Origin of the sequence: Rhizobium aethiopicum (assembly GCF_900094625.1) — a bacterium.
GTDB classification, from domain to species: domain Bacteria; phylum Pseudomonadota; class Alphaproteobacteria; order Rhizobiales; family Rhizobiaceae; genus Rhizobium; species Rhizobium aethiopicum.
In genome coordinates this window covers 1-57,671 of record NZ_FMAJ01000022.1, presented here as the reverse complement: position 1 = coordinate 57,671, position 57,671 = coordinate 1, and the positions used below count along the sequence as shown (strand labels likewise).

Here is a 57,671-nt window from a genome sequence, read left to right as displayed (position 1 = left end):
CGCGCGGCGCTGATGCGGGCAGCTTGGAGCCCCGTTGCGTCCTTCCGGACGCAGGAAGGCTGCTCCGATTTTCCGAACTGACGCATCGGGCTTTCCGTGATCAACATCCGCTTCTACAATGCGGAGCAGTTTCCGGAGGAGTATCGCTACGACGCCTTCGTCATGTTGCGCGGTTCGGCAAACCGACCGAAAAATGGAGTTCGGCCGCCTTGCCGGGCTCGCAATAGCGCCGGACGGGTACTGCTGGTGTCTGAAGATACGAACGGCGTGATTTATAGGATCACCTATAAGGCCGGCGCAAACTAAACCGAGACCAATTCGCACCGGGCTGGGCCGCCGAGTCTCCGCCTGGAGATTTCGCCTCCAGCGGTACTAAAGACACAAGAATGCGATTTTACTCCGATCCATTCCCGCAGTAGGCTCAGCTACATGGGACATGCAGGAGGAATACTATGAAACGCAAGTTCGCTTTGCTCCTGGCCGCTCTGGCCTGGCCGCCGCTGTCGGCAAATGCTCAGGACACCGCGATGAGCTTCTTTGTTACCAGCGCTAATCCGGGCAAGGGCGGCGATCTTGGAGGGCTTGCCGGAGCCGACGCCTATTGTAGTTCTCTGGCGACGGCGAGTGGTTCGACGCGCAAGACCTGGAGAGCTTATCTCTCCACCGACGCGGAGAACGCCAAGGACCGGATTGGAACGGGTCCTTGGTACAACGCCAAGGGCGAAAAGATCGCCGACGATGTCGCCGCGCTTCACAGTGATGGCAACAACATCACTAAGCAGACCACGCTCAACGAAAAGGGTGAAGTCATAGCCGGCCGCGGCGACACTCCGAACCGCCATGACATACTGACCGGCTCCAAACCCGATGGAACTGCCGCGCCGGAAACCTGCGGCAACTGGACAATGGGCAGTGCGGAGGGTGCTGCGGTAGTGGGCCACAGCGATCGCACTGGATTGGACGAATCCGCCGCAGCCAAATCCTGGAACTCTTCGCATTTGACGCGAGGCGGCTGCTCGCAGGAGGCGTTCAAGAGTACGGGCGGAGACGGTCTCTTCTACTGCTTCGCAGCCGACTAGACCAGACGGGGAGAGACACGTTGTGCGTGCAATGGAGCGCTGTTCGAGGGAGTAAGCTGTCTTGATCCTTGGCCGAATTCCCAAAGCGGCTGGACGACCCAAACCCCGCTGTCTTCGCAAGTCAGGCTACGGAGCAAGATTGCCGAACTGGGAGCGTTGATAGGCACATTCTCATCCGCTTTTGTCCCGAGTTCAGACCTCTTCGTCATACATACGTGTGGCCGCAGTGGCCGAAACGCGTCGATCGCAGCTTCCGAGTGAAAGGTCTGGAAGTGGTGCAAACCTGCAGGTCGGCGGCATGTCCGCTTCTGGGATACCACCGTGCTCTGCTCAGTGTTCGACTTATGGCGCGGAGCTGTCGTTGAACGCATAATCGCAAATGTCCACTCCGGGCCCAACTGCGGACATTGACCGCCGCTCGCCAGGCCTGTCGCCCCTATGTTCAGTCGCCCGCATTTGAGAATTTGCCTGCTTCGGTCCGATGGATAAAGACTGTGGTCCGGCCTTCATCGAAATCGTGGCTGTCGACGATCGCCAACACTCTGAAGCGAAAAATGCTCGGCGTAGAACCGAACGGCGTGGGCTCCCCTCGACCTCCTCCGGATTAATGAAGACGACCAGCGGGTATTTCGCGCTATTCGACTACTCTCTTCGCCATCATGCTGCGGTCTGCACCCCGAGAGCGTCCCTGGTCGAACGGCGCATGCGTGCACCATGGGTGCGTACACCTGGCAGAGTACGGTAGATATCGAGATAATCGCACGCCATGCGCTTTGCAGAAAAACGCTTTTCGAACGTCTCGCGAACTCTGCGGCGGTCCAGGCGCAGCGCTCGGTCGATGTTTTCCACGGCTTCATTGACTGTATCGACGATTATACCGGAAATACCAACGTCAATCACTTCCGGGACGGAACCGCAGCCGAACGCAATGACTGGGGTGCCGCATGCCATAGACTCGATCATCACCACCCCGAAGGGTTCTGGCCAGTCGATCGGGAAGAGCAACGCGCCGGCATTGCCGAGAAACTCCGCCTTCTGATGTTCGTTGATCTCTCCGATGAACTCCACGTTTTGATGGCTCTTCACCAGAGGCTCGATCACCGTTTCCCAGTAACGCTTGTCGACATTGTCAATCTTCGCCGCGATCTTCAGGGGGATCCCTGCTTTCGCAGCAATCTGGATGGCCCGGTCGGGTCGCTTCTCCGGCGAGATGCGGCCAAGGAAAGCAAGATAGTTTCCTTTCGGCTTTGCGGTGAAGGGTAGAATATCGTCCGAGAGCCCATGGTAAACGGTACCCGCCCAGTTAACCGGCGGCATCGGCTGTCGCTGATTGTTTGAGATCGACACCAGCGGTATGTCCGGGAATGCTTGGTAGAATGGTCGGAGGTCAGGTAGGTCCAACCGCCCGTGCAGCGTCGTCACGGTTCGGCCTGCGAAGTCCATAATCAACGGGAAATGCAACAGATCGATGTGGAAGTGGAGGACATCGAATTCTTGTACCCGGCGGCGAACTTCCTCCAGCATCACGATCTGGTGCGGCAGATGGTCCCTGACTGCATGATTGAGACGCAAGGCGACGCGCGAGCACGCCACCAGTTTGGCGTTGGTAACAGAGTCGCCGCTGGCGAAAAGTGCGACCTGGTGGCCCTGACGGACCAGCTCGTCTGTCAGATAAGAGACGATTCGCTCAGTTCCGCCGTAAAGCTTCGGTGGGACGCTTTCAGCAAGGGGTGCGATCTGGGCGATCTTCATCGGAAAACCTCCTCGAATGATGAGCATAGATTTGACGTTTAGTACCAGCTCGTATCCTCGGAGGGATGCCGCGCAATCATCAGGATGTATAACTTGAACTGCTGCGCCGCGTTCCGTAATCCTTTTCCATTAGCTGCATCGGCCTGAAATGTTGAATCGGGCGCGCCGCGCGACGGTTCCTTGGCTGATGACGACGAGATGTGGTGTGAAGCCTCTGAACTCCTCCAAATTCTTCAACGCATCAAAATGCTCCCAGCACTAGCAGCGAACCGGGATCGCCTTAGTCGCCTGCTCGCGCATATCCGTGCTCCATACTCAGTTTTCAGACGGGCGGCCGCCCGCCGATGTTATGTTCACGAGTTGATGGGAGCCAATAATCAATCTTGTTAAGTTGCGCTGAACTGCCGGCATGACAAAGCCCCTCGTAAGCCTTCGTGGCTTGCAACGCCTACAGATCGCCAACCGTGACCGTCATGGAGGGGAATTCACCGACCTCGAGGAATCAGAACAGGACAGGTTTCGCCGTGGCTGGGCGTCGGGCCGCGCGGAACGTCGCTTTGGGAGCAGACCGGAAACTTACCCCGCACGACCCAACTCTGTTATGAGGTGCATCGCTAAGGTGGAAGGTTTCCCCCGATTCAAGGTACTTCCTCTCTCCCGCGATCCAATGATTAACCTCGCACTCCCTCTGCGGTTCCCGTACGTTGTCGGACAAAAAAGACCCCGCCGGGGCGGGGCAAGTTCGTTGACAAATAAGGATCGCACAGGAGGAACGTCCGTGCTCTCCTGGCGCCCTAACCAAAGTGAGATCGGTCGTGTTCCGGTACGGTGTTACTCGGTAGGCGTTGATCGCACCTGCTGCTTCGGCCTAAACCGGGGCTTCAATGCCGCTGAGGACGAGACTAACCGGGTTGATGATCTCTGGTCCGACGTTTTTGACGAATCGGCCACATTGTCATGAGCTCAGAAGGGTACGGATTCATCAGGTCCGATGGATTTGGATCAGGAGATAGCCAGCACTCATTATCCTCGTGATGTAGGATGACGGGCATACGGTTGTGAATTTCCGCAATCATCGCGTTCGGCTCGCAGGTGAGGATGGCGAAGTTCCGGGTCAGCACTCCGTTCTCAACTTTTGGGGTTTTTCAAATTGCCGGCGAGCGCAAAGGCCCTGCCGTTCTCCGTGGCGATGGCGTAGGGGTGTTCGTCATCGCTCTTGCCGTAAGTGTCCTTCCACTCGAAATTTCCGTCGATGGGTACCAGGCCTCGGCGCGGGAACAGTCCATTGGTGGCTATATCTTCGCAAGGTCCGTTGATCGTTGATCGCCGAACACCCAGTTTTCGTCGACGCCGGCATAAGACCCCAGCGGGCCTGACAAAAATCGCTCTCGTGATATCCGGCTCCTGGACGATGTCACGAATGATGATGGGGAAATGCAGCCTAGGTGCTCCGTCGTACAGGGGAAGCAAAGTGCATGCGCATCGACCTCACTGGGCTCTGCAAATGTTAAATTGCGCACGAGCTCATGGAGGGAGGTATTGATTTAGGCGCGTCCGCACATGCGGAAACTCCGTGCACTTACTGATATAGGATGTTTTCACATGGATCTGGTCGAGGAGGACCAAGGTCCCAGTCCTTGGCGAACCTAGGCATTTGGATGCCAAACAATCGGATCGATGATTTCGGATCCCATGTTCCTCAGGCTGTTAACGGCCATGCCGATTGGCCAAATGGTCATTAGCTCGGTAGGATACGGCTTCATTAGGTCTGCCGGATTTCGATCAGCGGACAGCCAGCGCTCATAATTTTTTCGACGCAGGATCACCGGCATTCGATCGCTGATTGTCTGCATCATCTCATTCGCCGGGCAGGTGATTACAGCGAAACTGCGGATGTCGATTCCAACCGGGTGGCGCCAAACCTCCCAAATGCCTGCAAGAGCAAACGGAACGTCGCTCTTCATCGCGATAGCATAGGGTTGCTTACCCCGACTTGGGGAGTAGTTCCACTCAAAGAATCCATTGACTGGGATTAGGCAGCGGCGCGAACGATAGGCAGGTCCGGTCAGACCGTCCGTGGCAATGTTCTCGCAGCGGACGTTGATCAATGGGAGACGCCGATCGCGCGAGTTCGCCAATGCGGGTACCAGGCCCCATACGGCGGCTGCAATGACCGGCGCTACGGTGCCCGTCTCCCGCATTTGATCTTGAATGATAATAGGGTAAACCTGCCTCGGTGCGCCGTTGTATCGAGGAAGGCAATCAGCCAAAGCCTCAAGCTCGCCTTGTCCGGCGAAAGCAAAACTACGCGCAAGCTCGTCAAGCGATTCTTTGATATAGACGCGACTACACATTCGGTATTCCATGGGGGAGACTACTTATTTAGATATAACCCTCCCACGGTAGGTCAAGGCACGCGAAGTGTTTCCGAGCCGTGACTCGCAAAGCGTCAATACTCAATCTGGGTCAATTGCCTTTAAGGTTTTGTTGATGAAGTGCGGCCATGACAAAGCCGCCTCGCAAGCCTTCCCAGCCGCTCCTCGGTGACGCTGACGCACCGCTCCGCAGCCGGCCTCGCCGCCGACGCGATCCCGCCCAATCTCAGCTACTTCTCGACCCGATGCGGCCGCGCATCGAACCGTACCTAGCCTAATTGTTCCCATCAAGAAGGTCGTGGTTTTCGACTATCCGGACGGACGCCTCGCGATTATGCATCCCTGTAGGCGGCCTTCAGGAACGATGTGCCACCACAGGTCGGAGAATTGCAGGGGTGCGGCATAGACCAGTTCTTCGGTTGGAACGCCATCGGACAATGGTTTGCAGAAGTCGCGTCATGGGTCAGGCTTCAATCGATGACCGGCGCATCGTCGTATAGACGGCGAGGTGACGTTTTTCATCAAACCTATCGTCCGGAACAATCGTTCTCTGCGTCGCTGGTTGTTAGAGCCAGATCTGAACCCAAACGCGCCTGCGATAGCAACGTACACGTCGTCGGCCATAGCGCCAGTAACGGCGGCAGACCCTTCTCCAAACGCGCCGTCTTCTGCCGCGCCCGGGAGGACGATGCCAGCGGCGATGATTGGTCGGCTGCAGTTCTGCTTGACCTTCCTCCTCGAGAACGTCTGCATCAAGCTTATCGAGAATTCCGCTGCTGTTCGGGACGCCGGCAATTGCATTGCTAGGCCGAGCTGCGCTTGCAAGGGCGGCGGTCCCCACAATTGCAAACATTCCGGTCAGAAACAATCGTCGATCCATTGCAACCTCCTGCGCTGTGACCGCACTTAAAAACATGGACTGCGCATGGGAAAAGGAAATAAGACCGAAGGCCTATCCCTGTGCGACTATGGTCCTGGCTCTGGCACACCTTACTGTCCCGGCTATTGTCAGGCGCCCTAATGGAACGCGCTATTTTTCCTGCACGTTGACGCCCGTGATTTCCACCGATCGCGTTTCCGGTCTTACGATCTTGGCCCAGCTCGTAGCTGACCTTGTCACCTTCTCTGAGCGAGCCGCCGCGCTGCAATGCTGACACGTGAACGAAGACGTCCGTTCCGCCATTCTCAGGCGTGATGAAGCCAAATCCTTTGTCATCGTTGAAAAATTTGACTGTACCGGTAGGCATGACACTTCCTCTTTCGCTTCATCGTGTATCGTTTGTAAGCAGTGACGTGCCCCCGTTAAATTCAGACTGGAATTTTCCACTTATGATCGCCGGGAGGAAGGTTTAACGATCACGCGCTGGTCGTTAACGATCGCGAATATTCGCATCGTCGGGAACCTGCGTCACAACGCCGGTCACCGGCGGGGGCTGCCCGACGACGACCTTCTCCTTCACCACGACGCGTTTGGTCGGGGCGGGAGCCTGCTGAACGCCGTTCAGCCCGCCGACGCTGTCATCCACCCATACCCGGCAGGTCGTCGCGCAGGGAAAAAGCCCGCCGCGCACAAGCCATGGCGCATGCGGCCAAGACGCTTGCGACGGGGCTCGCATTGATGTCGTCATCCGACCTCCTGGCAGCCGCGACTGCCGAGTGGCGAAAAGCCAGCGGAACAGCCTATGTGTGCCCGATACCCGGCGATGTAATGCCTGCATCGGTTCACGGCCGGTACCCGTTTCCGCTCGCCGGATGATGCCCCCTGCATCCTACCCGCTTGCAGCACCCCATGAAGCACTAAGGGTATAGAAGTCGAAAGCGCGGAACTGAGGAGGCATTCACCGCATTCGAACCTCCAACATGTCGGAAAAGACAAAGATGACAAACCCTGAATGCGGCGGGGCGGGCAGACTCGGAGCGATTTGGTCAATCAGTTCCGTCTCGACGATGTTCCCAGCCGCGTCGCTGCGATGAGAAATGATCTCCGAGGCAGGGCGGCATGATCATGGCGCAGCTGCCGCTTCGTGCGGCGGCTGTACTGACGGGTCAACGCTCGCGCGTAAGCTGATCAGCCGCTCGCTCATGTCGAAGACCGCCCCAATGTCATGGACCTCACGCGGGCCCTTACAGGATGAATGACGTAAGCTGCCGTCATCCGGCGCAAGCTGCGCCGGGTCCGGTTTTAACCTCAGGAAAACGCGCGCCTGAGCGGCGGCACGAGACGCAGGACAATATGGTCGATCAGGATCATGACGGCGATCGCGATTCCCGTCATCGGAAACGCAATGCCGAAGATCAGGGCGATCGCCCAAAGCCCGAGGTAGACGCTCTTCTTGGGCGGCATAGGTGGAACGCCCATCCGACCGGAAGGCCTGCGTTTCCACCACATGAGCGCTGCTGAAACGCACATGAGGATAACACAAAGGCAGGTCGCCGACATCAGCAGCTGGTTGACGAGACCCCATTCCTGCCCCTGGTGGACGTTGATGCCCCATTCGATCCAGCGGCCGAACACGGCATACTGGCCGAAGGAGATGTCGACGAGCGGCTTGCCGGAATATTGGTCAATATGGATGGTGCGTTCCTTGGCGAGGTCGTCCGGATAGATCGAAGCCGTATAAACGCCCTTATCGTCGCTGGGGATGGCCATGTCGAAACCGGGCGCGATGCCGGCCCTCTTCGCCACATCGACGGCGGCATCGAGGCCGATCGGCTGCGCCTGCATGTGGCCCATCTTGGCCATGTCCATATTGGAATCCGGTACCGGGGCGTTCTCGACGATCCAGCCGGGCTGCTCGACCACATGGTGCGTGCTCTTCGACGACGACGGCACGGCGTCCCAAAGCTGAGCTGGATAGCCCAGGTTGTTGGCGGTCAGCCAGGCGTTCGCTTTTGACCCCCAATAGCCCGACCACGGCATGCCGGTGGCAGCCAGGAAGAAGATCATGATGCCGGCAATAGCTCCGGTGACCGCATGAGTGTCGCGCCAGAAGACCCGCTTCGACGGCGTTCCGCGCACGGAAAGCACCCCGCCCGTCCGACAGCGTGGCCACCAGAGATAGATGCCGGTGACGACCAGCATCAGGGCGAAGCCTCCGACGATCTCGACCAGGCGGTTGGTGAACGTGCCGAAATAGTCGAGACTGTGGATCTTCTTGAGGACCCAGTTGAACTCGTTGTCCGAGGCGACCTTGTCCAGAACCTTGCCGTCGTGCTGATTGACGAAAACGAGAGTGCTGCCCGCGTTGCTTAAGACCGTGACGATCGCCGAATGGGTGCCGTCGCGAGCCTCCTTATAGGAGGATGCGATCGACCCCGGCACCGCGGCCGTGGCGGCGGCAATGATTTCGGACGGTTTCAATGTCGTAGAGCCGTCGGCGACCACATAGCGGTAGGCGAAAAAGGTGTCGCTGATCTCATCCTTGAAGAGGTAGAGGCTGCCGGTGATCGCCAGGTTGAGCATGAAGGGGATGACGAGCAGCCCGGCGAAGAAATGCCAGCGCCAGATGGCGCGGTAGAGCGAAATTTGCCCGAGCGTCAAGGCCGGGTCGGAACCGATGGTTTGATCTGTCATGATAGAATCCGTGATCGGGGACCGCGCTGGCGGACCCGCATGCAAAAAGCCGTCACGGAAGGCCCGCGACGCCGGTTATGCGAAGATCACAGGAGAGGGCGGCGCTCGCGGCCGCGAATTTGGCGGATAGGGCGCACGTTGCAGTTGAAATTGCCGTTCGATCGTGCGGGCAATGGTCGCAAACACCATGGCCTGGGCGCCGACACTCGGCGGTTCCGGCACCATGATCGACCCGGCTAGCCGGCAGGCCTCGCAACCATAATCGTGCACGGTGCCTTTTTCCGGTTGCGCGGCATTGTCGTTGAGGCAGAACGTGGGGAATTGGCCGTCGGGAAGGACATAGGCCGCCAACTGAACCTGGAGCGCCACGGGAGGAGGCGGTTTATGGGCGAATCCCACCATCATCAGCGCAATTGCGCAGATGAGGCGGAGAAGTCCCGACACTCTAATCCGATCCTTTTGCATATCCAGCCTTGGTTCAGCCCGCTGCGATGTAGCTGCGTCCACCCGCGGGCGTCAATGCGCCAGATCAACACAGCCTTTGATCGTCCGCAGCGCTGGGGTCTTCATCGAGGTGGCTGATGGCCGCACAATTGTGCAGTCCAGTTCATTTCGATCGGGATACTCGAACGCTCCTGTGGGGCGAGCGATCGTGTTAGATCGGCTTGCATGACGAGCAGGGACCTAAATGTGAGCAGTTCAGTTATCTATGTTTTCACGATCTCGTCGGATATTGGTGATCCAGGCGAGTTTTGACGAACAACGCGTTTCACCGCGAAAGGACCAGCTATGTTCCTGGATGAAGATCACGAAGCGCTCGAGGCAGCCGCGCTTACGAAGCAGACGCTTGTCGACACGCAGGAGAGAATGGGCATGATGCTCGATCTCATGCCGATGGGGCTTCTCATTCATACCAGACAGGGAATTATTTTTGGAAATCAGGAAGCCGCGCGCCTCCTGCAAGTCCCTCAAAATGAAGTCGTGGGCAAACACTTCCTCGACTTTCTGTCCACACATGCTGAAGAAGCCACCAAGCAGATGGAGGAGGCTTTTAACGGCCGGATCAGTGTCGAGCCGACAGAAGCGGAGGTCAGAACAGCCACCGGTCGGGTTCGGACGATCAAATTGATCGCCGGTGCCTTGCCCTGGGAGGGAAATCCGGTCGTTCAGCTTCTTCTCCAGGACATAACCGATCTTAGGGCCATTCAGGATAGATTGCACCTCCTGGCAGTCACCGACGAGCTGACGGGCGCATTCAACCGCCGCCATGCGTTCAACATCGGCCATGCGATGTTTCGTGAAAAGAATCCCGTTGATGGCCAGGCCGCCGTCGCCATTCTTGATGTCGATCACTTCAAGCGTGTGAACGACACCTACGGGCACTCTGCCGGCGACGCGGCGCTGAAAGCGCTGACACAGTCCGTCCAGGAGATCATCGCGCTCGTCACATCCTGCGAAATGACCTTTGCGCGGGTCGGGGGCGAGGAGTTCATGATCCTGTTTTCAGGCGCGAAGCCCGAGGCGGTGTTTGATGTGTGCGAGCGGATCAGGCATGCAATCGAACAGCGGCCAGTTCTATCAACGGCTGGCACATTTCGGATTACCGTCTCGATTGGCGTCGCGCTGCGGATGGAAACCGACGCTTCATTTGATGTCGTCTATTCGAACGCCGACAAGGCACTATACGAGGCTAAATCGAGCGGCCGGAATCTTGTCTGCGGGGCGATGCCGGAACTGAGGTCGTTCGCAAACTCGAGGGAAACAGGCGTCCGCATGTGATCTCCTCGCTCAGCAGACCCAAGGTGCCGTAGAAGGTGCCCGTCCCCGAGACCGAACGGGTGTGTGTAAACCAGGAAAGAGCGCGCTGGAACAGACTTTTAGCGCGAGGCGATTCCGAGGACACGTGATAATGCCGTCATAGGGCGAGAAGGTTCGTCACGGGGGTTTTCGAGGTGTGATTTCTGGAACCACTGCATCGATTTCGACCTCGGCTACCGGCTTTCCATCTCCGTCGTAGATATCAATCCCGAGAGGAACAGAGGACCGCTTAGACAAAAGCGTGTGATCAAGCAGTTCACGGAGGCTTTCACTTGCTTCGTGTCGTGCCGCCTCGAGATCGGGAAAATCTCCTCCGTCCGGGTCGTGCAAGACGCGATCTGCATGTCGAATGTGAAAATAGTAGGTAGGCAAGGGTTCGCACTCCCCATCTGCAATCGTCTCCCGCCTCTCGGCAGGTTTCTTATGGCCACCCCTCGATTTGTCGCCAAACCTCAATGTTGCGGGCGGGGGCTGGACTCTTAGGTTTGAGGTGCGCGCGCAGAGAAGAAGCGGACATCCCATCAATTCATGTCAAATTAGGAGCCGTACCAGCCGTACCAACGCATCTTCGTCCTTCACCCCATGCTGAGAAGACTGGATAATCCGGCTGGCTAGTTCCTCGCACTCGGTATGCCGCCGGGACTGCACGCTCGCGCGACCGACGATGACAGGTTCTCCATACGCCTGGGCCTCCCGCTATGGTCAAAAATGGCATGTCAGGTTGCAAGGCCAGCTAGCTTTGTTTGCAGCTTACAATGTCTCCGAGGCACCCTTAGAGTGTCAGCGCCCTCTATCGTTCTCTCGTCACAGTCTATAGGACGAGCGGTCGGCTCGATGGCGATCGAACAGTTACTGTCGTCTTCGGTGCTCACTCTGGGCAGGCGCAAGCATAGCATGGGAGTCTGCGCGGTTCAGCATGTTGACCAATTCTTCGGCCTCATCGGCGGTAAGCATGTCCATAACGAAGCCATCGACGAGAGCTTTCCGGTCCGAAACCGTATCGACTACCGTCCAGTAGATGTTGAGGTTCTTCTGCAGGGCGTATCTCTGGTTTTGCATGGATGATGCCTTTCCTCGGTCTTTCGGTTACTCGCGTTGCGTCAACAACATCGATGAGAGTCCGTCCAATGGTAGGAATGGGCGGACCCGATCAGATTCTTGCACCGAGACGCGATAACGTCCGTCCTGTCTCGGCATGTTTTTTCAGCTGGTAAGAGGATAGAGCCGACGGCCTTCGGAACGTATTGCCGAATGAGATATGCGACCGGCCGAATTGGCGCCCCGACTATCCACCCGTGGCAGTCACCCGATACTTTGGTCTAGATACGTGAAACTACCTGACCCACGCCGGCTTCGTCGTCAATGCGAGGCTGTCCGCCATCCGGACCAGGTCAACGAGAGATCTCGCCTGCATCTTCTGCATGACGTGGCCGCGATGAACCTTGACGGTCACCTCGCTCAGGCCCACTTGAGCAGCGATTTGCTTGTTGACGCTGCCCGCGACCACCAGGTTCATGATCTCGCGCTCGCGCGGCGTCAAGGAATCATAGCGGGACCGAAGCTCGGCAATGAGCGCGACTTCCTGCCTCCGAGCGCAATCGCGCTCGATCCCGGCATAAGCGGCATCGAGCAATTCCTGCTCGCGCAGCGGCTTTGTCAGGAATTCGATAGCGCCGGCTTTCATCGCTCGCACAGAGATCGGAATGTCGCTGTGGGCGCTGATAAAAATGACCGGAAGCTCAATTCCAAGGGAAGTGAGCATGGTCTGAAATTCCAGGCCGCTCCGCCCCGGCAGCCTTACATCGAGAATGATGCAGCCCGGAACGTCAGGGCGCTTGCTATCCAAAAACTCATGGCTGGAAGCGAATGTCAGTACCTCAAGTCCAACCGAGCGCAGGAGATCGCCGAGGCCTTCGCGGACAGATGCGTCATCATCAATGATGTAGACAATCTCCTTCATCCATGTCCCCAAGTTTGTGCGCCGGTCAGGCGGCGCCCCGGACATGGATCCATTATTTCTCCTCGGTTGGTAATGTAAACTGAAAAATGGCACCGTGGGGCGCGTTTGGCGTCGCCCAGAGTTGGCCTTTGTGAGCCTCTATGATCGAACGACTGATCGTCAGGCCCATGCCCATACCCTTGGGTTTGGTACTGTAGAACGCCTCGAATATATCGCCGATCTTCGCCAGGTCGAGGGTAGGGCCGCTATCGCGGACTGCCACTAAAACGGTATTGGGTGCTGTTTTTTCAGTGCTTACGATGAGCTCGCGCGCTCCTTTTGGCATCGCCGCCATCGCGTCGTTGGCGTTCATGATAAGGTTCAGGATCACCTGCTGGATTTGCACTTGGTCCCCTACGATAGGGGGCAAGCCGTCGGAGAGGTCTGTACGAAGCGACACCGCACTGCGTTCGAGGTCCGTGGACACCAGCGCAATCGTTTCGGATACGATATCGTTGACGTTCAGTCGGTCCCGGCGTTCGGGTGATTTCTTCGCCATTGCCCGAATCCGGTCGATGACCTCGGATGCGCGAAAAGCGTCGCTGATCATGCGCTCGATGGCGCGACGGGCGGAGACGATGTCACGGGGATCCGCGTCAAGATAGCGAAGGCAGGCATTGCCGCTGCTGACTAGCCCGGTGAGCGGCTGTCTGACCTCGTGGGCGATGGAGGCTACAAGTTCTCCCATAGTGGTCAGCCTGCTTACATGGGCAAGTTCTGCTCGCGCAAGCTGAATAGCATCCTCGGCTTGCCTGCGGTCGGTGATGTCACGCGCCAGCGAAAGGCGAAACCATTGCTCTTCCTGTCGGAATTTACCGACGCGAACCTCGACCGGAAACGTTGTTCCGTTCTTACGTCGGTGGAGCGTTTCGAAAGTCATTGGCTGTTCTGCGTCGACGCGATCCACCAATGTCGCAAGCGCCTTTTCGTCGATAGCTCCGTCAAAGTCGCGCGGGTGCATGCCAATTAATTCCTCCCGGCTGTAACCGAGGCTTTCACAGGCTTGGCGGTTGACGTCTATGACGGTCAGATCGTCGGTATGGAGGAAAAAGGCATCGGTGGCATGGTCGACGAAGGTCCGAAAGCGAGTTTCGCTTGCTCGCAGCCTCTCCTCTGCTTGCTTGCTCTCGGACAGGTCGAGCACGAAGGCCACGGCCTGGCTCCCGGCCCCCTCGAAACTTGCCTCACCAATCATGACGGGTACGTGACCGCCGTCCTTTCGCTGATACACCTTTTCAAATGGGTGGGCGCTGCCGGTCACTCTCAGCTCGGCCTCGGCTTCGGCGTCACGTTCGCGCCATTCCGGCGGTGTCAGCTCTTTATCGATGAGCTGACCCGCCAAGAGTTCGTCACGGCTGTAGCCCACCATTTGCAGGAACGCCTCGTTGGCCTCGATAATCCGACCTTCGATATCTCGGATAAAAATCCCGATGATGTTTGCTTCGACAAGCCGGCCTATTCGCGCTTCACGTTCTGCCAGGTCGCGGTAAAGGCCGGTGATTTCGAGCGTACTGGCGGCTTGCGAGGCGATCAGCTTCAACACCGGAATGCGCCCCGGCGCGAAGACACGGCCCGCCAGAGTGTTTTCCAGATACAGCGCACCGATCAGCTTGGCGTGATTGATCAGCGGCAAACAGAGAATGGATCTGGCCGCGCGATGGCGGATATAGGGATCGGCCGCAAAGGCGTTTTCAGCCGACGCATCGTCGAGGCTAACGATTTCCCGCATACGCAGGACGTAATTGAGAACTGATTCCGGCATCACGCCGGCGATGGCCTCATTACGCAACTCTATGAGGACCGCTTCGCCGCGGATCGTCGCCTCAGCGGCAATCCGCGATTCGCCGCCACGCGACAGGATCAGAAGGCCACGTTCGGCTCCCGCCTGCTCGACGGCCATTCGCAGCACCGTATCGATCAGCTTCTCGACGACGATTTCGCTGGAGACCGCTTGCGACACCTTGATGACGGTGGCGAGGTCGAGATGCTCGATCGGCGCTTCGATCGTGCTTGTTGCAGCAGGTGACGATTGTCCATCCCGCAGTTGGGGATAGGCTTCTTCGAGCTGCCGCACCTTGCCGTCGGCTCCCCAATTGAGATAACAGCGACGGGCGTTTTGAAGGTAGAGGCGAGCAATCTGATCGAAGCCGCGCGCCCGGTAAAAGGCGGAAGCGCGCTCATACGCGATCGCTTCATCGTGTGGGAGAGCGTGCGAATGCGCCAACCCGATCGCCTGTTCATAGAGGCGCTCGGCATGCAACTCACGGCTTCCCAAGCGGGCGATCTCTGCGCCTAGCAATGTCGCGCGGCTTGCGAAATTCTCCGGGCAGTGCGCGGCCCAAGTGTCGAGCTGCCGGCGGTGAGCGCGTATGGCCTTGCGATAAAGAGCTGTTTCAGCACTCGATCCTTGCAAAGCAGAGGCCAATGAAAGGCCGGTGTAGAAGTGATATTCCGCCCGCTCGAAAATAGCGGGAGTCATCCAGAGGAGGCTTTCTGCTTTCGCCGCTGCCGAAAGTGCTGTGAGAGTATCCCCGGCAAATACACATGCCTGTAGCTTGCGGATCCAGTACAGGCAGCTGCCCGGCTTGCCGTCGGTGTTAAGTTCGAATTGCTGCTCGTCGAACCCTTCATCATTGAAGCATCCGAAGATTGGCGTCAGCCCGCGAAGCGTTCGGATGAGTTGGAGCTGCCCACTGATGAAACCGACGGCGACTCCGAAGCCGGCCTGACGCGCGAAGTCCAGGCCGGCTTCCGCATCGCGCTGAACCTGCGGGAGGGGCTCGCCAGCGGCCAGAAGATAAGTCACAAGGTTATTGCGGCTTAAGACGGCGTAGGTGAGATCGCCGACCTGCTGTGCCGTTTCGAATACGCGCTGCGCAAGCGCGCGGCCGGTGCGGACATGACGCGACGACGGTTTCGCAAGGTTACCGAAGGCGAGGTAGACTCGTGCCTTCAGGCGTTCCATTCCAGGCTGTTCGGTCATGTCCAGTCCGAGCAGGCCGAACCGAAAACCGGCTTCATAGTTGCCAAAATAGGGCCCGAGCACCGTGCCCACAGCAGTGAAGGCATAAGGCGATGTGTCGCTGTTGCCGTGCTTGAGGCTGATATTGCCCATTCGCCCGATAACGAGGCAGCGCAGATTCTCGTCGGTAAACAGGGCCGGAGTAACAAGTGAGGTCAGAACGTCCATGGTGGCGAGCGCGACCCGATCCGTCATAGGGGGCGAGTTAAGCAGCGCTTCGATGGGGCGGCCCCCGAGTTGTCTCCAAAGCCGCGCGTATTCCTGGCGCACCTGGCTCCTGGTCGGGTGGGACGACCACGAAATGCCAACCCGGTGGAGGTAGTCGAGGCCGAATATGATGGCCTGGTCGCTCCGACCCAGGCTCATGAAAAGGTCGACGCGCAGGCGCGTGACGCGGGCCAGATCGGCGAGGCTGGTGGCTCGACTTGCCAATTCTGCGAGGCGGGCCTGCGCCTCCGCCGGTGCCCCGGTCAAGAATTCGCATTCGGCCCTGTGGAGTTCGAGGGCGAAAGCGAGTTCGTATCGGCGCTCCCAGGCATCGTCCTGCAGGTAAGCCGCACCCGTGCCGGCATAAGCCAGCGCCGATTCGTATGCAGCCGACGCCTTGGCGCGGCGAGTGGCAAGCAGGTTCAACCCCGCGAGACGCTCTCGCTCTTCACCGGGCGCGATGAGCGCGCCGCCGCAGTTGAGTTGGCCGACAATCTCGAAAATATTCTCCTCGAGTGCCTGCGGCGGCGTATGCACCAGCAGGAGGCGGCCGATGGAAAGATGCGCTGCCGCCCGCTCATCTTCGGGGATCAGCCCATACGCGGCCTCCTGAACACGATCGTGCAGGAAGCGGTATGATGCCCCCTCTTCAAGCAGCACGAGTCCGGCCCGCGCCGCGGGCCAAAAGGCTGCATGAACCGCGTCGTGATTTTCGCTCCTGATCAGAGCCAGGGTATCAACCGCCGCGTGATTGCCGAGACACGCTAGCATGTTCAGGGCAGCCTGCGTGGAATCGGGCAGGCGCCGCAGCTTGCTTAGCATTAGATCCGCGACGTTATCGGTATAACCTTTGGCTCCTATGCGATCGAGATCCCAATCCCAGTGCGCCTGTTCGCGATTGAAGTCGAGCAGGCCTTCGTCCGGCAACGTGCTCAGGAACTGGAGCGCGAAGAAGGGATTGCCTCCGCTCTTCTTGTGCACTAGCCGCGCAAGCGGCTTGACACGGTTGCTTCCGCAATGAAGAGCGTCGGCCAGCATCCGGGTCAGATCTTCCAGCCTAAGCGGTGTCAGTACGATCTCATGCACTTGGCCACCCACCTCCTGGATCGCTGTCAGCCGGCGGATCAGCGGATGGGTGGACGATACTTCGTTGTCGCGATAGGCTCCAATGAGCAGCAGGTGACGCATATCCTTCTGGGTGCACAAATCTTCAAGCAGATCGAGCGTTGCTGCGTCCAACCATTGGAGATCGTCTAGAAACAGCGTGAGCGGATGTTCTGCTGTGGCAAACACTCGCAGTAGGCGCCTGATGTTCAATTGGAAGCGGCGCTTGGCGTCCTGAGGCGGTAGATCCGCAACCGCCGGAAGCCGGCCGATGAGAGATTCAAGTTCCGGAATGAGCGTTACCATCAGCCGACCGCTCGCGCCCAGTTCTTCGATTAAAGCAGCGCGCCAGGGCGCGAGTTCCGCTTCACTCTTGCCCAGCAGCACTCGGACGAGGTCTCGCAGGGCCTGCGCTACGCTCGCATAAGGAATGTGACGCTGGTTCTGGTCGAATTTGCCGGAGGCAAATAGTCCACGGGACGGCACGAGCGCGCGGTGGAGCTCATTCACGACCATGGATTTGCCCACGCCGGCATGACCCGAAACCAGCACCAGGGTCGGCCCAGCGCCCGCGACGACCCGGTCGAATGCGGAGGTTAGGGCGGCGATCTCGCGTTCGCGACCGTAGGGCCGCTCGGGGATCACAAGTCTGTCCGGCACATCGCGCGTCCCGAGCGGAAATTCTGCGATCCGCCCATACTTCTCGCTCTCGACGAGGGCACGTCGCAGATCCGCCTCCAGCCCGGCGGCCGTCTGATAGCGTTCCTCTGCGTTCTTGGCGAGCAGCTTCATTACGATTGCCGAGATAATGCCTGGTAGCTCTCTTACACGCTCGGACGGCGGCATTGGTCGCCTGGCAACGTGGCAGTGCACCCATTCCATCGGCTCCGTAGCAGTGAACGGCAACTGGCCGGTGATCATTTCGTAGAGCGTGATGCCGACGGCGTAGAGGTCACTACGCGAGTCCACCGATCGGTTCATGCGGCCGGTCTGTTCGGGCGCCATGTATGCGAGGCTGCCAGCAATGACCTCAGGGGGATCGGCGGCCTGGCGCTCACGAGAAAGATGCGACGCCACTCCGAAGCCGGTTAGTCGGACCCGCCCTTCCGCCTCGTCCGCCAGTAAATTGGCCGGCTTGATGTCCCTGTGAATGAGGCCGCATCCGTGAGCCTTGCCGACTGCCGCCGCAATACCCTTGGCAAGACGCAAAAAGACAGTGAGTTCGGCGGCCATGCCGTGGCTGTGCCGTCCCATCAACTGCGGGAGGGGCACGCCGCCGCAATCTTCGAGGACAAGCACGGTCCGACCATTTTCCGTTGTGAAATCCAGCGGTTTGGCTGCCCACTCTCGATCGAGTTCGTCTTTCAGGCGATATTCGTGGGCCAGTCTATCGAGGCTGGTTCGACTGGGATGTTCAGCTGCAAGCTGCACCCTCAGAACGGCTTTTGGTGCGCCGTTGCCGCTCCGGATCAGCTCTCGTGTGAAGATGCGATCGCCGTCACTCCAGGAGGATTGTGGCTCGTGGTACTGAAGGTCGGTCGAAGTCTGCTGGCCGATGGAAGCGAGAGCGCGCTTCCGTCCGATCATGTTCTTCCTGGTCTTCTGCGCATCATTGACCGTGTCGTCCATGGCACACCGCTCGCTTCGATGCTGCCCGCACACCATCTGAGGCGCAGGCATCGCAGATCCAATCAAGCTTCACCGACTTTCCTCTCATGTCAACGAGCCTATGCTTCGGACTATTGAGGCGGTCGCAACTCTGCTGATCTTCCTCCGGTTCAGGTTCCAGTGCATTTTGTTAAGGCAGTTCCGCGAAGAGCAAAGCTGCGGCAATTGCGGTTTCATGCTTTAAGAGGCGCCGCGCCGGCAGGGGTGAAGGTCTTGCGGTCAAGCAAAACGCCGGCGCGGCAAGTCGGCCTGTGATGGGAGGGCGTTTCTTTTAGGCCGTTGCAACATTAACTCTGCCTGGAGCACCCCCGCTATTATGCCGAAGTATATTAGTTTAGCCCTTTCGCCCGATTTCCTAAACCAGAGCAATTATGCCGGATGTATGAGGTCGCCCTTTTGGAGATCAAAGGGCTTATCGAAAAGTCGTCCTTTGAGGTCGGCGCCGGCGTGAAACTTGTTCTGTAAACTGGCCAGTCGCTGAAGTCGATCGGCGAGCATGTGGTTCAGATCAATCAGCTGATGTCGGCGATCGCGACATCCGCTGAAACAGTTTCTAGCCGATCGGCTCCCTTCTAGGGAAAGCGGGTCTAACTCGCCGCTCAAGCGACCTGTGCACCCGTTGAAGGTCGGCCATGTCGTCCGCGAAAGTCACTTGAGCCGAAGCGCTTTCAGCTGTTCAGCTACCTGCTCTGCCCCGTAAATCGTGCGGACGGTGGGGTTCATGGCTTGGCCATCCATGATCACAAGCGCCTTGTTCTTGACCGCCGGCATCTGACTGGTTGCCGGATCAGTCATAAGGAACTTAATCTTTGCTTCGGCCTTGTCGAGCTCCCACCGGTTCCGATCGACTTGCGCGACGACGATGACGTCAGGATCGGTAGCGATAATGCTCTCCCAGCCGAGCGCCGGCGATTCGGCTTCCGTGGTTATGGCGTTCGTCCCGCCGAGGACGTCGGCGATAAAGCCGGCGGCGCTATTTTTACCTCCGAGATAGGCATCGGCTGATGGAGACGGACTGGAGAACCAGAAAACGTATGACAGCTTCGCGCCATCTTTGGGTGCCTCGGCACGTAACGCGGCTTCTCGTTTTTTCAAATCAGCAATCAAAGCCTGGCCTCGATCACTCACGTCGAAAATCCGGGCGAGCTCGTCAATCTCCTGATAGAGTGTGTCCATGTTCCAAAGCTTGTCGCGGGCACCGTAACCAAATTTGTCCTTAGCCGTGCCGTCGCTGACGCAGGTGCTTGGCGAAAGATATGTGGGAACTGCGACCTTATCGAAGTCTTCGCGTTTCGCGATCTTGCTCGAAGGACCTACCAGGCTGGGCAACGCCGAGGCGACGAAATCGGGGTTCTGCGCAAGGATGGACTCGAAAGTCGGGAACTCGACCGTCAGAACCTTTATCTTTGCGTTGGCTTCAGCAAGCTGAGGCAAGACTTTGTTTGGCCAGAAAGCGGTCCCGACCATCTTGTCCTCAAGACCAAGCAGAAGCATGATTTCCGCGCTGTTTTGACCGAGCCCTACAGCTCGCTCGGGCGCCTTCTGGAAGGTAACCTTCGCGCCGCAATTATCCAGAGTGAGTGGATACGCGCTGGAGGCCGCTTGCGAGCGGGCAGCAGCCAGGCCAATCAGCGTACATACGACTGCAAAGGCAAACGTTCGTTTCATAGATTATCCTCTCGCTACGGCATCTCAATGGCAAAGCAGAGATGCCTATAATCACTGATCTTCGGATGAAACAAGAGGAATTTACTCTTCTTTTGATGCGCAGGAAACGCTCAAGCGCCTCGCACGGAGAACCCACGAAGGTACGGGGTTGCGGCATCCGGGCAGGGAGGGTGACGGTGAAATGTCAGCAACGGCACGACATTTTCGATCCTGGAGCCCATTCTGTTGAGGCGGTACGAGTGACTCTGTGGTTAACACCTGTCTTAAGCAAACATTCAGTCCTCCTAAATGTCATCTTCGGGTCTTTCCGGGCATCCTTATGGAGGGCAGGTCCATGGCCGCAATGTCGTGAAGCGAGGTGAAATGATGCTGACGGGACGGGAGAGCCAGTTCTACATCGGTGGGAAGTGGCAGGAAGCGGTGGATGTAACCCGTTTGCCTGTCGTCGATCCCGCCTCCGAGCAGGTTGTTGGGCAAATTGCTGCGGGCGGTGCTAGTCACGTCGATCTTGCGGTTGCAGCTGCGCGCAACGCATTCCCGGTTTTCTCGCAAGCATCTGTTTCCGAGAGGCTTGGTCTGCTCGGTAGGATGCATTCTCTCCTGAAAGAAAGAGCGGATACGTTCGCGGAAGCGCTCGTCGTGGAAATGGGGGCGGCGATCAGCTTCGCGCGGGCATCCCAGGTTCCTTTTGCTGCCGAGCACATCCGCGTCCAGATGGAGATTCTCGAGAAGTACCAATTCACGACAGTTGATGGGCGCACCGCAACCGCGAAGGAAGCGATCGGGGTTTGCGCGCTGATCACACCCTGGAACTGGCCACTTTACCAGATCACTGCCAAGGTCGCTCCCGCGATCGCAGCAGGCTGCACCGTCGTCCTCAAGCCCAGTGAGCTGTCACCTTATAGCGCTCTGCTCTTTGCCCAACTGATGCATGATGCCGGCACTCCGCCGGGCGTATTCAATTTGGTCAACGGCACTGGCGAGAGCGTAGGCGCAGCGCTCGCCAGCCATCCGGAGGTCGACATGATTTCGATCACTGGTTCCACCCGCGCAGGGGTGCTCGTCGCGCAGGCGGCCGCACCGACGGTGAAGCGGGTGGTGCAGGAACTGGGCGGCAAGTCACCGAACATTTTTCTCGACGATGCCAACTTCGGCGAGGCGGTAGCGAAGGGCGTGCTTGCCGGAATGCGTAATGTCGGGCAGTCGTGCAGCGCCCCGACGCGCATGCTTGTGCCCGCACATCGGCTCGGTGAAGTCGAGGAATTGGCTGGCGCCACTGCGCGTGCCATCCGCGTCGGCGCGCCGCTTAATCCGGCGACGGACATGGGCCCCATCGCCAATCGTGCTCAGTTCGAGCGGGTACAGGTCATGATTCAGGCTGGTATCGATGACGGCGCCAAACTGCTGTGCGGCGGCTTGGGTCGGCCGGCCGGCCTCGACAGCGGCTTTTTTACGCAACCCACGATCTTTTCCGAGGTGACGCCCCACATGCGGATTGCTCGTGAAGAAATCTTCGGTCCCGTCCTTTCGATCATGCCCTACAAGGACGAGGAAGAGGCAATCGCGATTGCTAACGACACCGTCTATGGATTGGGCGCCCATGTTCAGTCTTCAGACCCGGAGCGGGCACGCCGGGTCGCCACTCGCATTCGTGCCGGTCAGGTCCATATCAACTATCCGGCTTGGGACGGAGCGGCCGCCTTCGGTGGCTATAAACGGTCGGGCAATGGCCGCGAGTATGGCGTATACGGGCTTGAAGAGTATCTCGAAACGAAGTCGATCCTCGGTTATTGACCAGGCTTCTTAGCAGGATCGGCGCTCCAGGGCAGTGGTTTCAGCGACTGACGAAGCATCGTCAGGAAAGCGGCAGTGCGCGCACTTCGTCCGTGCCGCGATCCGAGGATGGCGACGATATCGGCCGACGGCAGCTTCCAATTGGGAAGTACCTGCCTCAGCCGTCCGTCGGCGAGGTCTTCTGCAACGGCCCATTCGGAGCGCATCATGATCCCCTGACCGGCGAGCGCCCAATCCCGAATAACGGCGCCATCATTGCTCGACATGACGGGGTTGACGCGCACTGTCGCACTTTCCTGCCGTGATCCCTTAAACCTCCAGAGCGTTACGTCCTCCTCATTCTCGCGAACGACAAGGCAGCGATGTCGCGCCAGATCGGCTGGCGTGGAAATGGGCGCAGCCGAAGCGAGGTATTCGGGACTTGCGCAGAGAATCCGGTTGTTCGGCGCCAGCGTCGTCACGACTTGATCCAGATGCGCGGACGCCCCGATGTGAACAACCACCTCATAGCTGTCAACGATCAATGCCGTGGGATGATCGGACAGTTGCAGGGTAGCGGTGGCACCACGATGCTCTCGAGCAAACGCCTCCACGACCGGGGCCACGTAGATCCTACCAAAACCGTGAGGTGCTGCGACCCTGAGGTGCCCGCGGACCGCACCCTTGCGATCAGCCAGGGCTTCGGTAAGCGAGTCTATGGCATCGCTGACGATGACGCTGTGGGAGGCGACCAGTGAGCCCTCTTCGGTAAGACGCAGGTGGCGCCCGGAGCGGTCGATCAGCCTTACCCCGACTTTCTCTTCAAGCGCGCGCAGGCGCTGTGTTACCGCCGGAGGGGTGACGTTCAGCTTTCTCGCGCTTTCAGCGAGGGATTTAGAGGTGGTGAGGACCGAAAAGAAGGCAAGATCGTCGGACGAGAGCATTAACGCCTACCTGAAGTGATTATTCATCTGGGATTAATTGTCATCTTTAGGCTTTGGCGACAAGGTGAGATCAGGTTTGATAACGGATTCATGCTGGCGGCGCTGGCTTATTAGCCCGATGGGCTGGCCTGGGCTGTATTCAGCGGGTGCGGGTGGGAACCGGAGACCGAGAATGGCCGGCCGATTTGGCCGCCCCAGACAGGAAAGGGAACCCCGAACGATAACCCCGCGACCGCTGCTCGAACGGAGCCTGCATGCGGCCAGTGGTCGCCGGTACGGCGTCGTGCCCTACACATGATGGAGAACCTGCGATGAATGCTAAGGACATACTGGAGCAGCTGGTCGGTTTTCCGTCCGTCGTCGGGACTCCGAATGGCGACATCGTCGCATGGGTGAAGACCTATCTCGAAAGTCATGGCGCCACCGTGACTGTCTTGCCGGGTCCGGAAGGGGATAGGGCAAATCTGTTCGCCACTATCGGCCCGAAAGATGAGCCCGGCTACATTCTATCAGGGCATATGGATGTCGTTTCGGCCTCCGAACGGACTTGGACGTCGGATCCCTTCCGCCTGCGGGCTGAGGGAGATCGGCTTTTTGGCAGGGGCGCCTCCGATATGAAGGGGTTTCTTGCCGCCGCGCTTGCCGGACTTCCCGCTATAGCGAAAATGCCATTGAGGCGCCCGATTCACTTCGCCTTTTCGTATGACGAGGAAGCAGGCTGCCGCGGCGTACCCCATATGTTGCAGCAGATCGGGAACCTGTGCGCTCCTCCTTTGGGCGCAATCATCGGTGAACCGAGCAGTATGGTGGCGATCCGCGGCCACAAGGGGAAGGCGGCCGCCCGCATCGAAATCCATGGCACGACCGGTCATTCGTCGCGCCCTGATAAGGGCCTGAACGCGATCCACGCCATGACTGCGGTGATGAGTGCGACGCTGAAGACCGTTGATGCCTTGCGAGACAGCGCTTTGGATCAGAACTTCGAGCCGCCGTATTCTACGCTGCAGATCGGAACGATTACGGGCGGACGGAGCGTCAACATCATCCCGGATGTCTGCATCATGGAATTGGAAGCCCGCGCCGTGCCCGGCGTATCGCCAACAGTTCTCCTGGAACAGATCAAGGTAACGGCCGAGGCTTTGGCGAAAGACGGTTTCCGCGTCACGTGGGAAACCAGCAGCACCTATCCGGCGCTTTCGCTTGATGCGGACACGCCGCTCGCTCGGCTGATGGAGGAGCTAACCTCAGCGCAGACCTTGGCTGCCGTCAGCTACGGCACCGAGGCTGGACTCTATCAGGCAGCCGGCATCGACGCGATCATCTGTGGTCCCGGGGACATCTCCCGCGCCCACCGTGCTGACGAGTTCATCCGCCTGGACGAACTGGCTGCCTGCGAAGAGATGATCCTGCGGCTTGCCAAAACGCTGCAACAGTAGGAGAGCTTCATGGTTTTCTGGTTCAATTCGGATCGAGAAAGAGGCCGCGTCTTCGCCGAGGCTTTTGCACGCGACCTGCCCGATCTGCCCTTCGTGATGAATATTTCGGAGCGCAATCCGGACGAAATCCGCTACATTCTCACGTGGACCGCGCCGCCCGATCTCCATCGTTTCAGGAACTTGAAGGTTGTCTTCTCGATCGGCGCCGGCGTCGATCAATTCAAGCCAGAATCGCTTCCGCCAAACGTCATGCTCGTCCGCATGGTCGAGGACGGTATCGTGCGGATGATGCAAGAATATGTCACGCTCGCCGTGCTCGCCCTGCACCGCAAGTTGAAGGCCTATGTCGAACAGCAGGCTGACGCCGCCTGGCTCCCGCTTCCTGTGCGGCAAGCTGGCGAGCAGCGGATCGGCATCCTTGGCCTTGGCATGCTCGCCCAGGCCGTTATTGAGCGACTGAAACCCTTCGGCTTTCCGCTTGCCGCCTGGAGCCGCTCGGAACGACAAGTGCATGGTGTTGATTGTTATCACGGGCCGGAGGGGCTTTCGCCGTTCCTTGCGCGCACCGACATCCTGATCTGTCTCCTGCCGCTGACTCAAGAGACGCAAGGACTACTCGACGCCGGGGTCTTCGCGACCCTTCCAGCGGGCGCGGCGCTCGTCCATGTGGGGCGCGGCGCGCAACTCGATCATGACGCGCTGCTTGCGGCTCTCGATGATGGACATCTGTCAGGTGCGGTCATCGATGTCACCGAACCTGAACCCTTGCCCCCCGAACATGGTTTCTGGAGGCATCCGAAGATCATCCTGACGCCGCACATCGCAAGCGTCACGCAAGCAGAGACGGCGGCCGGCGCCGTCATCGACAACATTAAACGCCTTCGCAACGGTCTCGACCCGATCGGGCTCGTCGATCGTGACCGCGGTTATTGAAGCTGCAACCAGGAGAGCAAGGAGAAAACATGTCCCTCCTCAAGACCATCGTACCCAACAGCACGGAAACACCGCGCGAGTCCAAGCCCGGGCCGGAACGCCTGATCTCCGGCGATCCCTCGTTCAAGAGCTGGCCCCAGGACGCTGCGCGGGACGACATGATTCACACCGGCGTCTGGGAAGCGACACCGGGCCTGACGCGCTCCGTCAAGGGAGAGACATTCGAATTCTGCCACATCCTTGAAGGCGTCGTGGAAATCACCCCGGACGGTGGTGAACCGGTTACCTACAAAGCAGGCGATAGTTTCGTGATGAAACCCGGATTCATCGGCACCTGGCGCACTGTGAAAACGGTCCGGAAGATCTACGTCACTGTCAACTAACACCTCCGCCGCCTCCGGTACGCGCGTTGCGACCGATCGGCCTGGACATCAACGAGCCGTAAATCGGCGGAGAAGCGTTGCTCTCCGCCGATGCGAGGGCGATGACACGAACACCGGAGCCGAAGACGTGGGCTTCAACATATGATCCGCAAGGGCTAGTCCGCGTGACGATGACAGGCCATTCGCCAGTCTGGGAGCGTCTTCATTAGACGCTCCGTCATGTGAACAACAGCTCGAATTGGGCCTGCTCGCCGGAATGATCATCCCCTCGCATGGAGCGGATGGTGGCGCAATTTTGTGCGTGCTCATCAGGAGCAGCATCGTCCGACAATTGAATTTGGATCCGGGGTTGCTGTTGGGGCGGACACTTGCCCCTTTTGACCGATCACACCGGCTTATCGTCGGATTACAGAGGATAGGGCGAACGCAGTCAGTGTATCGCGCACGCCGGGCATCTCGGCAATCAACTGCCAAATCTGGCGGATGCGGTCGGCCTCGGGGGACTCGACCCGCACGAGGAGATCGAAATCACCGGTCATAACGTCGCAAGCAACGACTTCTGGGATCTTTCGGAGCGCCTGAATGACTTCGCCGCCCCGCATGCGATCCTGCCGATAGACGAAAATCAATGCGGTTGTGACGTTTTGGCTATTCCCTCCATCCCCGGTGAGGATTGTATATCCCTTGATGAAGCCTTCTCGTTCGAGACGTTCGATTCGCACCCGCACGGCATTGCGAGAAAGGTTCACCTTCGCCGACAAATCCGCGTGCGAGATACGGGCGTTGGCCTTCAATTCGACAAGTATCTGTTCGTCAGTTCGATCGAGAAGATATTTCATGGAGATTGAGTCGGGTCGCTTAACCTAGAATGTCGGGGGTTACGGACCGATAAGCTAACACGGCGATTTCCGGTAGTAATGTTCTTTCCTTCTTGGTCGAAAATCGCCTTGATGTCGAAGCCATTATGAATCCTGGCAGCGCCTTCTTTTCCGCTTCAGTCAGGCCGCGGACTCCCTGATAACCCTGCAGCAGCGCTCGCGCCCGTTCTTTGTTCAGCTCTCCATTGATTTCGCCCGCCCAACCGACAAGCGCATCAGCAAGCTCCGACACGAGCGCATCCTCGTGCCGAAGCCTGAAGTTGATGACCCCGCTGACTTCTTCTTCGAGGAAAAAGACGTTCTCCTGGACCAATGCGCCATGAATTGCGCCAGTGGGAAGATCCGTCGATTTGCACTTCGCTTTTCGTTCTAACACAGCGTGCATTTCAGCCATCACCCGGCCCAGGCTGAGGCATTTTGCGGGATTTGCAAATGTGGGTGAGGCGCCGGGTACGAAGCTGACGATGGCAACCAATCGACCTGCGGCCCGAGACGTGGCGTGGCCGTCGACAGTGCGTAGCGGCTTCGGGCAGGGGACGCCATGACGATAAAGCGCCTCCATGGTTTCGAAGGCCCTTTCCAGATCTGAAGGTTGGGCTCCATTCTCGAAAAGGGTAACGATGAATTCGCCTTCCCTCGTTCGAAACAGATAGGTCGTCTCGGAGTCGCCGTCCGCAATGCCAATCACCGACAGAAGCGACGTAAAACCATAAGCCGCGGTAATGAGTTGGCGATCTTCGTCAGAAAGCTCGGTAAAAACAGCCATTTCCCACCCTTATGCGCCGATGAACCCATCAGAAATTTGCGAAGGCCGCGCTACCTTCAAAGAGCTCTTCAACTTGACTGGAGGCTAAGATACCTTCCTCTTCCACGACCTGGCGTAGCCCCCGCTTTTCGGCCAGCGCTTTCTTGGAAAGCTGCGCTGCCTTACTGTAGCCGATAAGCATCGCCAACGGTGTCGCAAGGACAAGAGACTGATCGAGGAGGTCCTTGCAACGGTCGACATCTACTTCAATGCCGGCGACGCACCGGTGCTTAAAAATTTCCATGCCCCGCGTCAACATCCGCATGGACTGTAGGATGTTGAGGATGATTACCGGCTCCATCGCATTGAGTTGCAACTGCCCTGCACTTGCCGCCAGGGTGACAGTGAGATCATTTCCGATAACCTGAAATGCGATTTGGTTCATCATTTCCGGAATAACGGCGTTGACTTTGCCGGGCATGATCGAGGAACCGGCCTGGACGGGCGGAAGTCGGATTTCCCCCAGACCACCCCTCGGCCCACTGCTTAAGAGCCGCAGATCATTGCAGACCTTTGTCAGCTTGACAGCAATCCGCTTGAGGACACTGGAGATGGAAACGAAACCACCGGTGTCGGACGTGGCCTCGATCAGATTTCGAGCTCGGATGAGCTGGATACCGGAAATCTGCGTGAGGTGGATGCAAGCCGCGGCTGGAAAGCCGCGGGGGACGTTGATCGAAGTTCCGATCGCAGATCCGCCGAGATTAACCTCTTTCAACAGCCTCGAAGCGGATTGCAGTTGGTTGATATCTTCGTCGATCAGCTCGGCAAACGCATCAAATTCCTGCCCGACTGTCATTGGGACGGCGTCTTGCAACTGAGTGCGGCCGACCTTCAGCGCAGTCGCATATTCACGGGCCTTGGCGCGGAATGCATCGCGCAGCCCGACCTGGGACTCGATCAGCCCTTCGCAAGCACGAAGAATGGTCAGACGCAGTGCGGTCGGATAGACATCGTTTGTCGACTGGGACAGATTCACGTCATCGTTCGGATGAAGCTTGTCATACTCGCCCACATTCGCACCGAGCTTCAAGAGCGCCAGGTTCGCTACAACTTCATTCACGTTCATGTTGGTGGACGTTCCGGCGCCACCCTGCATCATATCGACCGGGAAGTTCTCATCAACGCATTTCAACTCGATGAGCTCATCGCAAGCCTCTGAGATCGCCGACGCTTTCTCCGGTGACAGAAGGCCAAGCTCGGCGTTTGCACACGCGGCCGCTTTCTTGACCATAGCCATAGACTGAATGAGTTCGGGGAAGTCTTTCAGACGAAGGCCTGAAACGGTGAAGTTGAGCTCGGCTCGCCGCGTATGGACACCGTAGAGAACGTCACCGGGGATAGGGAGGGGGCCGATCAAATCGGTCTCTATACGTTCAATTCCCATTCACCGCTCCCCTAGTCCAGAATTCCGGCGTGGCGCATGGCATGAGTAATAACCTCTTTAACAGGATGGCTCACCTCGACGAGAGGAAGGCGCAGGTCACCGCGGATCTTCGAGAGTTGCGCCAGCGCGAACTTCACGCCAGCCGGGCTGGTCTCGAGAAACAGCGCGCGATGCAGGGGCATCAGTCGATCTTGAAGAGCCAGTGCCGCCGCGAAGTCGCCTTTCAGGCATGCCCGCTGGAAGTCTGCACACAGCCGGGGAGCAACGTTCGCGGTCACGGAGATGCAACCGTGGCCGCCGTGGGCCATGTAACCCAGCGCGGTGCCGTCTTCGCCGGTGAGAAGATTGAACTCAATGCCGCAGGCCATACGCTCCAGCGACGGTCGCAAGAGATTGCCTGTCGCGTCCTTGACACCCTTGACGTTCGGACAATCCCTGAAAATTCGGGCAAGCGTTTCGACTTCAATATCGATCACGCTCCGACCCGGGATATTGTAGACAATGATCGGAACCGAAGCTTCAGCGTCGATGGCCTTGAAGTGCTGATAGATACCCTCTTGGGTGGGTTTATTGTAGTAGGGCGCGACGATCAGCAAACCGTCGGCGCCGGCCTCCTGTGCGTGCCGCACCAAGCTGATCGCTTCCGCGGTGCTGTTGGAGCCGGCGCCGGCAATGACAGGAACCCGACCATTCGCTGCCGCGATCGCGAGTTCCACGACTCGCTTGTGTTCGGCATGGCTGAGGGTCGGGCTTTCCCCCGTTGTTCCGCAGGGGACGAGCCCTGACGTGCCTTCGGCGATCTGCCATTCAATGAGGCTGCGGAGGGCAATCTCATCGACTTTCCCATCGGCAAAAGGGGTGACAAGGGCAGTGATGGATCCTTTGAACATCTTGACTTCCGAAAACGACGATGGGTTCAAATTGGCGCCGGCGCCCCGCGATCAGTGTTGCAGCGACGTGATGCAGACGACCTTCGGCTGGGTCATGTCCTCATAAGCAAAGCGAACGCCTTCGCGTCCCATGCTGCCGTATTTGAATCCGCCAAACGGCATTGCATCAAACCGATAGTCGGACGACTGGTTGATCATGACACCGCCGGCATCGATCCGCTTGGCGGCCTCGAGTGCGCTGGCAAGATCGTTGGTAAAGATCCCGGCATGGAGGCTGTATTCCGGCTTGTTAGCCAGCTCTATCGCCTCTTCAAGTTCATCGAACGGCTGCAGTATGACGACCGGGGCGAAGACTTCCTCATTCAGTACGTCGCACGTGGCTGGCACGTTTTCCAGGACGGTCGGGGGATAGATCGTGCCGGCTGGCCTGTGACCGCAGAGCAGTGTCGCGCCGGCAGCGATTGCTCGTTCCACCATTGCGGCGGCGAGGTTCACCGCACGTTCGGAGATCATCGGGCCCATGTCAGTCTCGGAGTTCATCGGATCGCCGGTCTTCATCCGGACGGTTCTGGCCACGAACTCGGTCTTGAAGCGTTCATAGACCGAGCGCTGTACCAGAATCCGCTGCGTTCCGATGCAATTCTGGCCCGCCGCCCAGAAGGCGCCTGACACGCAATTTTCCACGGCGGCCTGAACATCGCTATTTTCCATTACGATAACCGGCGCATTGCCACCGAGATCCATTGCGAGCTTTTTGATGCCTGCAGATCTTGCAATGGCCTCGCCCGTGACAAATCCCCCTGTAAAGGAGACCATGCGAACGTCTTTTGCCGAAACAAGTGCCTTGCCCAGGTCGGCGCCGCCGACAGCGACCGTGATGACCTCTTCCGGCAAGCCGCTTTCGATCAAGACCTCCACCAGCTTGATGGCCGACAGAGGTGTAAGCTCCGACGGCTTCAGAAGTACCGCGTTTGCGCCCGCAATGGCAGGCCCAAGCTTGTGGGCCACGAGATTGAGCGGGTCGTTGTAAGGGGTGATCGCAGCTATGATCCCTAGCGGCTCCCGGGTGTACCAGCCCTGACGAGATTCCGATCCAGCATAGGCATCAAACGGAATGACTTCGCCAGCATTCCGCTTGGCTTCTTCGGCGGAGAGTTTCAGTGTGTTGACACAACGTGTCGCCTCCTTGCGGGCCTGGGCAATCGTCTTCCCCGCCTCCCGTACGATCAGGAGCGCAAACTCTTCCTTGCGTTCTTCGATGCTGGCTGCGGCCCTTTCGAGAATTGCAGAGCGCTGGTGGCGGGGGAGCGACCGGGCCATCTGCGCGCCGCGCCTGGCGCGTTCGAGCAACAGGTCCACAGCCTCGGCACTGGTCTCTCGGATGGCGCCGACAAAACTGCCGTCGAAAGGATTCCTGACGATGATCTCGTTGGAAGAGGCGGGTTTCAAGGCGAGACCGGGCATCACGCTGCCTCCTTCACAAAATTTGGCGAGTGCGCATTGTGTATAGCCACGATGTCGGACAGCAGCGCGTAGGCGGTTTCGATTCGACCGGCGCCCGGGCCGCTCACGGTGACGGGGCCGAGAAGCTCTGAGTTCAGCGATACTGCGTTGGTAGCGCCGTTAACGCCGGCGAGCGGATGGCCGAGGGCAAGCTGTTTGGGCGCGACACGGCCGGTTATCGTCCCGTCGGCATTGCGAACTGCTGACCCGATCAGTTTCCAACGGCTTTTGGCCTGGGCAGCTGCTTGAATGTCGGAGGGAGAAAGCTTGGAGATGCCGTTGCAGGAGACATCCTCCGGCTTGAGATTTGCTCCCAGCAGCTCATTTGCCAGGATCACGACTTTCAGGCGAACGTCGAAACCTTCGACGTCAGCGGTCGGATCGGCTTCGGCATAGCCCAGCGCCTGCGCTTCCGCGATAGCGCTGGCGAAGTCGAGACCCTCCTCCATGCGGCCGAGGACGAAGTTCGACGTGCCGTTGAGGATCCCTTCGAACCCTTTGATCTCCGCGCCAGCAAGGGTCTTCTCTGCCATTCTTATGACGGGCGTGCCGCTCATGACGGAGCCCTCATATTCGAAATGAACGCTGTTCGCCTTGGCAAGTGCCTTCAGCTCCCGAGCAGCGATTGCAACGGGCCCCTTGTTCGTGGTGACGACGTGCTTGCCCGAGTTCAGAGCCCAGCGGCAGTGCGAAACCGCGGGCTCGCCGTCCGTCGGGTTCGTAAATGTCGCCTCCACGACGATGTCGGCAGGCGCCGTCTTGATGATGGCTTCGTTGTCGGCCTCGGCACTGCCGCCGGAGAGCCGGCCAAAACCGCCTTTCGCGAAATTCGCCTCCACGAGGGTTTTGGCATCCAGACCGTTAGGCGAAACGACGGAGCCCAGATGGAGATCGCTGACCGCAACGATGTTAAGGCGGAAACCGAGGTCCCGCTCCCAAAACGGGCTCTTGGTCGCGATGAGCTCGGTCAAAGCACGGTTCACGCCACCAAATCCGATTAGGGCAATATTGTAGATCTTCATGTGGTTTCCTCCGATGAAGCGATTTGTGCGCATATCTTGAGATGCGAATCGCTCAGTCGGAACGGCACAAATAGACCAATCTGCCGTGCATTTTGCTCATGATGCTGACCGCTTGCCGCGTGTCGGTGATCCGGCCCAAGCACTCGGGAAACCGGCTCGTCCATGCAATCCATCGAAGCGTCAATTTTTGCGCAGAGACTATGCGTCTCCAGCGCCTGTCGGTGAAAATTCAGGAGAAGTGATCAAAGTCGATCGGAACTGAAAAGCCAGTCTTGACGCGGTCCATCACCACCATTGTCTTGAAGCCCTTGATGTCGGGATTTTCATAGAAGAACTTGCGGGTGAAGACCTCGTAGTCCTCCATGCTCTCGGCAGTGACAATCAGGACGAAATCCGCATCTCCCGTCACATAGTAGCCGTTCATCACTTCCGGCGTCTGCCGGATCGATTGCTTGAACCGATCGACGATGTCTGCCCTTTCGCGCTCGAGCGTGACCAGGACAAGCATTGCGATCGGCCGACCGACAGATTTGGGTTTCACAACCGCAACCTCCGCCTCAATCACTCCGGCTTCACGCAGCCGCTTGAGACGGCGCTGCACCGCAGTGGCCGAAAGACCGACCATCGCACCGAGCTCCTCGCTGCTGTGCCTGTTATGATTCTGCACAATGCTGAGAAGACGAGCATCTAGGCGATCGAGCTGCATTGGGACACTCAGCAGGATTTCATCGTATGACAGGCTCAATAAGCAGAATTTCCTCGTCCGGGCAACCCCTATGCAGGAATTGCGCGTCTGAATGATTCTACGCTTCTCAGAGACGACAGAGGCCGCGGAAACGCTCAGCCCGACGACGACCTCGCTGCATGAGGAATTGAGAAATGACCAATATTGCTGAAATAGCTGAGATGGACCGCAGGACCGTTCTGCATCCGTTCACTTACCTTAAGAATTACGCCGCCGGGGAGGCCGATCCTACCATCGTCGAGACTGGAAAAGGCGTTCGTATCCGCGACGCATCCGGCCGGGAATATCTGGACGGGTTTGCGGGCCTCTATTGCGTGAATGTCGGCTACGGCCGCACCGAAGTCGCCGAAGCAATCGCCCGGCAGGCCTACAAGCTGGCCTATTATCATTCCTACGCCGCACACACGACCGAGGAGCTCGCGCGACTTTCGGATCGACTGGTGCGAATGGCGCCAGGCAACATGTCCAAGGTCTTCTACGGGCTGTCCGGTTCGGACGCGAATGAGACGCAGGCGAAGATCGTCTGGTATTACAACAATCTTCGCGGGAAAGCGCAAAAGAAGAAGATCATCTCGCGTGAGCGTGGCTATCATGGATGTTCTGTAGTTTCCGGTTCCATGACAGGCTTGAGCTTTTACCACGATCATATGGATCTACCGGTTTCGGGGATTCTGCGTACCGGCGTCCCGCATTTCTATCGCGGTGCGATGCCTAGTGAGACCGAAGAAGCCTTTTCGCAGCGTCGCGCTGATGAACTGGAAGCGCTTATTCTCGCCGAAGGGCCGGACACGGTCGGCGCCTTCATCGCGGAGCCGGTCCTTGGAACGGGAGGCATTACACCGCCGCCGGCAGGATACTGGCCGAAAATCCAAGCTGTGCTGAAGAAGTACGACATACTGCTGATTGCCGACGAGGTGGTCTGCGGGTTTGGCCGCACCGGTGCAATGTTCGGTTCGGATCTCTACGGTATGGATCCCGATCTGATCACCGTCGCCAAGGGCTTGACGTCAGCCTATGTGCCGCTGTCGGCGGCGATCGTTTCGCAAAAAGTCTACGAGGTCATGGAGGAGGCGACACCGCGTGTGGGCTCGTTCTCACACGGCTACACTTATTCGGGTCATCCGATCGGCGCCGCGGCGGCGAACGCAGTTCTTGATATCGTCGAGCGTGAAAATCTGGCCGGACAGTCCGCGACGAAAGGCGCTTATCTTTTGCAACGGTTGAAGGCAGAGTTCGAGCAGAACCCGATCGTCGGGGAAGTTCGTGGTGTCGGCATGCTTGCTGCCATCGAGTTCGTTTCCGATCGCGGTAGCCGGGCTTCGTTCGATCCGGGCCTGAAGGTCGGCGCGCGCATCTCCCAAGCCGCTCGAAATCGCAACCTCATTGCGCGCGCAATGCCGCATGGAGACATTCTGGGCTTTGCACCGCCACTTGTGATGACGGAAGCGGAAATCGACGAAATGGTTGCGATCGCAAGGGCTGCGGTCGACGAGGTGCTGCGGGAGCTGGACTCCCAGGGACTGGTGGCGGGATAACGAATGGGCGATTGTCTGAGGCTTTGCGCATGAACGCAATTCTAAAGGTTCACGAACTCACCAAGACGTTTGGATCGACGAAGGTGCTGGATGGTATCAGCTTCGATATGAGAGAAGGTGAAGTCATCTCTCTGATCGGGTCATCCGGTTGCGGAAAAAGCACCGCGCTTCGCTGTATCAATTTTCTGGAGACGCCGACATCAGGTCGGATCGAGTGCATGGGTCAGTCCGCCTCAGTCGGCAGTGACACGCGCGGCGGAAGCCAGATCGTCAACGCTCGCGAGATCAGGAACCTTCGCAGACAGATTGGCATGGTGTTCCAGAATTTCAATCTCTGGCCTCACCTGAGCGTCCTGTCAAACGTGACCGAGGCACTCGTTTGGGTGCTGAAACTCGGCAAGAAAGACGCCGAAGAGGTTGCGCTCTCGGCCTTGTCGAAAGTCGGCATGGCGAGTTTCCGTGACCGCTACCCGCAACAGCTTTCGGGCGGGCAGCAACAACGCGTAGCAATCGCGCGTGTTCTGGCAATGAAACCAAAACTGATGCTGTGCGATGAGCCGACATCTGCACTGGACCCCGAGCTCGTGGGTGAAGTGCTGAAAGTCATAAGGGCGCTGGCGGAAGCGGGGGCTACCATCCTCCTCGTCACGCATGAAATGCGGTTCGCACGCGATGTGTCGAACCGGATGATATTCCTGCAAAACGGCCGCCTCGAGCAGGATGACGAACCGAAGGAATTATTTCGAAATCCCGCGACGGAAGGGGTGAAGCGGTTTCTATCGACAGTGATGGCGGCCAACGCTTGAAAACGCACTACAACGAAAACCATAAGGGGTAACAATCATGATCAACACCAATCTCGTCAAGTCAGCATTCGCAACCAGCCTTCTCATCTGCGCACTGGCGACGGGCGCGTCGGCAAAGGACGGCGTTCTGCGCATCGGAACGGAGGGCGATGCGCCGAAGTTCAGCATGGCCGATCCGAGCGGCAAGGTGACCGGGTTCGACGCCGATATCGCCAACGGCATCTGCGCCGAGCTGAAACTGAAGTGCGAATTCGTTGTGCAGACGTTCAGCTCGCTGGTGCCTTCCATGGACAGCGATCGCTTTGACGTCATCATTTCCGGCCTTGGTATCACCGCCGAACGTCAGAAGAAGATCGACTACTCCATCCCCTATGCGACAACACCGCTCTATTTCGCTGTCGCCAAGGACTCCCCGCTTGCAGGGCTCAAGAGCCTCGCCGAAATCGAAAAGGCCCTCCAGGGCAAGAGTGTCGGTGTCGTCACCGGGACGACCTACGCCAGGTTCATGGAGAAGCGGATGCACGGCGCCGATCTTAAGACATACGACGCCGTCACGCAGCTGACTGCCGATCTCGCGAGCGGCCGTATCGACGTCGCCTTCGCGGATTCGCCGACATGGATGGATTTTTTCGCAACGCCCGACGGCGCCAACTTCACCAGGATCGACCTGAAGATCATGGCCATGGATGACCCAGACGTTCTTGGCCATGGCATGGGAGTCGGCATGCGCAAGGGCAATACCGAACTCAAGACCAAGGTTGATGCCGCCCTCTGCAAGATGATCAACGATGGCAAGGTCAAGGAAGCCTCGATGCATTGGTTCCAGGACGACTACACGATTCCCTGCAAGAAGTGATCGTTTCGAACATGAAGCCTGCCTTGGCACGGCCCAGGGCAGGTCACGGGGATTGTGTCCATGTTGGGTGACCTTTGGGTGTTGATGGTGGAGCAGAGTTGGGCGCTGGCTCTGCTGAAAGGAAGTGTCGTCACGATCGTGATCGGTTTGATCGGAATGGCACTCGGTTTTCTCGTTGCAACCCCCTTGGCCATCATGCGTTGGCGGAAGGTCGTGTTCGTCTCGCAACTCGTCGATGGGTACAGCATTCTTGTTCGTGGCGTTCCGGGCTTGCTGGTCATCTATCTCCTGTTTTTCGGGTCGATCGAGTGGGTGAAGGCGATTACGGCCACGTTCGGCTACCAGGACTCGGCTGATAACGCATATCCCTACATCGTCGGGGTAATCGCGATTGCAGTCATCTCGTGCGCGTATTCGATCGAAGTCATCCGGGGTGCGCTTCAGGCAGTGCCGTACGGTCTGCTGGAAGCCGCTCAGTCGCTCGCCTTGCCTAGAGGTGTAACGTTTATGCGCATCACGTTCCCACTGGCACTGCGGCTGGCGCTTGGCGGGATCAACAACGTCTGGCAGATGACGATCAAGGATACTTCGCTCGTCTCGGTCGTCGGCTTACAGGAATTGATGAGGACGGCTGCCATCGGTGCAGGAATCACGCGATCCCCGTTGCTTTTCTACTGCATCGCTGCGGCGCTCTTCTTCTGCATGACCGCAGTCAGTCAAACCGCGTTTTCCAGCGCCGAACGTGCGCTCGACCGCGGCTTCCGAGGAAGATGACATGGATCTTGGAATAATTGCATATGCCGTTCCGTTCCTTGTCATAGGTGCCAAGACGACGTTGCTGATCGCCGTATTCGGCGTCGGTATCGGGCTTCCCTTTGGTGTCGCCGTCGGGCTCGCGCGCTGCTCGAGAAGCCGGGTGTTGCGCCGCGTATGCGACGCCTACTGCGCGATCTTCCGGGGCACGCCTATGCTGGTCCAGGTCTTCGTCATCTATTACGGCTTGGCCCAGGTGAGTTTTATTCGTCAGAACCCCATTCTGTGGTGGATGATCGGAGATGGGCTGAACGCTGCAATCCTTGCCGTGGTGCTCAACACCGGTGCCTACACGGCGGAGATTTTCCGCACGGCTTTCCTCTCCCTGCCGAAAGGACTTATCGAGGCGGCTGAAGCCTGTGGCATGCACCCGTGGCACGTCTTCAGGAGGGTGAAGTTCCCGCTTGCCGTGCGCCAGGCGCTTCCCGCTTATAGCAGCGAGGCGGCGATCATCGTGAAGGAATCCAGCCTCGCGTCAACGATTACCGTTCTGGAAATCACCGGATATGCGAAGCGGCTCATGAGCGAGACGTTCGCGATCATGGACATCTTCATGGTCACCGCAGCGTTCTATCTCACCATAAACGTCGTCGTCTTGACGGGGTTGAAACTCCTCGAACGGCGCCTGTCGTTTGCCCGATAAACAGATCCAAGAAAGGTCTTCCAATGTCCAAACTCACTTTCGTCGATTACAACAATCTGCCTGAACCGCGTAAAGGCCAGCCCGCGCCTGAAAGGCTGGTCGAGGGAAATCCGCAGTTTCTCTCCTGGGACATCGCGCAGACCGCCGACGGCGTCGTTCGTTCCGGCGTCTGGGAAGCGACGCCCGGCGCCTACCGCTCGATCAAGGGCGAAACTTTCGAATTCTGTGTCATTCTGTCGGGTGTGTCCGAATTGATTGAGGATGGCTGTGAGCCGCGACGCATCGTTGCCGGCGACGCTTTCGCCATGCATCCAGGTTTCGTCGGAACCTGGAGGGTGATCGAAACGACGCGAAAGCTTTGGGTCTGCCGAGACTAAGCCAATAATCGATTGAAATCATCTTTCCGGAACTTAAACTCTCATGGCCCAAGCTCAAGTGCATCCCATCAAATCCACGCCTTATTGGTGGGAGGACAGCACATTTCCTTCCCTGCCATCGCGGAACGTCGAGAAGACATGCGACGTGGCGGTCGTTGGGGGAGGGTACACGGGTTTGTCGGCAGCGCTCGAACTTGCCCGTGCGGGCAAGCATGTCCAGCTGTTCGACCGTCAGGCCCTTGGCCTTGCGGCATCGGGCCGCAATGGGGGCATGGCCAGCGGAAGTATCCGCCCGGGGCGGAGGGATATGGTCAGACGGTTCGGGCAGGAGAGGGCGCAAGCCATTCTCCTGGAAGGCAAGGCGGCGCGAGAGGATCTCTGGCGCTTCCTCAGAGACGAGAATATCGAATGCGATTTCTCGATGTCTGGCGCCTTCAGCGGGGCCATGACGGGTGATGAAGCCGACGAACTCCGTCGTCAGGCAGACTTTCTGCATCAAAATCTCGGCATTGAGGCATATCCGGTGGAAAGGGCCGATGTTCCGAAGTTCATCGGAACCGACCTTTATGTCGGCGGCCTTGTGCGCAAAGACATCGGTGGGCTGCAACCGGCCAAGCTTCTTGCGGCCATGATCAATCTGGTAAGCTCATCGACGGCGGTCATACATGAAAATACCGCAGTCCTCGGTTCGACTAGCGAGGCCGGAGGCGTGCGAATTCAAACGCAGCGCGGAGAGGTTTTCGCCAGAAAGCTTCTTGTCTGCACTGATGGCTACACCGACGGTTTCGACCCGTGGCTCCGTCGCCGGCTTGTTCCAGTCCGCAGCAGGATAATTGCGACTGAGCCGCTCGACAGAGAGGTGATGGATCGGCTGATGCCGCCACGCATGATGTATGGCGACCTGCGTAAGCTCAGCTACTATTATCGGCCGTCGCACGATGGATCTCGGATCCTGTTCGGCGGGCGCGACGGGACGACTGAAGGAGACTCCGCCGCTCCGATTGCACATCTGCAAAGCGAACTTGCTCGGCTCTTTCCCGAACTCGAAGGAATAGGTCTTACACACAGCTGGTTCGGCTATGTCGCCATGAACCGCGACATGATCCCGCGCATGTTCTCCCGCGGAAATACAGTCTATGCGACCGGCTATTGCGGCTCCGGTGTCGTGTGGGCCAGATGGCTGGGCAAGAAGGCGGCGTTCAAGATCCTCGGTGACGGGGAACAATCGCGCTCTGCGTTCGATTTCGATGCCGCCCCGAGGGCCGTGCCATTCTTCAACGGCAAACCCTGGTTCATTCCTATCGTTTACTCGATGTATGCGCGGCACGACAGGAAGATGCTCCTCAGACGCCTTAAGAGCTGAGGCTCAGATGCATCTCGTTTCTGCAAGTCCGCCACGGCGCCGAAAAAAGTTCGTGTCGTCCGCTTGCAACCAAGCCCTGCGTTGGCGTTACGCGCAGCAGACAACAACTAGCAAAGGCCGGAGTTAAGGTGAACAGACATGATTAGTCTGGAAACGATTGAGCAGGCGCGCGAGCGCATCAGCAAGCACATCCGGATCACGCCTGTCGTCATGTCGGCGACACTGTCCGAACTGGCCGGGACACAAGTCAGCCTGAAGCTGGAGCATCGCCAGTTGACCGGAAGCTTCAAGCTCCGTGGAGCAACCAATGCCGTATTGCAGCTCACCCAATCCCAGCGAGATAGAGGCGTTGTTGCGGCTTCCACTGGCAATCACGGACGCGCGCTGTCCTATGCCGCCGGCGCGATTGGCTCCCGAGTGACCATTTGCATGTCGCACCTCGTGCCGGGAAACAAGGTGTCCGAAATCCGCCGGCTCGGCGCTCGCGTACGGATCGTCGGGTCATCCCAAGATGAAGCGCAGGTTGAGGTTGATCGTCTCGTCGCGGAGGAGGGCCTCAGCATGATCCCGCCCTTTGATCACCCCTGGATCATCGCCGGCCAGGGCACCGTCGGGCTTGAAATCGTCGAGGCGATGCCTGACGTCGCCGCGGTTCTCGTTCCCCTGTCCGGCGGCGGTCTGGCAGCAGGTGTCGCGGCGGCGGTCAAGACGGTGCGCCCGGATGCCAAGGTAATCGGTATAACTATGGAAAGGGGAGCGGCGATGAAAGCTAGCATCGACGCGGGGCACCCGGTCCAGGTCGAAGAACATCGAAGTTTCGCCGACTCGCTCGGCGGCGGCGTCGGTTTGGCCAATGCCTGGACGTACCCGATGTGCAAAACCCTTCTCGACGACGTGGTGCTCGTCAGCGAGCGCGAGATAGCCGCTGGCATACGTCACGCCTATGCGTGTGAGCGTGAGATAATCGAGGGTGCTGGGGCAGTCGGCATTGCTGCGCTGCTCTCAGGTAAACTGGCGCAGGTTGAAGGCCCGATCGTTGCCATTCTTTCAGGCGGTAACATTGACATGGCCTTGCACATGAAGGTGGCCAACGGCCTTGACACAATTGATGAGGGACGCTGATGCCAAAAATAAGGATTTTGACCGAGTCAGAGCTTCAAACCATCGTTCCGCTCGACATGGATGCGGTGAATTGCGTTGAAAACGCTTTCCGCGCATTGGCCGTGGAAAACGCGGTTCAGATGCCGCCGATTTTGCGCCTCGACGTGCCCGACAGCAGAGGCGAAGTCGATGTGAAGACGGCTTATGTTCATGGTTTGAGCAGCTTTGCCATCAAGGTCAGCCCTGGTTTCTTTGATAATCCAAAGATCGGGCTTCCCAGCACCAACGGTCTGATGGTCTTGCTGTCGAGCAAAACGGGCTTGGTGCAGGCGCTCTTGCTGGACAATGGCTACCTCACCGACGTTCGCACAGCGGCCGCTGGCGCTGTCGCGGCAAACCATCTGGCACGGAAGGACGCGTCGATTGCAACGGTCTTCGGGGCGGGCGTTCAGGCCAGGCTGCAACTCGAGGCCCTCATGCTGGTGAGACCAATTCGAGAGATCCGCGTTTGGGCGCGTGATTATCGACGGGCGCAAGCGCTTGTCGGGCAGATCAGAGGCAGACAAGATCTGTCCATTTCCGCATTTGAGGATCCGCGAAGCGCGATCGCCGGGTCACAGATCGTCGTCACGACGACACCTGCCGACCGACCGATTGTCGATGCCTCGTGGCTCGAACCCGGACAGCACCTGACCGCCATGGGTTCGGACGCAGAACATAAGAACGAGATTGACCCCATCGCTATCAAAGCGGCAGATGTTTACGTGGCTGACAGCCTCAAACAAACGCGAAGATTGGGTGAATTGCGCCATGCCATCGACGCAGGTCTCGTCGCAAGTGACGCTGATTTTCCGGAGCTAGGTCAGGTCGTTGTGGGTGCCAGACCGGGCCGCAGAAGTGCCTCGGACATCACCATAGCCGATCTTACGGGCACCGGTGTTCAGGATACCGCTATTGCCACGCTGGCGTTTGCGCGCGCCGAAGAACGAAGTGCCGGCACGTTCTTTGAAAGTTGACAGTCGTCTGCTCTTTGCCGCCGACCTCATGACGCAGCATGAAAATCTTCTTGGATGGTGGCGAGAAGCCAAGACACGAATTGATCGATTCCAGCCGTCCTCTTCGCCAACGCGGAACGAATAACGCCGTAATATGAACCATCAGGGTGAAAGCCGAGTGGTGCGGTCAGGCGGCCTTTGCGGATATCGTCAATGGCAATGATCTTTGGGCACATGGCCACACCGAGACCGCTGGCTGCGGCCTCCACCATCAGGAAATGATGGTCAAGAAAGCGCGTCGAGCGCGGCTTCGGCGCGTCCGGATGGGCGGCGGACCACTTCTGCCATCCATCCGGCCGGGTCTTTGCAGCAAGCGCGACATAATCGCCCGCAGCAAACCGGTCCGTCATGGCGGGATACATGACAGGACCGACTTCCTCCTCGATCAACCGTTCGACCTGCCAATTCGCATCGATCGCGAAATCCAGCCTGCGGATTGCAAGGGTAATACGGTCGCGCGCAAAATCGAAACCCCCACCACCGACCGAAAGATGAAAGTCGATTTCGGGATGGTGATCCTGGAATTCCGAGAGGCGCGGGATCAACCATCGCATGGCGACGGATCGTTCGCATGAAACGACAATCGGTGGTGACAGGTCGACTTTGCGGATATCCTCCAGCGCCGCCGACACGAGGGACAAAGCGTCTGTCGTCGCCTGAGCGAGCCGTGAGCCCTCTCCCGTCAGCCTTAGGCCACGCCCATCAACTTCCAGCAAACGAATGTCGAGGTGTTCGGAAAGTTTCGAAACACGCCGGCTGACAGCACCGTGCGTCAAATTTAACTCAATCGCGGCTGCACGCACGGAACCCAGGCGCGCAACGACCTCAAAGGCACGCAGATCATCGAGGCATGGAATGTCCGAACGCTTCATTGGTGAGAAAGTATCACCGGTATGTTTGAAATCATATCAATTTCCATCTCGAAGTAGGGAGGAGCAGTCGAGGCGGGCGCTCTCCTGAAAGCACGGCTCCTCTAATCTGCAGAGTAGGACAAGACGGCAACGTTTCGCGCGTTGTCTCCATCGAAGAGGGTAGCCGCATGCTGTAAAAGCGATGCAGCATATGTGACGTCACAGGCGGCAGCCGCTGGCAGACAGGCCGCGAAAGATAATGCCAAAGTTCGATGTCGCAGGCGGTGGCCAAAGGCAGTTGCAATGCCACATTGATATGGCGTCGATGACTCGACGCGGCTAGATCGCATGATTGGTGATCCATTATCACCATAATCCGTCAGTTTATATAGATAGTCCGAGCCTATCCATTCGCTAGTATGACCGATACAGCCAAACCGATAGGGTCTCGATCATGCAAGCCAATGCTGCTATCCGCCTGGACTTCCGCTCTGATACGGTCACCCGTCCCACCCTTGGCATGCGTGCAGCGATGGCTGCCGCCGAGGTGGGCGACGATGTCCTCGGCGACGACCCTACGGTCAAGGCGCTCGAGGCCCGACTTGCCGCACTGTTCGGCAAGGAAGCGGGACTGTTCGTGCCAACCGGCACCATGTCCAATCTCGCTGCGATCATGAGCCATTGCCAGCGCGGCGAGGAATTTCTCTGCGCAACCGGAGCTCACACCTATCTGTGGGAAGCCGGAGGCGCTGCGGTGCTGGGCTCGGTCCAGCCGCAGCCATTGCCGGTGCGCGCCGACGGCACGATCCCCATCGAGGAGCTTCACGCCGCGGTGAAGGACGATGATCCGCATTTCGCGATCACGCGACTGGTCAGCATCGAGAACACGTTCGCCGGGCGGGTCCTGCCTCGCGATCATCTGGCCGAGGTCGTCGAATTTGCGCAGGAGCGGAAGCTCGCCACCCATCTCGATGGCGCGCGGCTGTTCAACGCGGCTGCGGCGCTCGGCGTTGATGTCGGGTACCTGGCAGAGGGCTTCGATAGCGTGTCGCTGTGCCTTTCAAAAGGGCTGGGGGCGCCGCTCGGATCAGTGCTGGTCGGCGATGCCCCTTTGATCGCCCGTGCGCGCCGGTGGCGCAAGATGCTCGGCGGCGGAATGCGGCAGGCAGGGATAATTGCAGCGGCTGGGCTGTACGCGCTCGACCATCACGTCGACCGGCTGGTCGAGGACCACGCCAATGCTCGGGTGCTCGCGCAAGCATTTGCGGGAATTGAGGGGCTGAAGGTGACCCCGCCGCAATCAAACGTGGTCTTTGTCGAGCTCTCGCCCGATCTGGCGAACCGGCTGTCCCACGCGCTACGTGAACTCGGCATCGCGGCGAGTTTCTGGCCAGGTGGGCGAATGCGCTGGGTCACCCATCTGGACGTCAACCGTGCCGCTGTCGACGAGGCCATCGCGGCAGTGCGCGAGATCACTGAGGGCCGGACATGAGAGGCGTCATCGATCCACGATTGATCATCAGAATAACAAGCGCCACTGCCCCACCGAACAGCCCTTGTGCCGTCATAGCCCAATGACTGCGCCGGTCTGACGGGGAGCAGGAGAGCGTGCAGACCGGATGGGCGGTCGGAACTGGCGGAAAGACTGCCAAGGCAGGAGCGCTTCCCATATTTACCTGAGGAAGCGCCGATATTGTAGGTGGGGTATGGTGGAGATGCCGTAGGTGGCAGATACCTTCGCCACGTTATTGGACTGGTAAACGACGCTGGTTACGCGTCGAACAAGCAAGGAAGCAAGGCATGCATCTGTTCGCACGCAAGGACCTCGAGGGAGCCGCCGCACTCGTCTACCGGCAAATGTCACCTACACCGCAATACGTGTGGCCGCAGATCTCGGAAATGGCAGGGGCCGTGGTCTGGATCAAGCATGAGAATCATACGCCGGCCGGCGCTTTCAAGGTCCGCGGCGGAATCACCTTTATGGATTAGCTCCGCCGCAGCGGGCGTTCGGCCACGGGAATCGTCACAGCAACGCGCGGGAATCACGGCCAGAGCCAGGCCCGTGCCGCGCGGGCAGCCGGTCTTGCCGCCAAAATCGTTGTCCCGCACGGCAATTCGGTCGAGAAGAACGCGGCCATGCGGGCCTTCGGCGGCGAGGTCATCGAGTACGGCCGCGACTTCGACGAGGCCCGTACCGAAGCCCGGCGACTTGCCGCCGAAACCGGCCTATTTCTGGTACCGCCCTTTCACGAGGAAATTGTCCGGGGTGTCTCAAGCTATGGGTTGGAACTCTTCACCGCAGTGCCCGATCTCGATGCGGTCTATGTGCCCATTGGCTGCGGCTCGGGAATTTGCGGCGTCATCGCCGCGCGCGAGGCCCTGGGCCTGAAGACGGAAGTGATCGGCGTAGTTTCGACGCACGCGCCGGCCGCGAAGCTCTCCTTCGAGGCCGGACGGCTGATTGAAACCGAAACGGCACTGACGTTCGCCGACGGCATGGCCGTACGCATTCCCGTCGAAGAAGCTTTCGCAATCTACTCGAATGGCGCCTCGCGGATCGTCGCCGTCAGCGACGAGGAGGTTGCCGAAGCGATGCGCCTCATCTACCGCGCGACCCACAATGTCGCCGAGGGTGCCGGCGCCGCGTCACTTGCGGCGATGCTTAAGGAAGCCTCTGCCATGCGCGGCAGAAAAGTCGGCCTCATCTTGAGCGGCGCAAATGTGGACGCCGAGGTCTTCCAGAAAGTACTGGGTGGGGAGACACCACCGGTGGCGACGGTAAGCAAGTGACAGTAGGCGGCACGAGAGCTTAGATGGCTCGCGGAAGTCGGGCTCAAAGGTTTCGAGCATCGCTATTCGCATCAGCTTTCCGGCGGTCAGCCGCAAGCGCGTGCAATTGGCGCAGGGCGCTGATTACCGGCCCCAAGGTGGCGCTCGCCGTAACTACTGGTTTTCTTCGTCACCTTCTTCAACGCAATGCAAAGGCGTGCGCGAGGTAACCCGGTTGTGTTGTCGAATGCCCGCTTTTGGGAGACACTCGGTCTGATCTCCTGCGTCATGTCTATTTCCCATCGGCGGCAAGCTGGATCTTGTCGTCGTTGCGCACTTCGGTCGGCTTCGCAGTTGTGGGGGCGATTATCGGCGAATATCTCGGCTCCTCTGCCGGGCCCGGCTATCTAATCGCTCAGGCCGAAGGCAATTCGATGCAGTGGGTGTCTTCGCAGGCATTCTGATCCCCGCAATCTTTGTGTTGATCATCGACAGCATCCTCGAACATCGCCGAGAAGCGGCTCATCAGGTGGCGAACGAGCGCTTCGGAAAGGCCCGCCTGAACGCTCATTCGCGTCCACCGAGAAAGCTCCTTTTCGCAGGCGTTCTCCCTTTGCGCAGGAGGGAGAACGCCAGTCGATTTGAGCTTTTGTGCTTGCCGCAAGGCATCGCGGCTGCAGAAGATCGAAAATAATCCGCGAGACCAATTTGATCTATATTGACACCAATCGCTAAACCAATTCTATATTGATCGCACAACGATCCTGATTGGTAGCGAATGGTGGTGAACGTGAAAGCAACTCCGACACTTGAAACAAGCCGTGCGCCTTCGCAGGCGGCTGTCGCATGCGAAGCTCCCACGCAATTGTTCATCGGCGGCGAATGGATCTCGGCAAAAGGTGGCCGGACCTTCGATGTGATCGATCCTTCGACTGCGGAAGCAATCGCCGCAGTTTGTGACGGCGACATCCCGGATGCAATGGCGGCCCTCGACGCGGCAGAAAAGGCCGCTGCGGCCTGGAAAGCAACGTCGCCGCGGCGGCGCTCGGACGTCCTGATGAAGTGTTTTCACCTTCTTCTCGAACAAGCAGAGTGGCTGGCGCAACTGATCACGGTGGAAAACGGCAAGGCGCTCCCCGACGCGAGATCGGAAGTCGCCTACGCGGCCGAGTTTTTCCGCTGGTATGCCGAGGAGGCCGTGAGGGCTCCCGGAGAATTTGGATCAGCACCTTCGGGCGCAAACCAGATCATTGTCAGCCATGAGCCGATTGGTATCGCCATATTGGTAACGCCTTGGAATTTCCCGGCAGCGATGGCGACCCGAAAAATTGCCCCGGCCTTGGCTGCGGGCTGCACTTGCATCCTGAAGCCCGCAGCCGAGACGCCTCTGACGGCGCTTGCTATTGGAGAACTCATGCGGCAGGCAGGTGTTCCTGCCGGAGTGGTCAACATCGTTCCCACGAAAAAAGCCGGCCCTGTGGTCAGCGCAATGCTGCATGACAAGCGCGTCAGGAAGCTGTCGTTCACTGGCTCGACCGGCGTTGGCAGGATACTGCTGCGCGAGGCCGCGGACCAGGTCGTCAGTTGTTCAATGGAATTGGGCGGCAATGCGCCATTCATCGTATTCGATGATGCCGACCTGGAAACGGCGGTCGCCGGCGCAATGGTTGCAAAGATGCGCAACGGCGGTGAGGCTTGTACGGCGGCAAATCGCTTCTACGTTCAAAGGGGAATTTCCGCCGACTTCATTCGGCGCTTCGCCGAGGAGATGGCAGCGCTCAACGTCGGGCCAGGACTGGCACCGGATACGCAGCTTGGCCCACTGATCACAGATGCAGCGGTGACCAAGGTGGAGCGCCTGGTAGACGACGCGATCTCCAAGGGAGCTCGGCTGGTGACAGGCGGTAGCAGATTGAGCGGCGAGGGTTTCTATTATTTGCCAACTGTTCTCGCCAATGTCTCTCCGGATGCCGAGATTCTTCGCGAAGAAATCTTCGGTCCGGTTGCGCCGGTGATTGTGTTTGATACCGAGGACGAGGTTGTCGAACTGGCCAACGACACCGAATACGGGCTTGTGTCCTATATCTTCAGCCGAGACCTCAAGCGTGTGCTTGCGGTCGCCGGCAGGCTGGAAAGCGGCATGGTCGGGATTAACCGCGGTGTCGTTTCCGACGCTGCGGCGCCGTTCGGCGGCATGAAGCAGAGCGGCCTCGGGCGCGAAGGCAGCCATCACGGCATGCTCGAATATCTCGAAACGAAGTACATCGCCGTCACCTGGTAGGTCGTTGCGAGCAATCCCGGTTGCCAGTTGGCAATCATGTGCCGACGGCTGGCAGGCTCCAAAACACGGAACAATGCCGCGGGGAACTGCAGCAAGAATAGGAGAGATGAATGTCCCTACTGAAAACCATCGACCCGAACCCATGCTTCGAGCCGAAGCATAGAACTGCCGATCCGGAGCGCCTTATTGCGGGCAGCCCCGCCTTCAAGACATGGCTGCAGGACACCGCCAAGGACGGCAAGGTCAATACCGGTGTTTTCGAGGCGACGCCCGGTGAAACGCACTCCATCAAGGGCGAAACATTTGAATTCTGCCATCTTGTACATGGTGTGATCGAACTGACGGAAAAGGGCAAGGAGCCGGTCATTTATCGCGCGGGCGACAGCTTCGTGATGAAGCCGGGCTACGTCGGGGTCTGGAAGACAATCGAGACGGTGCGGAAGATTTTCGTCACCGTCACCTGATCATTCGAGCAAACGACGCCGCTTTTACGTGCATCTTCGCATCTGCAGACGGGGCGAGGCGGCAGGCAAGCCGTTTCGGCCGGCGAGACTTGAAATCGATGGGCTGTTTATCAGTCGCTCGTTACTCGGCTTGTATATCCGTGTCCGGTACGGCCAGGAGTCTCGCTTCTCCGCCGCGGCTTCATAGACCCTTCGCTCTTATCACTGGTGAGCAGGAGACCTACGAATGGATGAACTCATGCAAACGGAATCGATCGTTCTTGCGCCTTTCCAGGCTCATCATGTGGGCGGAGCCCTCGCGCTGTCGCGTGCAGCGGGTTGGGCGCACAGGAGGGAAGACTGGGAAATGATACGGTTTCTGAGCGAAGGACGCGTTGCGCTCGCCGGCGACCGGGTTGTGGGTACCGCCCTCATGACTCCCTTCGGCGACACTTGCTCTGCCATTAACATGATTATTGTCGATGAAAGCCAGCGTGGACGAGGGGTGGGAAGAAAATTGACCACCGCCGTGTTGGAACTCGCTGGTGAGCGTGAATGCCGATTGACGGCGACGAATGACGGCTTGCCTTTATATGAAAAACTCGGATTCGTCGCGACGCACCAAATCCTCCGTCATCAAGGCATTGCCGGTCAGGTCGGTGCTCCTGAGAATGTTGAGTGGATCGGGCCTGACGCGCTGCCGGCAATCAAAGCGCTCGATCGTACGGCATTCGGGGCCGACCGTGACGCGTTATACAATGCCCTGGCGAATGAGGGGAGTTTCGCCGCCATCCGGAAAGGTGATCGTATCGTCGCATTTGCGGCTACGCGGTTGTTCGGAAAGGGTGAAGTCGTTGGGCCCGTCGTTGCGGAAAATCCGGAACAGGCGAGGGACTTGCTTGCCTTCATCCTCTCGGGCAAGGAAGGTCGCATTGTAAGAGTCGATATCCCTGAACAGACCGGCCTTTCGTCACCACTCGCGGACTGGGGACTACCTAAGGAGGGCAGCGTCGTTGCGATGGTTCGCGGCGCGGCGGGTCGATCTGAAATACTAGCGGTTCAAACTTTTTGCTTGGCCAGCCAAGCTATTGGCTGAGTTGACCGGAGGAAGTCAGGAGCCTTCATTGCCGAACACGTTCCGTCGTACCGATCAGACGCCTTATAAAGCAGCAGCGATTTTCCGGAATGCCCTCTCGGCCTTCACAGAAGCGCCGAACAGCGTGTATCGCAAATCGCCAAAGTGGCGAGCGGGGAGAAGAAGTGGCCGGTTCGCTCGGACCCGCGGCAGATTGTTCTGCAGAGAGTCACTGCTTAGCGGCCTTTCCGGAGCATCGCGGTACAGACTCTGTCACGGTCGGCAAAAGATGCGGCACAGGCGGCAAAGCTTAGCGCGAACGAATGGCGCATGTCCGTACGTCGGGAGGAACTGCTGTGCTGTGGAAGTTACCTTGATCCTTGACGACACAGGCCGGACCGCATCATGACGAACCAAGCGATCATTCTCGAGAAGATGACACCAAAGCATCTGGACAGTGCATTGGAACTGTCCCGACAAGTCCAATGGCCGCATCGGCGGGAGGATTGGGAACTGGTTCAGTCAATAAGCGAGGGCATTGCTGCACTCCAAGGGGATCGCCTCGTCGGGACGATCATGATGACGCCCTTTGGCGATCACGCCGCCACTGTCAATATGGTCATCGTCGATGCCGCGATGCGCGGCCGCGGCCTGGGCCGGATGATGTTGGAAGAGGTGCTTGCCAAAGCGGGAGACAGGACCTGCTATCTGGTGGCCACGCAGGAAGGCCTTCCGCTCTACGAGAAGTTGGGTTTCGTTGCGACCGGAGAGACGGTGCAGCACCAGGGCGAGCCGTTGCAGGTCGAGGTGCCGGCCCATGTAAAATGGGTCGAAAGCGGTGATTATGCTCGCGTGGTGGCGCTGGATCGCGCGGCAAGCGGCCACGACCGTTCGCCATTGATGGAGATTCTGGCCGAGCGGGCAAGGTTTGCGGTCATTCGCGATAACGGCGACATTCAGGCCTGCGCGGCAATCCGGTCTTTCGGCCGTGGGCTTGTCATCGGACCGGTGGTTGCGAGGAACAATTCCGAAGCCAAGGCTCTGATCGACTTCCTGCTCGCCCATCACCAAGGCCGGTTTGTCCGCATAGACTCGGATGTCTCCACGGATCTTTCAGGATGGCTTACAGGGCGCGGGCTCAACCACGCCGGCCGGGGGATTAAGATGCGACGCCCGGGGTCCGCCCTTAATAAAAGCGAGTCCACGTATCACCGCAGCTATGCGTTGATAAGTCAGGCACTCGGTTGATCCTGGTGGAAAAAGGGAATCGCTTGTCAAACTCGACGGTGCAATCTGGTTCCCCGCCCGCCCTGCCGTTGGGGGGCCAGCCTCAAACAGTACTAAATTGTCAAAGGCGGGAACGGCCAGCAAGAAGTCGCTGTCTCCCACAGCACTCTGCTATTCCATAATCCGACATGCAGTGTCCTTGATCGGCATGCAGTCCTCTGTCGCGATATCCCCGCTTCCGCCGCTTTGAAATGGGGGTGCAGCTATTCTCACCGTCTTCTTTTTCGCTCTCGTCAACCTACCGGCTCCTGATGCCGGCTGCTCATCAATGCCGAATGACGCCACACCAACCGTATCGAGGTTGGCTAAGAGGTTACCGGAACAGGCTTGCCAGCGGCAATTGCGCTTTGATCAGGGGCGATTTCAGCACGACGAAGCTGAAATACTTGTCAATGCCGATCTCCGAATCGAGGAGCTGCTCCATGATCGTCTGGTATTCTTCGATTCCGGCGGTGACGAATTTTACGAGATAGTCGTAACCTCCCGAAACTAGATGACACTCGATGACCTGATCAACCTTCTCGATCGCAGTAAGAAATCTCGCGAAGTCGAGTTGACGGTGGTTCTTTAGCGTGATTTCGGTGAACACCGTCAGCGTCTGGCCCAGTTTTGCAATGTTGATCTGCGCAGAATAGCCCTCGATATAGCCCTCCGCCTGCAGCTTTCTCACTCGCAGCAAACAGGGGCTTGGCGAGAGATTGACCATTTCCGAAAGCTCGACATTTGAGATTCGGCCGTTCGTCTGCAATGCGTTCAGGATTTTGACGTCGATCCGATCAAGTTTCACTGGCTAGCTCCTACTGATGAGGAAGACGCGGATGTCGGTGAGAGTTGGGCAGATGACCACGAAATCTCAGATGGCATGACGTGTGCCTAGACGTTAGAAAAGTGGATCGCGTCGCAGACGGCCTCGGTAACCTCCCCGGTAGTAGCTGAGCCGCCCACGTCGGGGGTTAGGATTCCGGCGCCGGTCACCCGCTCGACAGCGCGCATGAGGCGGGCCGAGCCTTCCCGCTCGCCGAGGTGGTCAAGCATCTGGGCAGCAGTCCAGAATGCGGCAACCGGGTTAGCGATGCCCTTGCCGGCAATGTCGAAGGCGGAGCCGTGGATCGGCTCGAACATCGAGGGAAAGCGACGCTCAGGATCGATGTTCGCCGTCGGTGCAACCCCCAGACTACCCGCAAGCGCACCAGCGAGATCGGAAAGAATGTCGGCGTGCAGGTTCGTTGCCACTATGGTGTCGAGGCTCTGCGGCTTGAGCGTCATCCGGACCGTCATGGCATCGACCAGCATCTTGTCCCACGTAACCTCGGGGAATTCCTCCGCCACCTCACAAGCGATCTCGTCCCACATGACCATGCCATGCCGCTGGGCATTGGACTTCGTAACAACCGTAAGCAACTTTCGCGGTCGGGACTGGGCCAGCCTGAAGGCGTATCGCATGATGCGCGTGACGCCGACGCGGGTGAAGATGGCGACCTCGGTGCCGACCTCTTCGGGCAGGCCGCGGTGAGCGCGGCCGCCATGGCCAGAATATTCGCCTTCGGAGTTCTCCCGCACAATCACCCAGTCGAGATCGCCGATCCCACAATTGCGCAGCGGCGAAGTTATTCCAGGCAGGATCTTGGTTGGCCGGACATTGGCATACTGGTCGAAGCCCTGGCAGATCGGCAATCTGAGCCCCCACAGCGTGACATGGTCGGGAACATCCGGTGCTCCGACCGCGCCGAAATAGATAGCGTCGAATTTCTTGAGCTGCTCCAGCCCGTCCGAGGGCATCATCACGCCATGCTTCTTGTAGTAGTCAGATCCCCAGTTAAAATTTTTGAAGGTGAATTTTACGTCGCCGAGCCGCGTCTCCAGGTTTGACAGAACAGTCCGGCCGGCAGCGATCACCTCAGGTCCGATGCCGTCGGCGGGTATGGTTGCGATGGAGTATTCACGCATAAAACTTCTCCGCAGCGTTATGGCTCAAGTTGACTGTCGGTGACCGTTACCGGTCATGCGATTGGCGTCGAACCCGCGGCGCCGGCATCCCCAGCGCCGCCTGAGAGGTGGTCTTTCTCCGAAACGTCACATTCCTAGCGAGCGTTGGTCAGCGTTGATCGAGCAATTTGATCTGGAGATCTTCCCAATGCTCCTGGAATGCATCCCGCGCCGTATCGTAGTGACGGCTCCTCAAGCTGTTGATGAGCCGCTCATGTTCTTCCGCCATTTCTTCGGCGGTCGAGTAGAAATCCTGCCGCTGTGCGAGAAGAAGCTCGATCTCGCCCTCAAGGTCCGAATAGGTCCGCTTGAGCCGAGCGCTACCGCTGGAGGCGATGATCGCGCGGTGGAAGTCGCGGTCCGCAGCAACCAACAGGGATCTGTCGGAGGACAGAGTCGACCTATGCATAACATCGATCGCCTCCAGCGCCTGAGATGGGATAACGCCGGTCAGCACGATCAGACGTATGGCCTCGCCTTCAATGGCTCCGCGCACCCGCGTGATATCGACAATATCGTCTGGCCCGAATTCCGGCACAACGAAGCCCCGGTTCGGTATCTGACGCAACAGACCTTGCGTGACGAGCACCTGGGCTGCTGTACGGAATGTGTGCCGCGAGGTCGAATGCTCTTCGCACATCTTCACGTCGCGTAGGAACTCGCCCGGCTGGAAATCCCCCGACAAGATGCGCCGTCGCAAGGCGTGTGTCAGGACTTCCACCGCGCTAGCGGGCAAGGGCTCGACGTTCATCTCTGGATCTTCGGCGTGGTTCTTGGCGGGCAGCGGCGGCATGGCTTTGGCTTTGCTCGTTGTTTATGTCGTATACCTACGCCACATGCTGCGGCGCAGGGCAAGGGAGATGATATTGTACCTCATCGCCGCATGTTGGCGGGTCCTAGATCCGCACGGACCGAAGCGCCTCGTCGACGCCCTCGAGCAAACGCACCGCGTTGGCTGATGTGAAGATGAGCGGCGGCCTGATCTTCAGGATGTGTGCGTCCGCTCCCGTCGCGGAAATTAGGATGCGCCGGTCGCGCAGGGCGTTTACCGCCGCAAGCGCACGGTCCATGTCCGGCGTTTTCCGGTCTCTCTCCGTAACCAGTTCGACGGCGAAATAGAGGCCGGCCCCGCGAACATCGCCGACAAATTCATATTTTTTCTGCAGGCTCCGGAGGCCGTCAAGGATTTCGCCGCCGACTTTGACGGCATTGTCCAACAGGCCTTCCTCGAAGATCGTGTCGAGAACGGCTCTTGCAGCGGCGATAGCAACGGAGTTGCCGCCAAACGTGTTGAAGTAGCGCATGCTGGATCCGAATTCGGCAACGAGTTCGGGCCGCAGCACCACGCCGGCAACGGGGTATCCGTTGCCCATGGGTTTGCCCATTGTGACGATATCCGGATCGACCTTGTGACGGCTGTGGCCCCAAAGATGGGTGCCGGTCCGCCCGAATCCGGATTGCACCTCGTCGGCAATGAACAGACCGCCAGCTTTGCGCACAACTTCCGCCACTGGCGCCAATACGTCCGTCGGATCGACGTAGAGACCATCGGAGGAGAAGACGGAATCGGCGATGAAGGCCGCTAGGCCCCCGCCATGCCGCTCGATGTCGGTGATCTGTCGCGCGACATCCTCGGCCATCCGCCGGCCGATTTCCTCGACGGGCAGGCGATAGGAATCCGGCGCGGCGACCGTGCGAAGATAGGGATCCAAAGCCGACTTCTTGCCGAGCGACGGCGAGATTGCCGCCACCGCGCCGCTGTTACCGTGATAGGCTTCCGCCGTGACGATGACGCCGGTCCTGCGTGTGTGGTAACGCGCGATCCGCAAGGCGAGATCGTTGGCTTCCGAGCCCGTGCATGTGAACATCGCGCATCCGGTCCGGCCGAGTTCGCCACCGAACGTATTGATCAGGGCTTCGGCGTAGTCCAGCAGCGGCTCCTGCATGTAACGCGTGTGGGTACAGAGTACCTCGAGCTGCTTCTGGATCGCCTCAACGACACGCGGATGAGAGTGACCCAGCGACACGACGTTGTTATAGGCATCAAGATATTCGTTGCCGTGCTTGTCGTAGAGGAACACGCCCTTCGCACGGGAGATCTCAACCGGGGACTTGTAGAAGAGCCGATAAGCCGGTCCGAGCAGCCTTTGCCGCCTGGCGACATGCGCCAGATCTTCATTTGTGAGATGAGACGTGTCCTGAGGGTTGAAGCCGTTTGGCATGTCGCCACGGAAGCCCTTGGGTAGGGTAGTCGCTTGTTTGGACATTGCTGTTCCTATCGTGTCAAAAGATCGGAAATCTGTGCGGTCGAAATTGAGTGAAACCACTCGAGGTGGGCCCAGCCGGCTTCTGTATTGCGCAGGATGTAGCGGCTATTCTCGGGGAAGATCTCTGCGCGCCAGCAGGTCAGCAGCGCACGAACCGCAAGGCGGCCCATCGACAGGAAGGGAATAAGCCGGAGCTCCTCGTCCGTCAGTTCGGCATGGCGGAGATAACCGCGCAGAACGTCGCGCGCTTCGTCGAACAGGTCACGCCGGGTCCCATGGGCGAACGTTTTTGGCATCTGGTTCATCAACGCCGTGGAGACATCGACGGCGATGGCGGTGCGGACCGCATCGCCGAAGTCGATGACGCCGGTCAGGAACTGCGGACTAGTGTGATCGACGACCAGGTTCGACGTATTGAAGTCGTTGTGGAGCACTTGCCGCCGGCACAGGTCGAGCTTCGGCTTGATTTCGGCAAACCGTTCGAGCGCACGGACGGTCCAGGCCCGCTTGCCGCCCTCAGGGATGAAGCTCAACAGATCGGTGAGGTCTAGCAGATGGGTGACGTCCCATGCCACCGTCCGGCCGTCTGCGGGGTGCGAGAAATCGGCCATGGAATGACGCAGCTTTGCCAGGATTTCGCCGATCCGTTCACGCTGTGGCGCTGTGCAAGATGTCCGGTCGAGGGGCGTGCCGGCAAGGAAGGTAATAAGGCGCACGACTCGCCGCTCGCCGCCACTCGTCGTGACGATGGGCAAATCCGCCCCGTCTACATCGCAAAATGTGCGCGGGATTGGTAGATCAGGGGCTCGTTGCTCCAAATGACGCATCAGCGACACCTGGAAGTCGAGTTCCTCGATCCGCTCAGAAGGATGAGCGATCTTCAAGACAAACTTCCCCTCGGCGGCGCAGTCGAGGAGGAAGGTGTCGTCCTTTTCTGTTTCAAAGCGCGCTGCCGAGCCGCGCTTGCCATATAGCTGCTCGGCGATTCGTTCGGCTTCCGCAGCGCCCACGGTATGGCACGCCTCGGAAAGCTCAGGGACGCGGGCTGGCCCGTACTGATGCTTGTGACCCATCTTCAAACTCATTCATATCATGCAGTTCGATGACCTCAGTATCCCATACTTCAATTTTTGTACAACAATTTATTTCGATGTTGGATCTGATCAAACTTAGTGTTTTTGATGATTGCAAGCTGAAAACGGCAAAAAACCTTATAAATACAGTGACATATTCGGTTAGCGGGTAACTGTTTTGGGAAGCGGCTCACGCAGGCCGACTGTGCGCTGCCGTTTGGACGACCAAAAAATTGTTGGACAATCGGTTGCTATCGCCGCTAACTTATGCCAGTGTGCTCCCGCTGGTCGGAAAGCAGCGAACACGTCGGAGTGATCCGCTTTGAAGGCAGGGGAAATGACCAGATTCTCAAGGGTACCTGCCGCGTCGGCTGGGGTCTGTTGGGACCGCGACCTCTTTAGACAGGCGGCATGCCCGCCAAAATGACCTTGGATAGGCACACCGTGCCATGAAAATTGGAAGGAATACACGCGATGACTCAATTTCGACCGAAGTACGTGACCTTCGACTGCTACGGCACGCTCACCAATTTCGACATGGCCGGCGCAGCACGGCGCGTCTACGGCGAGCGCCTCTCCCCTGAAACGATGGCAGCCTTCGTCGAGGCTTTCAGGGGCTATCGCCTTGACGAGGTGCTGGGCCCATGGAAACCGTTCGTCGAAGTGGTGCACAATTCAATCGAACGCAGCTGCAAGCGTATCGGTATCCCGTTCAAACCCGAAGACGCGCAACGCATCTATGATGAGGTGCCAACCTGGGGACCGCACCCGGACGTCCCGGCTGGCCTGTCCAAAGTGGCCAAGGAAATTCCGCTGGTCATCCTGTCGAACTCCATGAACAGCCTGATCATGTCGAACGTGGAAAAGTTGGGCGCACCCGTCCATATGGTAATCACGGCAGAAGAAGTCGGGGCATACAAACCACTGATGAAGGGCTTCGAATACATGCTCGACAAGCTCGGCTGCGGACCGGAAGACATTACTCATGTGTCCTCATCCTTTCGCTACGACCTGATGACTGCCTATGACCTGGGCATCAAGAGCAAGGTCTGGGTCAACCGCGGCCATGAGCCGGCCAATCCCTTCTACGAATACACCGAGATCAAGGATATCGGCGGCTTAGCCGCCGCCGTTGGCCTGGAGCCAGCCCTCAAGCGCGCCTAAAAAGCCAGGGCTCAGACGCTGTGACGACGATGAGATCGGGGCGGTCCATTCGCCCCTTCTCTTTCGTCTGAAGGGAGCAAGCATGGCCTTTCGGGACCCATCTGCAAGCGTGACCTGCTGGCGTTGGAGGACGATGTGATCCGGGCTTGACGCGACGGCACGTCGGACTTAGCACGCGTTTGTTGCGCGGCCGTGGTCGATGTTCGCTTTCGAGTGCCGGTGCTGTTCCTCAGCAACCGTTTACAGGGGCGCGAAGTGGTCGTCCGCGAAGCGCGACCTTTCGACGTTCCAATCGATGCAGCGACAGCCTTCCGAGTTTTGATCGGCGAGTTCGAAATTGCACGGGTCGGCGGGTCTTCTTCTGGATGAGTGAAACGGCGCCTGAGGAACGCGGGGATGTCGTTTATCGCGCGAAGGCATCTTCAGAGCGGTCGATCCCACGCGATCACCAGTGATCGCGCGTACGCCGGATCTCCCGTTCGGCTGTAATCATCGCCTCTTGCGCAGGCATCCGAAACGGCTACACCTCACTGTGACCATTCACTCGTTCGAGAAGCCTGCTATGCCCTTGATCTCGGTAAACTCGTGCAGTCCGAACTTCCCGTATTCCCGACCGTTGCCGGATTGCTTGTAGCCGCCGAAAGGGGCGGCACTGTCCCAGGCGGAGCTGTTGAGGCGAACGCTGCCGGCGCGCAGCCTGCCTGCGAGCGCTCGCGCTTCCTCCGGGTCGCCCTGAATGTAGGCAGCCAAGCCGTAGGGCGTATCGTTGGCGATCGCGATCGCTTCATCCTCACTGTCATAACCGATGATCGACAGCACCGGGCCGAAGATTTCCTCCCGCGCAATCGTCATCTGGTTGGTGACGCGGGCAAACACCGTCGGGCGCACGTAATAGCCGGAATTGAGATGCGAAGGGCGGCCAGGGCCGCCGGCGACGAGCTCCGCTCCTTCTGCGATGCCG

At 58.7% G+C, this 57,671-nt stretch carries 49 protein-coding genes and 6 pseudogenes (1 of these 55 running past the window's edge); 27 read left to right on the top strand and 28 right to left on the bottom strand.

What is annotated here, in order from left to right; translation table 11 throughout:
- The 3 genes from GA0061105_RS28535 to GA0061105_RS28525 all read left to right on the top strand — a co-directional run.
- On the top strand, positions 1–13 hold part of the coding region annotated (locus tag GA0061105_RS28535; RefSeq protein WP_141130243.1) for an NAD-dependent epimerase/dehydratase family protein (this coding region is incomplete at its 5' end). Its footprint begins 405 nt before the window's first position; 13 of 418 annotated nt are visible.
- Positions 14–96: 83 nt separating this feature from the next.
- Positions 97–306 (top strand): hypothetical protein, encoded by a 210-nt coding sequence (locus GA0061105_RS28530; RefSeq protein WP_092754339.1) that lies wholly within the window; start codon positions 97–99, stop codon positions 304–306.
- Positions 307–452: 146 nt separating this feature from the next.
- Positions 453–1,079 carry a hypothetical protein gene (locus GA0061105_RS28525; protein WP_092754336.1) on the top strand — a complete coding sequence of 209 codons (627 nt, stop codon included), beginning with the start codon at positions 453–455 and terminating at the stop codon, positions 1,077–1,079.
- Between the two features lie 657 nt (positions 1,080–1,736).
- On the opposite strand, the gene GA0061105_RS28520 is transcribed toward GA0061105_RS28525, so the two are convergent.
- The 4 genes from GA0061105_RS28520 to GA0061105_RS28505 all read right to left on the bottom strand — a co-directional run bounded on the left by GA0061105_RS28520 (position 1,737) and on the right by GA0061105_RS28505 (position 5,185).
- The gene (locus GA0061105_RS28520; protein WP_092754333.1) at positions 1,737–2,831 is read right to left on the bottom strand and encodes a glycosyltransferase family 4 protein; all 1,095 of its coding nucleotides are present in this window, start codon (positions 2,829–2,831) and stop codon (positions 1,737–1,739) included.
- A 902-nt stretch (positions 2,832–3,733) separates the two neighbouring features.
- Entirely contained in the window at positions 3,734–3,952 is a 219-nt protein-coding gene (locus GA0061105_RS34140; protein ID WP_092754329.1) for an SOS response-associated peptidase family protein, read from the bottom strand.
- Between the two features lie 7 nt (positions 3,953–3,959).
- On the bottom strand, positions 3,960–4,301 hold the full coding sequence (locus GA0061105_RS34135) for an SOS response-associated peptidase family protein (protein WP_092754326.1): 342 nt from the start codon (positions 4,299–4,301) through the stop codon (positions 3,960–3,962).
- A gap of 176 nt (positions 4,302–4,477) precedes the next feature.
- The gene (locus tag GA0061105_RS28505) at positions 4,478–5,185 is read right to left on the bottom strand and encodes an SOS response-associated peptidase (protein WP_092754323.1); all 708 of its coding nucleotides are present in this window, start codon (positions 5,183–5,185) and stop codon (positions 4,478–4,480) included.
- A 149-nt stretch (positions 5,186–5,334) separates the two neighbouring features.
- On the opposite strand from GA0061105_RS28505, the pseudogene GA0061105_RS33610 reads away from it, so the two are divergent.
- Positions 5,335–5,481 (top strand): annotated as a pseudogene (locus GA0061105_RS33610) (non-homologous end-joining DNA ligase); the annotation flags it as partial.
- A gap of 783 nt (positions 5,482–6,264) precedes the next feature.
- On the opposite strand, the pseudogene GA0061105_RS28490 reads toward GA0061105_RS33610, so the two are convergent.
- A pseudogene (locus GA0061105_RS28490) lies at positions 6,265–6,453 on the bottom strand (cold-shock protein); the annotation flags it as partial.
- An 80-nt stretch (positions 6,454–6,533) separates the two neighbouring features.
- A pseudogene (locus GA0061105_RS33975) lies at positions 6,534–6,702 on the bottom strand (DUF1236 domain-containing protein); the annotation flags it as partial.
- A 22-nt stretch (positions 6,703–6,724) separates the two neighbouring features.
- Between GA0061105_RS33975 and GA0061105_RS33605 the strand changes: the two are divergent.
- Positions 6,725–6,962: pseudogene (locus tag GA0061105_RS33605) on the top strand (amidohydrolase); the annotation flags it as partial.
- Positions 6,963–7,394: 432 nt separating this feature from the next.
- Here the strand turns inward: GA0061105_RS33605 and GA0061105_RS28475 are convergent.
- Together GA0061105_RS28475 and GA0061105_RS28470 are read right to left on the bottom strand one after the other, a co-directional pair.
- A complete protein-coding gene (locus tag GA0061105_RS28475; protein ID WP_092754317.1) occupies positions 7,395–8,780 on the bottom strand; it encodes a PepSY-associated TM helix domain-containing protein in 1,386 nt (461 codons plus the stop codon).
- 75 nt (positions 8,781–8,855) lie between these two features.
- Entirely contained in the window at positions 8,856–9,224 is a 369-nt protein-coding gene (locus GA0061105_RS28470; protein WP_092754314.1) for a hypothetical protein, read from the bottom strand.
- Positions 9,225–9,569: 345 nt separating this feature from the next.
- Here GA0061105_RS28470 and GA0061105_RS28465 point away from each other — a divergent pair, with 345 nt between their 5' ends.
- A complete protein-coding gene (locus tag GA0061105_RS28465; RefSeq protein ID WP_092754311.1) occupies positions 9,570–10,559 on the top strand; it encodes a sensor domain-containing diguanylate cyclase in 990 nt (329 codons plus the stop codon).
- Positions 10,560–10,715: 156 nt separating this feature from the next.
- Here GA0061105_RS28465 and GA0061105_RS34130 read toward each other — a convergent pair whose 3' ends face one another.
- The 5 genes from GA0061105_RS34130 to GA0061105_RS28430 all read right to left on the bottom strand — a co-directional run bounded on the left by GA0061105_RS34130 (position 10,716) and on the right by GA0061105_RS28430 (position 20,266).
- Entirely contained in the window at positions 10,716–11,120 is a 405-nt protein-coding gene (locus tag GA0061105_RS34130; protein ID WP_425348783.1) for a DUF6894 family protein, read from the bottom strand.
- A 327-nt stretch (positions 11,121–11,447) separates the two neighbouring features.
- Complete coding sequence (locus GA0061105_RS28455; protein WP_092754305.1) at positions 11,448–11,657, bottom strand: hypothetical protein; 210 nt, start codon at positions 11,655–11,657, stop codon at positions 11,448–11,450.
- Between the two features lie 274 nt (positions 11,658–11,931).
- Positions 11,932–12,558 (bottom strand): response regulator transcription factor, encoded by a 627-nt coding sequence (locus GA0061105_RS28450; RefSeq protein WP_092754302.1) that lies wholly within the window; start codon positions 12,556–12,558, stop codon positions 11,932–11,934.
- Positions 12,559–12,610: 52 nt separating this feature from the next.
- On the bottom strand, positions 12,611–18,559 hold the full coding sequence (locus tag GA0061105_RS28445; RefSeq protein ID WP_092754298.1) for an AAA family ATPase: 5,949 nt from the start codon (positions 18,557–18,559) through the stop codon (positions 12,611–12,613).
- Positions 18,560–19,246: 687 nt separating this feature from the next.
- Positions 19,247–20,266, bottom strand: coding sequence for an ABC transporter substrate-binding protein (locus tag GA0061105_RS28430; RefSeq protein ID WP_092754295.1), 1,020 nt, complete (start codon positions 20,264–20,266; stop codon positions 19,247–19,249).
- A 366-nt stretch (positions 20,267–20,632) separates the two neighbouring features.
- Between GA0061105_RS28430 and GA0061105_RS28425 the strand changes: the two genes are divergently transcribed.
- Positions 20,633–22,060 carry an aldehyde dehydrogenase family protein gene (locus GA0061105_RS28425; RefSeq protein WP_167358592.1) on the top strand — a complete coding sequence of 476 codons (1,428 nt, stop codon included), beginning with the start codon at positions 20,633–20,635 and terminating at the stop codon, positions 22,058–22,060.
- Here GA0061105_RS28425 and GA0061105_RS28420 read toward each other — a convergent pair.
- Complete coding sequence (locus GA0061105_RS28420) at positions 22,054–22,983, bottom strand: LysR family transcriptional regulator (RefSeq protein WP_092754291.1); 930 nt, start codon at positions 22,981–22,983, stop codon at positions 22,054–22,056. The genes GA0061105_RS28425 and GA0061105_RS28420 overlap by 7 nt on opposite strands.
- Before the next feature lie 311 nt (positions 22,984–23,294).
- Between GA0061105_RS28420 and argE the strand changes: the two genes are divergently transcribed.
- The 3 genes from argE to GA0061105_RS28405 are packed head-to-tail and all read left to right on the top strand — an operon-like array spanning position 23,295 to position 25,735.
- Complete coding sequence (gene argE / locus GA0061105_RS28415; RefSeq protein WP_092754288.1) at positions 23,295–24,419, top strand: acetylornithine deacetylase; 1,125 nt, start codon at positions 23,295–23,297, stop codon at positions 24,417–24,419.
- A 9-nt stretch (positions 24,420–24,428) separates the two neighbouring features.
- Positions 24,429–25,352, top strand: coding sequence for a 2-hydroxyacid dehydrogenase (locus GA0061105_RS28410; protein ID WP_092754286.1), 924 nt, complete (start codon positions 24,429–24,431; stop codon positions 25,350–25,352).
- 29 nt (positions 25,353–25,381) lie between these two features.
- Positions 25,382–25,735 carry a cupin domain-containing protein gene (locus GA0061105_RS28405; RefSeq protein ID WP_092754283.1) on the top strand — a complete coding sequence of 118 codons (354 nt, stop codon included), beginning with the start codon at positions 25,382–25,384 and terminating at the stop codon, positions 25,733–25,735.
- 395 nt (positions 25,736–26,130) lie between these two features.
- Here the strand turns inward: GA0061105_RS28405 and GA0061105_RS28400 are convergent, their stop codons facing one another.
- The 7 genes from GA0061105_RS28400 to GA0061105_RS28370 form a co-directional block, all read right to left on the bottom strand.
- Complete coding sequence (locus tag GA0061105_RS28400) at positions 26,131–26,574, bottom strand: Lrp/AsnC family transcriptional regulator (RefSeq protein ID WP_092754280.1); 444 nt, start codon at positions 26,572–26,574, stop codon at positions 26,131–26,133.
- A gap of 19 nt (positions 26,575–26,593) precedes the next feature.
- Complete coding sequence (locus GA0061105_RS28395) at positions 26,594–27,379, bottom strand: homoserine kinase (protein WP_092754277.1); 786 nt, start codon at positions 27,377–27,379, stop codon at positions 26,594–26,596.
- Positions 27,380–27,407: 28 nt separating this feature from the next.
- Entirely contained in the window at positions 27,408–28,805 is a 1,398-nt protein-coding gene (locus tag GA0061105_RS28390; RefSeq protein ID WP_092754274.1) for an aspartate ammonia-lyase, read from the bottom strand.
- Positions 28,806–28,816: 11 nt separating this feature from the next.
- Positions 28,817–29,695, bottom strand: coding sequence for a 4-hydroxy-tetrahydrodipicolinate synthase (gene dapA, locus GA0061105_RS28385; RefSeq protein WP_092754271.1), 879 nt, complete (start codon positions 29,693–29,695; stop codon positions 28,817–28,819).
- A gap of 51 nt (positions 29,696–29,746) precedes the next feature.
- A complete protein-coding gene (locus GA0061105_RS28380; RefSeq protein WP_092754268.1) occupies positions 29,747–31,159 on the bottom strand; it encodes an aldehyde dehydrogenase family protein in 1,413 nt (470 codons plus the stop codon).
- The gene (locus GA0061105_RS28375) at positions 31,159–32,220 is read right to left on the bottom strand and encodes a homoserine dehydrogenase (RefSeq protein ID WP_092754265.1); all 1,062 of its coding nucleotides are present in this window, start codon (positions 32,218–32,220) and stop codon (positions 31,159–31,161) included. The genes GA0061105_RS28380 and GA0061105_RS28375 overlap by 1 nt, the downstream gene beginning before the upstream one ends.
- Before the next feature lie 229 nt (positions 32,221–32,449).
- Positions 32,450–32,926, bottom strand: a complete 477-nt coding sequence (locus GA0061105_RS28370) for an Lrp/AsnC family transcriptional regulator (RefSeq protein WP_092754262.1) — start codon at positions 32,924–32,926, stop codon at positions 32,450–32,452.
- Between the two features lie 173 nt (positions 32,927–33,099).
- Between GA0061105_RS28370 and GA0061105_RS28365 the strand changes: the two genes are divergently transcribed.
- The 9 genes from GA0061105_RS28365 to GA0061105_RS28325 all read left to right on the top strand — a co-directional run bounded on the left by GA0061105_RS28365 (position 33,100) and on the right by GA0061105_RS28325 (position 41,475).
- The gene (locus GA0061105_RS28365; RefSeq protein ID WP_092754260.1) at positions 33,100–34,500 is read left to right on the top strand and encodes an aspartate aminotransferase family protein; all 1,401 of its coding nucleotides are present in this window, start codon (positions 33,100–33,102) and stop codon (positions 34,498–34,500) included.
- A 29-nt stretch (positions 34,501–34,529) separates the two neighbouring features.
- On the top strand, positions 34,530–35,306 hold the full coding sequence (locus tag GA0061105_RS28360) for an amino acid ABC transporter ATP-binding protein (RefSeq protein WP_092754257.1): 777 nt from the start codon (positions 34,530–34,532) through the stop codon (positions 35,304–35,306).
- Between the two features lie 37 nt (positions 35,307–35,343).
- On the top strand, positions 35,344–36,162 hold the full coding sequence (locus tag GA0061105_RS28355; RefSeq protein ID WP_092754254.1) for a transporter substrate-binding domain-containing protein: 819 nt from the start codon (positions 35,344–35,346) through the stop codon (positions 36,160–36,162).
- Between the two features lie 60 nt (positions 36,163–36,222).
- Complete coding sequence (locus tag GA0061105_RS28350; protein WP_092754251.1) at positions 36,223–36,936, top strand: ABC transporter permease subunit; 714 nt, start codon at positions 36,223–36,225, stop codon at positions 36,934–36,936.
- Position 36,937: 1 nt separating this feature from the next.
- Positions 36,938–37,618, top strand: a complete 681-nt coding sequence (locus GA0061105_RS28345; RefSeq protein ID WP_092754248.1) for an ABC transporter permease — start codon at positions 36,938–36,940, stop codon at positions 37,616–37,618.
- Between the two features lie 23 nt (positions 37,619–37,641).
- A complete protein-coding gene (locus GA0061105_RS28340) occupies positions 37,642–37,995 on the top strand; it encodes a cupin domain-containing protein (protein WP_092754245.1) in 354 nt (117 codons plus the stop codon).
- Positions 37,996–38,038: 43 nt separating this feature from the next.
- Positions 38,039–39,358 carry an NAD(P)/FAD-dependent oxidoreductase gene (locus GA0061105_RS28335; protein ID WP_167358589.1) on the top strand — a complete coding sequence of 440 codons (1,320 nt, stop codon included), beginning with the start codon at positions 38,039–38,041 and terminating at the stop codon, positions 39,356–39,358.
- A gap of 138 nt (positions 39,359–39,496) precedes the next feature.
- Positions 39,497–40,480, top strand: a complete 984-nt coding sequence (eutB, locus tag GA0061105_RS28330; protein ID WP_092754242.1) for a hydroxyectoine utilization dehydratase EutB — start codon at positions 39,497–39,499, stop codon at positions 40,478–40,480.
- Complete coding sequence (locus GA0061105_RS28325; protein ID WP_092754239.1) at positions 40,480–41,475, top strand: cyclodeaminase; 996 nt, start codon at positions 40,480–40,482, stop codon at positions 41,473–41,475. The genes eutB and GA0061105_RS28325 overlap by 1 nt, the downstream gene beginning before the upstream one ends.
- A gap of 26 nt (positions 41,476–41,501) precedes the next feature.
- On the opposite strand, the gene GA0061105_RS28320 is transcribed toward GA0061105_RS28325, so the two are convergent.
- On the bottom strand, positions 41,502–42,386 hold the full coding sequence (locus tag GA0061105_RS28320; RefSeq protein ID WP_092754236.1) for a LysR substrate-binding domain-containing protein: 885 nt from the start codon (positions 42,384–42,386) through the stop codon (positions 41,502–41,504).
- Positions 42,387–42,819: 433 nt separating this feature from the next.
- Between GA0061105_RS28320 and ltaE the strand changes: the two genes are divergently transcribed.
- The 7 genes and pseudogenes from ltaE to GA0061105_RS28285 all read left to right on the top strand — a co-directional run bounded on the left by ltaE (position 42,820) and on the right by GA0061105_RS28285 (position 50,181).
- Positions 42,820–43,857 carry a low-specificity L-threonine aldolase gene (ltaE, locus tag GA0061105_RS28315; protein WP_092754233.1) on the top strand — a complete coding sequence of 346 codons (1,038 nt, stop codon included), beginning with the start codon at positions 42,820–42,822 and terminating at the stop codon, positions 43,855–43,857.
- Between the two features lie 308 nt (positions 43,858–44,165).
- A pseudogene (locus GA0061105_RS28310) lies at positions 44,166–45,155 on the top strand (threonine dehydratase).
- Between the two features lie 134 nt (positions 45,156–45,289).
- Positions 45,290–45,697: pseudogene (locus GA0061105_RS28305) on the top strand (ABC transporter permease); the annotation flags it as partial.
- A 215-nt stretch (positions 45,698–45,912) separates the two neighbouring features.
- Positions 45,913–47,415 carry an NAD-dependent succinate-semialdehyde dehydrogenase gene (locus tag GA0061105_RS28300; RefSeq protein WP_167358588.1) on the top strand — a complete coding sequence of 501 codons (1,503 nt, stop codon included), beginning with the start codon at positions 45,913–45,915 and terminating at the stop codon, positions 47,413–47,415.
- A 110-nt stretch (positions 47,416–47,525) separates the two neighbouring features.
- Positions 47,526–47,879: a cupin domain-containing protein gene (locus GA0061105_RS28295; protein WP_092754230.1), complete on the top strand. Its 354-nt coding sequence runs from the start codon at positions 47,526–47,528 to the stop codon at positions 47,877–47,879.
- Positions 47,880–48,117: 238 nt separating this feature from the next.
- On the top strand, positions 48,118–48,954 hold the full coding sequence (locus GA0061105_RS28290; protein WP_167358591.1) for a GNAT family N-acetyltransferase: 837 nt from the start codon (positions 48,118–48,120) through the stop codon (positions 48,952–48,954).
- Positions 48,955–49,338: 384 nt separating this feature from the next.
- Positions 49,339–50,181, top strand: coding sequence for a GNAT family N-acetyltransferase (locus GA0061105_RS28285; protein WP_092754224.1), 843 nt, complete (start codon positions 49,339–49,341; stop codon positions 50,179–50,181).
- A 352-nt stretch (positions 50,182–50,533) separates the two neighbouring features.
- On the opposite strand, the gene GA0061105_RS28280 is transcribed toward GA0061105_RS28285, so the two are convergent.
- The 5 genes from GA0061105_RS28280 to GA0061105_RS28260 all read right to left on the bottom strand — a co-directional run bounded on the left by GA0061105_RS28280 (position 50,534) and on the right by GA0061105_RS28260 (position 55,558).
- The gene (locus GA0061105_RS28280; RefSeq protein WP_092754221.1) at positions 50,534–51,007 is read right to left on the bottom strand and encodes an Lrp/AsnC family transcriptional regulator; all 474 of its coding nucleotides are present in this window, start codon (positions 51,005–51,007) and stop codon (positions 50,534–50,536) included.
- Positions 51,008–51,093: 86 nt separating this feature from the next.
- Positions 51,094–52,167, bottom strand: coding sequence for a tartrate dehydrogenase (locus tag GA0061105_RS28275; RefSeq protein WP_092754219.1), 1,074 nt, complete (start codon positions 52,165–52,167; stop codon positions 51,094–51,096).
- 148 nt (positions 52,168–52,315) lie between these two features.
- On the bottom strand, positions 52,316–52,999 hold the full coding sequence (locus GA0061105_RS28270) for a GntR family transcriptional regulator (protein ID WP_092754217.1): 684 nt from the start codon (positions 52,997–52,999) through the stop codon (positions 52,316–52,318).
- Between the two features lie 103 nt (positions 53,000–53,102).
- The gene (locus tag GA0061105_RS28265; RefSeq protein WP_092754215.1) at positions 53,103–54,473 is read right to left on the bottom strand and encodes an aspartate aminotransferase family protein; all 1,371 of its coding nucleotides are present in this window, start codon (positions 54,471–54,473) and stop codon (positions 53,103–53,105) included.
- 8 nt (positions 54,474–54,481) lie between these two features.
- Positions 54,482–55,558, bottom strand: a complete 1,077-nt coding sequence (locus GA0061105_RS28260; RefSeq protein ID WP_167358587.1) for a phosphotransferase — start codon at positions 55,556–55,558, stop codon at positions 54,482–54,484.
- A gap of 462 nt (positions 55,559–56,020) precedes the next feature.
- Here GA0061105_RS28260 and GA0061105_RS28255 point away from each other — a divergent pair, with 462 nt between their 5' ends.
- A complete protein-coding gene (locus GA0061105_RS28255; RefSeq protein ID WP_092754211.1) occupies positions 56,021–56,710 on the top strand; it encodes a haloacid dehalogenase type II in 690 nt (229 codons plus the stop codon).
- Between the two features lie 540 nt (positions 56,711–57,250).
- On the opposite strand, the gene GA0061105_RS28250 is transcribed toward GA0061105_RS28255, so the two are convergent.
- Positions 57,251–57,671 (bottom strand): aldehyde dehydrogenase family protein (locus tag GA0061105_RS28250; RefSeq protein ID WP_141130241.1); only part of this gene is annotated, 421 nt, incomplete at its 5' end.

Bases quoted from the DNA above. Each gene is read 5' to 3' on its own strand.
- GA0061105_RS28525 (WP_092754336.1), top strand. From the start codon at position 453: ATGAAACGCAAGTTCGCTTTGCTCCTGGCCGCTCTGGCCTGGCCGCCG.
- GA0061105_RS28520 (WP_092754333.1), bottom strand. From the start codon at position 2,831: ATGAAGATCGCCCAGATCGCACCCCTTGCTGAAAGCGTCCCACCGAAG.
- GA0061105_RS28505 (WP_092754323.1), bottom strand. From the start codon at position 5,185: ATGTGTAGTCGCGTCTATATCAAAGAATCGCTTGACGAGCTTGCGCGT.
- GA0061105_RS28475 (WP_092754317.1), bottom strand. From the start codon at position 8,780: ATGACAGATCAAACCATCGGTTCCGACCCGGCCTTGACGCTCGGGCAA.
- GA0061105_RS28465 (WP_092754311.1), top strand. From the start codon at position 9,570: ATGTTCCTGGATGAAGATCACGAAGCGCTCGAGGCAGCCGCGCTTACG.
- GA0061105_RS34130 (WP_425348783.1), bottom strand. From the start codon at position 11,120: ATGGGATGTCCGCTTCTTCTCTGCGCGCGCACCTCAAACCTAAGAGTC.
- GA0061105_RS28455 (WP_092754305.1), bottom strand. From the start codon at position 11,657: ATGCAAAACCAGAGATACGCCCTGCAGAAGAACCTCAACATCTACTGG.
- GA0061105_RS28450 (WP_092754302.1), bottom strand. From the start codon at position 12,558: ATGAAGGAGATTGTCTACATCATTGATGATGACGCATCTGTCCGCGAA.
- GA0061105_RS28445 (WP_092754298.1), bottom strand. From the start codon at position 18,559: ATGGACGACACGGTCAATGATGCGCAGAAGACCAGGAAGAACATGATC.
- GA0061105_RS28430 (WP_092754295.1), bottom strand. From the start codon at position 20,266: ATGAAACGAACGTTTGCCTTTGCAGTCGTATGTACGCTGATTGGCCTG.
- GA0061105_RS28425 (WP_167358592.1), top strand. From the start codon at position 20,633: ATGCTGACGGGACGGGAGAGCCAGTTCTACATCGGTGGGAAGTGGCAG.
- GA0061105_RS28420 (WP_092754291.1), bottom strand. From the start codon at position 22,983: ATGCTCTCGTCCGACGATCTTGCCTTCTTTTCGGTCCTCACCACCTCT.
- argE (WP_092754288.1), top strand. From the start codon at position 23,295: ATGAATGCTAAGGACATACTGGAGCAGCTGGTCGGTTTTCCGTCCGTC.
- GA0061105_RS28410 (WP_092754286.1), top strand. From the start codon at position 24,429: ATGGTTTTCTGGTTCAATTCGGATCGAGAAAGAGGCCGCGTCTTCGCC.
- GA0061105_RS28405 (WP_092754283.1), top strand. From the start codon at position 25,382: ATGTCCCTCCTCAAGACCATCGTACCCAACAGCACGGAAACACCGCGC.
- GA0061105_RS28400 (WP_092754280.1), bottom strand. From the start codon at position 26,574: ATGAAATATCTTCTCGATCGAACTGACGAACAGATACTTGTCGAATTG.
- GA0061105_RS28395 (WP_092754277.1), bottom strand. From the start codon at position 27,379: ATGGCTGTTTTTACCGAGCTTTCTGACGAAGATCGCCAACTCATTACC.
- GA0061105_RS28390 (WP_092754274.1), bottom strand. From the start codon at position 28,805: ATGGGAATTGAACGTATAGAGACCGATTTGATCGGCCCCCTCCCTATC.
- dapA (WP_092754271.1), bottom strand. From the start codon at position 29,695: ATGTTCAAAGGATCCATCACTGCCCTTGTCACCCCTTTTGCCGATGGG.
- GA0061105_RS28380 (WP_092754268.1), bottom strand. From the start codon at position 31,159: ATGCCCGGTCTCGCCTTGAAACCCGCCTCTTCCAACGAGATCATCGTC.
- GA0061105_RS28375 (WP_092754265.1), bottom strand. From the start codon at position 32,220: ATGAAGATCTACAATATTGCCCTAATCGGATTTGGTGGCGTGAACCGT.
- GA0061105_RS28370 (WP_092754262.1), bottom strand. From the start codon at position 32,926: ATGCAGCTCGATCGCCTAGATGCTCGTCTTCTCAGCATTGTGCAGAAT.
- GA0061105_RS28365 (WP_092754260.1), top strand. From the start codon at position 33,100: ATGACCAATATTGCTGAAATAGCTGAGATGGACCGCAGGACCGTTCTG.
- GA0061105_RS28360 (WP_092754257.1), top strand. From the start codon at position 34,530: ATGAACGCAATTCTAAAGGTTCACGAACTCACCAAGACGTTTGGATCG.
- GA0061105_RS28355 (WP_092754254.1), top strand. From the start codon at position 35,344: ATGATCAACACCAATCTCGTCAAGTCAGCATTCGCAACCAGCCTTCTC.
- GA0061105_RS28350 (WP_092754251.1), top strand. From the start codon at position 36,223: ATGTTGGGTGACCTTTGGGTGTTGATGGTGGAGCAGAGTTGGGCGCTG.
- GA0061105_RS28345 (WP_092754248.1), top strand. From the start codon at position 36,938: ATGGATCTTGGAATAATTGCATATGCCGTTCCGTTCCTTGTCATAGGT.
- GA0061105_RS28340 (WP_092754245.1), top strand. From the start codon at position 37,642: ATGTCCAAACTCACTTTCGTCGATTACAACAATCTGCCTGAACCGCGT.
- GA0061105_RS28335 (WP_167358589.1), top strand. From the start codon at position 38,039: ATGGCCCAAGCTCAAGTGCATCCCATCAAATCCACGCCTTATTGGTGG.
- eutB (WP_092754242.1), top strand. From the start codon at position 39,497: ATGATTAGTCTGGAAACGATTGAGCAGGCGCGCGAGCGCATCAGCAAG.
- GA0061105_RS28325 (WP_092754239.1), top strand. From the start codon at position 40,480: ATGCCAAAAATAAGGATTTTGACCGAGTCAGAGCTTCAAACCATCGTT.
- GA0061105_RS28320 (WP_092754236.1), bottom strand. From the start codon at position 42,386: ATGAAGCGTTCGGACATTCCATGCCTCGATGATCTGCGTGCCTTTGAG.
- ltaE (WP_092754233.1), top strand. From the start codon at position 42,820: ATGCAAGCCAATGCTGCTATCCGCCTGGACTTCCGCTCTGATACGGTC.
- GA0061105_RS28300 (WP_167358588.1), top strand. From the start codon at position 45,913: ATGGTGGTGAACGTGAAAGCAACTCCGACACTTGAAACAAGCCGTGCG.
- GA0061105_RS28295 (WP_092754230.1), top strand. From the start codon at position 47,526: ATGTCCCTACTGAAAACCATCGACCCGAACCCATGCTTCGAGCCGAAG.
- GA0061105_RS28290 (WP_167358591.1), top strand. From the start codon at position 48,118: ATGCAAACGGAATCGATCGTTCTTGCGCCTTTCCAGGCTCATCATGTG.
- GA0061105_RS28285 (WP_092754224.1), top strand. From the start codon at position 49,339: ATGACGAACCAAGCGATCATTCTCGAGAAGATGACACCAAAGCATCTG.
- GA0061105_RS28275 (WP_092754219.1), bottom strand. From the start codon at position 52,167: ATGCGTGAATACTCCATCGCAACCATACCCGCCGACGGCATCGGACCT.
- GA0061105_RS28270 (WP_092754217.1), bottom strand. From the start codon at position 52,999: ATGCCGCCGCTGCCCGCCAAGAACCACGCCGAAGATCCAGAGATGAAC.
- GA0061105_RS28265 (WP_092754215.1), bottom strand. From the start codon at position 54,473: ATGTCCAAACAAGCGACTACCCTACCCAAGGGCTTCCGTGGCGACATG.
- GA0061105_RS28260 (WP_167358587.1), bottom strand. From the start codon at position 55,558: ATGAGTTTGAAGATGGGTCACAAGCATCAGTACGGGCCAGCCCGCGTC.
- GA0061105_RS28255 (WP_092754211.1), top strand. From the start codon at position 56,021: ATGACTCAATTTCGACCGAAGTACGTGACCTTCGACTGCTACGGCACG.